This window comes from Streptomyces sp. NPDC057702 (genome assembly GCF_042799315.1).
In the GTDB taxonomy this organism is placed as follows: Bacteria; Actinomycetota; Actinomycetes; order Streptomycetales; family Streptomycetaceae; genus Streptomyces.
Window position 1 is genome coordinate 109,972 of sequence record NZ_JBHVJC010000020.1, and the last position, 52,015, is coordinate 161,986.

The 52,015-nt window shown below is 74.5% G+C and carries 37 protein-coding genes and 1 pseudogene; 16 read left to right on the plus strand and 22 right to left on the minus strand.

The annotated features are described in order from the left end of the window. Positions 1 to 145: 145 nt before the first annotated feature. The 3 genes from murC to ACFVFR_RS17360 form a co-directional block, all read right to left on the minus strand. On the minus strand, positions 146 to 1,648 hold the full coding sequence (gene murC, locus ACFVFR_RS17350; RefSeq protein WP_383702339.1) for a UDP-N-acetylmuramate--L-alanine ligase: 1,503 nt from the start codon (positions 1,646 to 1,648) through the stop codon (positions 146 to 148). A 222-nt stretch (positions 1,649 to 1,870) separates the two neighbouring features. Next, positions 1,871 to 2,338 carry an indole-3-glycerol phosphate synthase gene (locus ACFVFR_RS17355; RefSeq protein ID WP_383702414.1) on the minus strand — a complete coding sequence of 156 codons (468 nt, stop codon included), beginning with the start codon at positions 2,336 to 2,338 and terminating at the stop codon, positions 1,871 to 1,873. A 146-nt stretch (positions 2,339 to 2,484) separates the two neighbouring features. After that, the gene (locus ACFVFR_RS17360) at positions 2,485 to 3,303 is read right to left on the minus strand and encodes a pyrimidine reductase family protein (RefSeq protein ID WP_383702341.1); all 819 of its coding nucleotides are present in this window, start codon (positions 3,301 to 3,303) and stop codon (positions 2,485 to 2,487) included. A 115-nt stretch (positions 3,304 to 3,418) separates the two neighbouring features. On the opposite strand from ACFVFR_RS17360, the gene zapE reads away from it, so the two are divergent. Both zapE and ACFVFR_RS17370 read left to right on the plus strand, forming a co-directional pair. Beyond that, a complete protein-coding gene (zapE, locus tag ACFVFR_RS17365) occupies positions 3,419 to 4,495 on the plus strand; it encodes a cell division protein ZapE (RefSeq protein WP_383702416.1) in 1,077 nt (358 codons plus the stop codon). Positions 4,496 to 4,696: 201 nt separating this feature from the next. Beyond that, entirely contained in the window at positions 4,697 to 6,097 is a 1,401-nt protein-coding gene (locus tag ACFVFR_RS17370; RefSeq protein ID WP_383702343.1) for an alkaline phosphatase PhoX, read from the plus strand. Between the two features lie 12 nt (positions 6,098 to 6,109). Here the strand turns inward: ACFVFR_RS17370 and ACFVFR_RS17375 are convergent, their stop codons facing one another. Both ACFVFR_RS17375 and ACFVFR_RS17380 read right to left on the minus strand, forming a co-directional pair. Continuing rightward, entirely contained in the window at positions 6,110 to 6,778 is a 669-nt protein-coding gene (locus tag ACFVFR_RS17375) for an ABC transporter (RefSeq protein ID WP_383702345.1), read from the minus strand. Further along, complete coding sequence (locus ACFVFR_RS17380) at positions 6,775 to 7,728, minus strand: ATP-binding cassette domain-containing protein (RefSeq protein WP_383702347.1); 954 nt, start codon at positions 7,726 to 7,728, stop codon at positions 6,775 to 6,777. The genes ACFVFR_RS17375 and ACFVFR_RS17380 overlap by 4 nt, the downstream gene beginning before the upstream one ends. A 114-nt stretch (positions 7,729 to 7,842) precedes the next feature. Between ACFVFR_RS17380 and ACFVFR_RS17385 the strand changes: the two genes are divergently transcribed. Then, positions 7,843 to 8,697 (plus strand): aminoacyl-tRNA hydrolase, encoded by an 855-nt coding sequence (locus tag ACFVFR_RS17385; RefSeq protein WP_383702349.1) that lies wholly within the window; start codon positions 7,843 to 7,845, stop codon positions 8,695 to 8,697. Between the two features lie 45 nt (positions 8,698 to 8,742). Next, positions 8,743 to 10,086, plus strand: coding sequence for a hypothetical protein (locus ACFVFR_RS17390; protein ID WP_383702351.1), 1,344 nt, complete (start codon positions 8,743 to 8,745; stop codon positions 10,084 to 10,086). 87 nt (positions 10,087 to 10,173) lie between these two features. Here ACFVFR_RS17390 and ACFVFR_RS17395 read toward each other — a convergent pair whose 3' ends face one another. Further along, positions 10,174 to 12,324 (minus strand): transglycosylase domain-containing protein, encoded by a 2,151-nt coding sequence (locus ACFVFR_RS17395; protein WP_383702418.1) that lies wholly within the window; start codon positions 12,322 to 12,324, stop codon positions 10,174 to 10,176. 639 nt (positions 12,325 to 12,963) lie between these two features. On the opposite strand from ACFVFR_RS17395, the gene ACFVFR_RS17400 reads away from it, so the two are divergent. From ACFVFR_RS17400 to ACFVFR_RS17410, 3 genes and pseudogenes are all read left to right on the plus strand, one after another. Next, entirely contained in the window at positions 12,964 to 14,466 is a 1,503-nt protein-coding gene (locus ACFVFR_RS17400) for a DUF692 family multinuclear iron-containing protein (RefSeq protein ID WP_383702353.1), read from the plus strand. Continuing rightward, positions 14,463 to 15,548, plus strand: coding sequence for a TIGR04222 domain-containing membrane protein (locus ACFVFR_RS17405; protein ID WP_383702355.1), 1,086 nt, complete (start codon positions 14,463 to 14,465; stop codon positions 15,546 to 15,548). The genes ACFVFR_RS17400 and ACFVFR_RS17405 overlap by 4 nt, the downstream gene beginning before the upstream one ends. A 167-nt stretch (positions 15,549 to 15,715) precedes the next feature. Further along, positions 15,716 to 16,366 (plus strand): annotated as a pseudogene (locus ACFVFR_RS17410) (TIGR04222 domain-containing membrane protein); the annotation flags it as partial. A 443-nt stretch (positions 16,367 to 16,809) separates the two neighbouring features. Here the strand turns inward: ACFVFR_RS17410 and hemQ are convergent. Both hemQ and hemG read right to left on the minus strand, forming a co-directional pair. Further along, positions 16,810 to 17,526: a hydrogen peroxide-dependent heme synthase gene (gene hemQ / locus ACFVFR_RS17415; protein ID WP_383702357.1), complete on the minus strand. Its 717-nt coding sequence runs from the start codon at positions 17,524 to 17,526 to the stop codon at positions 16,810 to 16,812. Positions 17,527 to 17,653: 127 nt separating this feature from the next. Further along, positions 17,654 to 19,078 carry a protoporphyrinogen oxidase gene (gene hemG, locus ACFVFR_RS17420; RefSeq protein WP_383702359.1) on the minus strand — a complete coding sequence of 475 codons (1,425 nt, stop codon included), beginning with the start codon at positions 19,076 to 19,078 and terminating at the stop codon, positions 17,654 to 17,656. 359 nt (positions 19,079 to 19,437) lie between these two features. Between hemG and ACFVFR_RS17425 the strand changes: the two genes are divergently transcribed. Continuing rightward, positions 19,438 to 20,628 carry a thiolase family protein gene (locus ACFVFR_RS17425; RefSeq protein WP_383702361.1) on the plus strand — a complete coding sequence of 397 codons (1,191 nt, stop codon included), beginning with the start codon at positions 19,438 to 19,440 and terminating at the stop codon, positions 20,626 to 20,628. Between the two features lie 712 nt (positions 20,629 to 21,340). Continuing rightward, positions 21,341 to 22,747 carry an FAD-dependent oxidoreductase gene (locus ACFVFR_RS17430; protein WP_383702364.1) on the plus strand — a complete coding sequence of 469 codons (1,407 nt, stop codon included), beginning with the start codon at positions 21,341 to 21,343 and terminating at the stop codon, positions 22,745 to 22,747. Positions 22,748 to 22,948: 201 nt separating this feature from the next. Here the strand turns inward: ACFVFR_RS17430 and hemE are convergent, their stop codons facing one another. After that, positions 22,949 to 24,025, minus strand: a complete 1,077-nt coding sequence (hemE, locus tag ACFVFR_RS17435) for a uroporphyrinogen decarboxylase (RefSeq protein ID WP_383702366.1) — start codon at positions 24,023 to 24,025, stop codon at positions 22,949 to 22,951. A 91-nt stretch (positions 24,026 to 24,116) separates the two neighbouring features. Here hemE and ACFVFR_RS17440 point away from each other — a divergent pair, with 91 nt between their 5' ends. The 5 genes from ACFVFR_RS17440 to ACFVFR_RS17460 all read left to right on the plus strand — a co-directional run bounded on the left by ACFVFR_RS17440 (position 24,117) and on the right by ACFVFR_RS17460 (position 31,722). Continuing rightward, complete coding sequence (locus ACFVFR_RS17440; RefSeq protein ID WP_383702368.1) at positions 24,117 to 24,782, plus strand: DUF3000 domain-containing protein; 666 nt, start codon at positions 24,117 to 24,119, stop codon at positions 24,780 to 24,782. 1,052 nt (positions 24,783 to 25,834) lie between these two features. Next, positions 25,835 to 26,497: a response regulator transcription factor gene (locus ACFVFR_RS17445; RefSeq protein WP_176164609.1), complete on the plus strand. Its 663-nt coding sequence runs from the start codon at positions 25,835 to 25,837 to the stop codon at positions 26,495 to 26,497. Between the two features lie 260 nt (positions 26,498 to 26,757). Next, entirely contained in the window at positions 26,758 to 28,029 is a 1,272-nt protein-coding gene (locus tag ACFVFR_RS17450; RefSeq protein WP_383702370.1) for a ribonuclease D, read from the plus strand. Between the two features lie 355 nt (positions 28,030 to 28,384). Beyond that, positions 28,385 to 29,599 (plus strand): thiolase family protein, encoded by a 1,215-nt coding sequence (locus tag ACFVFR_RS17455; protein ID WP_383702372.1) that lies wholly within the window; start codon positions 28,385 to 28,387, stop codon positions 29,597 to 29,599. Beyond that, the gene (locus tag ACFVFR_RS17460; RefSeq protein WP_383702374.1) at positions 29,596 to 31,722 is read left to right on the plus strand and encodes a 3-hydroxyacyl-CoA dehydrogenase NAD-binding domain-containing protein; all 2,127 of its coding nucleotides are present in this window, start codon (positions 29,596 to 29,598) and stop codon (positions 31,720 to 31,722) included. The genes ACFVFR_RS17455 and ACFVFR_RS17460 overlap by 4 nt, the downstream gene beginning before the upstream one ends. Before the next feature lie 232 nt (positions 31,723 to 31,954). On the opposite strand, the gene ACFVFR_RS17465 is transcribed toward ACFVFR_RS17460, so the two are convergent. Then, on the minus strand, positions 31,955 to 32,995 hold the full coding sequence (locus ACFVFR_RS17465) for a hypothetical protein (RefSeq protein WP_383702376.1): 1,041 nt from the start codon (positions 32,993 to 32,995) through the stop codon (positions 31,955 to 31,957). A 120-nt stretch (positions 32,996 to 33,115) separates the two neighbouring features. Between ACFVFR_RS17465 and ACFVFR_RS17470 the strand changes: the two genes are divergently transcribed. Further along, on the plus strand, positions 33,116 to 33,508 hold the full coding sequence (locus ACFVFR_RS17470) for an NTP pyrophosphohydrolase (protein ID WP_383702377.1): 393 nt from the start codon (positions 33,116 to 33,118) through the stop codon (positions 33,506 to 33,508). Between the two features lie 420 nt (positions 33,509 to 33,928). On the opposite strand, the gene ACFVFR_RS17475 is transcribed toward ACFVFR_RS17470, so the two are convergent. The 4 genes from ACFVFR_RS17475 to ACFVFR_RS17490 form a co-directional block, all read right to left on the minus strand. Next, positions 33,929 to 34,990, minus strand: coding sequence for an NlpC/P60 family protein (locus tag ACFVFR_RS17475; RefSeq protein ID WP_383702379.1), 1,062 nt, complete (start codon positions 34,988 to 34,990; stop codon positions 33,929 to 33,931). Between the two features lie 121 nt (positions 34,991 to 35,111). After that, positions 35,112 to 35,594 (minus strand): poly-gamma-glutamate biosynthesis protein PgsC/CapC, encoded by a 483-nt coding sequence (locus ACFVFR_RS17480; protein WP_383702381.1) that lies wholly within the window; start codon positions 35,592 to 35,594, stop codon positions 35,112 to 35,114. Then, on the minus strand, positions 35,591 to 36,880 hold the full coding sequence (gene pgsB, locus ACFVFR_RS17485; protein WP_383702383.1) for a poly-gamma-glutamate synthase PgsB: 1,290 nt from the start codon (positions 36,878 to 36,880) through the stop codon (positions 35,591 to 35,593). The genes ACFVFR_RS17480 and pgsB overlap by 4 nt, the downstream gene beginning before the upstream one ends. Positions 36,881 to 37,048: 168 nt before the next feature. Further along, positions 37,049 to 39,379: a HAMP domain-containing protein gene (locus tag ACFVFR_RS17490; RefSeq protein WP_383702385.1), complete on the minus strand. Its 2,331-nt coding sequence runs from the start codon at positions 39,377 to 39,379 to the stop codon at positions 37,049 to 37,051. Between the two features lie 294 nt (positions 39,380 to 39,673). On the opposite strand from ACFVFR_RS17490, the gene ACFVFR_RS17495 reads away from it, so the two are divergent. Next, complete coding sequence (locus ACFVFR_RS17495) at positions 39,674 to 40,636, plus strand: hypothetical protein (protein WP_383702387.1); 963 nt, start codon at positions 39,674 to 39,676, stop codon at positions 40,634 to 40,636. Here the strand turns inward: ACFVFR_RS17495 and ACFVFR_RS17500 are convergent. From ACFVFR_RS17500 to ACFVFR_RS17535, 8 genes are all read right to left on the minus strand, one after another. After that, positions 40,633 to 42,147 (minus strand): amino acid permease, encoded by a 1,515-nt coding sequence (locus tag ACFVFR_RS17500; RefSeq protein WP_383702389.1) that lies wholly within the window; start codon positions 42,145 to 42,147, stop codon positions 40,633 to 40,635. The two genes, ACFVFR_RS17495 and ACFVFR_RS17500, sit on opposite strands and share 4 nt — an antisense overlap. A 308-nt stretch (positions 42,148 to 42,455) precedes the next feature. Then, on the minus strand, positions 42,456 to 44,399 hold the full coding sequence (gene dxs / locus ACFVFR_RS17505; RefSeq protein WP_383702420.1) for a 1-deoxy-D-xylulose-5-phosphate synthase: 1,944 nt from the start codon (positions 44,397 to 44,399) through the stop codon (positions 42,456 to 42,458). A 318-nt stretch (positions 44,400 to 44,717) separates the two neighbouring features. After that, entirely contained in the window at positions 44,718 to 46,079 is a 1,362-nt protein-coding gene (locus ACFVFR_RS17510; RefSeq protein ID WP_383702391.1) for a sugar ABC transporter permease, read from the minus strand. Next, positions 46,076 to 46,870: an ATP-binding cassette domain-containing protein gene (locus tag ACFVFR_RS17515; protein ID WP_383702393.1), complete on the minus strand. Its 795-nt coding sequence runs from the start codon at positions 46,868 to 46,870 to the stop codon at positions 46,076 to 46,078. Before ACFVFR_RS17515 ends, ACFVFR_RS17510 begins: the two co-directional genes overlap by 4 nt. Before the next feature lie 106 nt (positions 46,871 to 46,976). Then, on the minus strand, positions 46,977 to 48,077 hold the full coding sequence (locus ACFVFR_RS17520; protein ID WP_383702394.1) for a substrate-binding domain-containing protein: 1,101 nt from the start codon (positions 48,075 to 48,077) through the stop codon (positions 46,977 to 46,979). An 825-nt stretch (positions 48,078 to 48,902) separates the two neighbouring features. After that, positions 48,903 to 50,123, minus strand: coding sequence for an ROK family protein (locus ACFVFR_RS17525; protein WP_383702396.1), 1,221 nt, complete (start codon positions 50,121 to 50,123; stop codon positions 48,903 to 48,905). A 371-nt stretch (positions 50,124 to 50,494) separates the two neighbouring features. Beyond that, positions 50,495 to 51,478: a carbohydrate ABC transporter permease gene (locus ACFVFR_RS17530; RefSeq protein WP_383702398.1), complete on the minus strand. Its 984-nt coding sequence runs from the start codon at positions 51,476 to 51,478 to the stop codon at positions 50,495 to 50,497. Positions 51,479 to 51,574: 96 nt separating this feature from the next. Then, the coding region (locus tag ACFVFR_RS17535; protein ID WP_383702400.1) for a carbohydrate ABC transporter permease at positions 51,575 to 52,015 on the minus strand (441 nt) is incomplete at its 5' end.

Here is a 52,015-nt window from a genome sequence, read left to right on the forward strand (position 1 = left end):
GTGGCCGGCGGGGGGGGGGGGGGGGGGGTGGGGGAGCCCCCCGACGCCACGGCCGGGGGGGCCTAACTCCCCCGGGCGGGGGCCGCCCACCCCCCCCCTTCACCGCCCCCGGCCCCCCGCCGGGGGGGGGGGGCCCGGCCGCAGGTCAGCCTTCCAGGTGGGCCACGATCCGCGGACCGAGGTCCGTGACGTCGCCCGCGCCCATGGTGAGAACCAGATCACCGGGTCCGGCCATTCCCGCGATCAGCTCGGGGATCGCCTCCCGGTCACCCGCGGCCCGCACCCGGGCGCCCCGGGCGGTGGCCGCGTCGATGACCAGCGCGCTGGTCACGCCCTCGACCGGGTCCTCCCGGGCCGGGTAGATGTCCAGCACCAGGGCCGCGTCGGCCAGTGCGAGCGCCTGACCCATCTCGGCGCCCAGCTCCTGGGTGCGGCTGAACAGGTGCGGCTGGAAGACCACCAGCACCCGGCCGTCCCCGGCGCCGCCACGGATCGCCTCCAGGTCGGCGGCGATCTCGGTGGGGTGGTGCGCGTAGGAGTCGATGACCTGCACGCCGCCGGCGGTGCCACGGAGCTGGAGGCGGCGGTTGACACCGGTGTAGGAGGCCAGCGCGGTGGCCAGCTCGCGCGGGGGCAGACCCATGGCGGTGCCCGCGGCCAGGGCCGCGACCGCGTTGTGCGCGTAGTGCCGGCCGGGCACCGAGACGGTGAAGGTCAGCCGCTCGCCGTCGGCCAGGACCACGGTGACCTCGCTGGTCAGGCCGTGCGGGGTGACGTCCACGACGCGCAGGTCGGCGTCCTCGGCCTCGCCGTAGGTGACGACAGTCAGGCCCGCGCGACCCCGCACCCGGCTGGTCAGCTCGCGGGCGCCGGGCTGGTCGGCCGCGATGACGAGCGTGCCGCCGGGGCGGATACGGCCCACGAAGGTCTCGAAGGACTCGTAGATCTCGTCCATCGAGGCGTAGTTGGCGTGGTGGTCCAGCTCCACGTTGAGGATGACGGCGACCTCGGGCGCGTACTTGTGGAAGCTGCGGTCGCTCTCGTCCGCCTCGGCGACGAAGATCTCGCCGGCGCCGTGCCGCGCGTTGGAGCCGGGCGCGTCCAGGTCGCCGCCGATGGCGTACGAGGGGTCGACGCCGAGGGTGGTCAGGGAGACCGCGAGCATCGAGGTGGTGGTGGTCTTGCCGTGGGTGCCGGCCACGGCGATGGCGCGGCGGTCGGTCATCAGCGCGGCGAGCGCGTCGGAGCGGTGCACCACCGGGATGCCGCGCTCGGCCGCCGCCCGCAGCTCCGGGTTGTCCGGCCGGATGGCGCTGGAGACCACGACCCCGGTGGCGTCCGTCGCCAGGTGCTCGGCGGCGTGCCCGATGTGCACGGCGGCGCCGAGCGCGCGCAGCGAGCGCGCCGTGTCGGACTCGCGCGCGTCGCTGCCGGCGACCTTCGCGCCGCGCATGGCCAGGATGCGGGCGATGCCGGACATGCCGGCGCCGCCGATCCCGATGAAGTGCGGACGCGTCAGCGCGTCCCCCGCCGCCGACGCACCGGTGGTGTCCGGGGCGCCGGCCCCACTCGGCGCCGCGGCCGGGGCCACGGGGGCCGCCGCTTCGCGCCGCGCTGCGTTCTCGGAGCCGAGGCCCGCCGGTGCCATCGCGGTTCTCCCTGGTGGTAGCCGTGGGCGGCCCGGTGGGGCCGCCGATCTGGTCCGGGGCCGCCGCTGCCGCCGGCCCCCGGCCAAGATTCTCGCACTCCTCACCGACACCCCCGGCCCCGGCCGCGCGCACCCGCCCCGCGCCCGCGCCCCGCGCCCGCGCGCCGCGCGCCCCGCGTCGGGACGGGGCGCGCGCGGGCCCGTGGCGGACGGGCCCCGGCCCTAGCGGGTCTCGGGGGGCTCGTCCGCCGCGTGCGAGAAGAGCTTGAGGACGGGGACGCCGACCTTGTGGCGGGCGCGGGAGGCCCAGTCGCGGTGGAAGAACTCCTCGACGAAGTGCGGCGCGGTCAGCACGATCACCTCGTCGGCCCCGGTCTCCTCCACCACCGAGCGCAACAGGTCCAGCGGGTGGCGTTCCACGATCTGGCCCACGGCCTCGCTGCCGGTGGCCCGCAGCGCGTCCAGCGAGTGGGCCAGGGCGCGCTCGGCGGGCTGGCCGTCGGCCTGCCCCTCGGACGTCTCGGCCTCCCGGACGGCCCGTTCCAGTTCCCCCAGTGCCACGTCGTCGATCGCGCGCAGCAGCCGGTCCTGGTCGCCGCGCGGCTGCATCAGGACGACGAAGGAGACCTCGTCGTCGTGCAGCGAGGCAACGAAGTCCACGTCCGCTGGTGTCAGGGGCTGCTCGATCATCAAAACGCTCGTGAACACGACGGACGCCCTTCTTCTCCCTGGACCCACAAGGCCCCACAGAAACCATCCTGCGCGTGCCCGCCCGGGGCCGCGTGACACCAGTCTGCCCAGCAGAAGTTAACCGGAACGGTAAATTCCGCTGATTGTCAGAACCGACGGTAGCGGGTGAACAGGAAGCCGTCCTCCTCCAGGAGCGAGGCCATGGAGAATCGTTCCGGCACCGCGAGCGGCGGCCCGTTGACGATGCGCTCCGCCGCGCCCGAGGCCACCACCGGCGCCACCGACAGACACAGCTCGTCCAGCGCCCCGGCCCCCACCAGCTGCCCCAGCAGGCTGGGCCCACCCTCGGTGAGCAGCCGGGTCATCCCGCGCTCGGCCAGGGCCTCCTTGACCAGCCCCGCGTCGACCAGGGCGCCCCGGCCCGCGCGCACCACCACGACCCCGGCGGCCTCGGCCGCCGCCACCCGCCCGGCGGGCGCCTCGGCCCCGGTCAGCACGAGGGTGGGGGTGTGGGGCGCGGTGAACAGCGGCAGCGAGAAGTCCAGGTCAAGGCTGGCGCTGACGACGGCGACGGCGGGCGCCGGCGGCTGGCCGAGGGCCGCCCGCCGGGCCGCGAACGCCTCCCGCGCCTTCGCCGGCCGGTACCCCTCCTGCCGTACCGTCCGCGCGCCCACCACGATCACGTCGGCCAGCCCGCGCAGCACCCCGAAGACGCGCATGTCGGCGTCGGAGGACAGCGGCTGCGAGCGGCCCTCGTGGTGGGCCGCCCCGTCCAGCGAGGTGACCATGTTCGCCCGCAGCCAGGCCCTGGACGCGGTGCCGGGGCCCGCCCCCAAGCGGCCCGGAGCGGCGTCGCCGGCGCCGGCCTCACCCGGATAGGCGTACGCGTCGGCCAGCTCGTCCAGCGACCAGGTGCGCGCGTCGAGGTCCGTCAGATCGGATGGCGGGGGGAACAGGCGTCGCATGGCCGCAGTGTGACATGGGTCCCTCGCCCGGCAGGACCCCGGCGGGCAGCGACTAGGCTGGACGGCTGTGTCCTCCACCGCCGACTCGGCCGCCAGCTCTCAGCCCGCCTCCCGAATAGGGAGCGCGGCGACGCACCAGGGCCCGCTCGCGCTGACCTCCCGCGCCCCGCGTGTCCCCGCCGACCAGCTCGTCGCCGAGATGGTGCCGCCGCCGCGCTTCGGTGTCGTGAGCTTCGACAACTACCTGCCCGACCCGAACCAGCCGAGCCAGGCCGAGGCCGTGCGCGTGCTGCGCGACTTCGCCCGGGGCCTGGGCGAGGGGGCCGGCGCGTCGGCCGACGGGCGCCGGCGCTGGTTCCGCCGGTCGACCAAGTCCGCGACGGCCGGCGGCCCGCGCGGGGTGTACCTGGACGGCGGGTACGGCGTCGGCAAGACCCACCTGCTGGCCTCCCTGTGGCACGCGACGCCGGCGCCGGCCGAGCGGAAGGCGTTCGGCACCTTCGTGGAGCTGACCAACCTGGTCGGCGCGCTCGGCTTCCAGGAGACCGTGCGTACGCTGAGCGGACACCGGCTGCTGTGTATCGACGAGTTCGAGCTGGACGACCCGGGCGACACGGTGCTGGTCTCCAGCCTGCTGTCCCGGCTAGTCGAGGCGGGTGTGGCGCTGGCCGCCACCTCGAACACGCTGCCCGGCAAGCTGGGCGAGGGCCGGTTCGCGGCGGCCGACTTCCTCCGCGAGATCCAGGGCCTCTCGGCGCACTTCCGTCCGCTGCGCATCGACGGCGAGGACTACCGCCACCGTGGCCTGCCCACCGCGCCGGCGCCCCACTCCGACGCGACCGTCACCGCCGTCGCCCAGCGCACCCCCGGTGCCACCCTGGACGACTTCGGCGCGCTGCTCGGCCATCTGTCCACGGTCCACCCGAGCCGGTACGGCGCGATGACCGACGGCCTGCACGCCGTGTGCCTGACCGGCGTGACCCCCGTGCCCGACCAGTCGACGGCGCTGCGCCTGGTCGTGCTGGCCGACCGGCTCTACGACCGGGAGGTCCCGGTCCTGGCCTCCGGCGTACCGTTCGACCAGCTCTTCAGCGAGGAGATGCTGCAGGGCGGCTACCGGAAGAAGTACTTCCGGGCGATATCCCGGCTGACGGCCCTGGCCCGGGACGCGAAGGGCCTCATCGAGGCGTGAGCCCGGCGCGGGTGCCCGGCGCCGGGCCGAGCGGACGCGCCTGGATCGGTGGATGGTCGGCGCGCCGGGCGGAGGGTGTGGGCGGGTGACGGATCTGGCGCCAGGTCGCGGCGGCAGTGCGCGCGGCTGGTTCCCGTTCGGTCAGGTGCGTGGTACACACGGGCGAATTACGTCACCTGTCCGCCACCAGGGAGTCACCGTATGTCCACGACACGACGTCAGGTGCTGGCCCGTAGCGGGGCGCTGGGGGCCGGCCTCGCCTTCACCGGGGCCCTCTCCGAGCTCTTCGCCGGCACAGCCGCCGCCGCGCCCACGGCCGACGGGCCCGGCGGCTACGGCCCGCTGGTCCCCGACCCGGACGGGCTGCTCGACCTGCCCGAGGGCTTCCGCTACCGCGTGCTCTCCCGCGAGGGTGACCCGCTGCGCTCGGGCGAGGGCCCGGTGCCCAGCCACCACGACGGCATGGCGGCCTTCCCCGGCTCCCCCGGCCACCCCGGACCCGCCGCCTTCGGCCGCGCGCACACCCGGCTCGTGCGCAACCACGAGAACCGGCCCGACGCGCCCCTGCGCGTCCCCGCCGTCCCGGGCCTGACCTACGACCCGGCGGGCCTGGGCGGCTGTACGACCCTCGCGCTCGACCAGGAGAACCGGGTGCTCTCCGAGCGGGTGGCCATCGCCGGCACGGCCGTCAACTGCGCGGGCGGCCCGACCCCCTGGCACACCTGGCTGACCTGCGAGGAGACCGAGGACCAGGCCGGGACCAACGGCTACACCAAGGACCACGGCTTCGTCTTCGAGGTCGACCCGTACAACCCGTCGCGCACCGGCGCCGTACCGCTCACGGCGCTGGGCCGCTTCCAGCACGAGGCGATCGCCGTGGACCCGCGCCGGGGCGTCGTCTACGAGACCGAGGACGCCTTCGAGCACCCCTTCGGCCTCTTCTACCGCTTCCTGCCGCACCGGCCGCGCGGCGGGCGCGGTGCGCTGCGCGCGGGCGGCGTGCTGGAGGCCATGCGGGTGCCGGACGTACCGGACCTGTCGGCGATCCGGGAGCCGGGCACCGCCTTCGACCGCGTCACCTGGGTGCCGGTGCCCGACCCGCTGGCCCGCCGGACCCCCGTGCGTTTCCAGGACTTCGGCAAGGGCGGCGTCACCCACGCGCAGAAGCTCGAAGGCTGCTACTGGGGCGGCTCGTGCGTGTACTTCGTCTCCAGCTACGCCCGGGGCGCGGAGGGCTCGGCCGCCGACCACTTCGGCCAGGTGTGGCGGTACGACCCGGAGCGCGCGCGGCTGACCCTGGTGGTCGTCTTCGGCCCCGACACGGACGTACGGCTGCCCGGCGAGTCCCCCGACAACATCGCCCTCACCCCCGGTGGCGGCCTGATGGTGTGTGAGGACGGCGACGGCGCCCAGCACGTCTTCGGCCTGACCCGGCGCGGCGAGGTCTACCCGGTGGCGCGCGGCCGGCAGAACCTGGGCACGCCACGGGAGCCGTCCTGGGGCGAGTTCGCGGGGGTCACCTTCGCTCCCGACCGGCGCACGATGTACGTCAACTGCTACACACCGGGCACCACGTTCGCCGTGACCGGGCCCTGGCGCTAGCCTCGCGCGCGCTCAGCTCCGACGGGAGCTGAGCGCGCAGGCCACGGCGCACGCGGCGGCGCAGACCAGCGCGGCGGCGACGCACGGCAGGACCGGCATCGGCACCGCGCCGGTGTGCGAGCCGGCGACCAGGTCGTGGACGGCGGCGTACGCCGGCGAGGGCGCCTGGACCAGGGCCGCCAGCGCGGCCAGCGACGTGGCCAGCAGCGCCCAGCCGGGGCGGCGCAGCAGCGGCCAGGCGCACAGCGCGCCGACCGCCGTCCCCAGCAGGGCGCAGGCGACGGTGGCCAGCAGCCCGCCGGCGGTGGCCTCGGCCACCGGAACCGACACCCGGCGATCGGAGCTGTGCGGCCCGCTGATCCGCGCGACGGCCACGGTGGCCAGCACGCCGAGCGTGGTCGAGCACAGCAGCGCGGTGAGCAGGCAGGCCAGATGGGCGCGGGCCGGGCTGGTCGCCGCCGAGGCGATGTGCCGGGCGGACGGCGGGTCGCCGGTGACACACACCCGCACCAGCCACGCGGCCACCGGCAGCAGGCCGGCCGCCGTGTAGCCGAGCGAGTCGAGGATCGGCTGCCCCGACTGGACGCCGATGACCAGGAAGACGCCGTACAGCAGCAGCGGCGGCAGCAGGCGGTGGGAGCGGATCAGCAGCTCCGTCTGGTAGCGCAGCAGGGCACTCACGGGCGGTCGTCGGCCTCCGAGGCGTACGGCGCGCCCTCGGGCGCGGCCGTGGGCGGGTGCGGCGCGGGCGCGGGGGTCACGGCCCGGATGTGCCAGGGCGGGCGGGCCGCGAGCAGGGCGCGCAGCAGCGCGTCGGAGTACGCGGCGGGCACCGTCAGCGCGGTCGCGCCGTCGGGGGCCTCGGACGCGGCGGGGGCACCGGGCAGCCCCGCCGGGGGTGCGGCGCCCGGCGGGCCCTCGGCCACGACGCGCACGCGCGGACCGCCGGCCGCCCGGTCGGGCGGGGCGGCGGGGTCCGGCGGCGCCTGTCCGGCCGGGACCAGCGTGCTGCCGCGCAGGTGGTAGGCCGCGTCCACCGCGCCGGCGAGGCGTCGCGGGTCGTGGTCGACGAAGACCACCGCGCCGCCGTCGGCGACCCGGTCCGCCACCGCCCGGTCGAGTGCGGCGCGGGCCCGCTGGTCCAGCCCCGTCCACGCCTCGTCCAGCACCAGCAGCTCGGGGTCGGCCAGCAGCGCCTGGGCGACGGCGACCTTCTGGGCGCTGCCCTTGGACAGGTCGCTCAGCGGTGTGCGGGCGTGCTCGGCCGCGTCCAGGTACTCCAACCACCGCGTCGCCTCCCGCGCGGCACGCCGCCGGTCCAGTCCGTGCGCCCGGCCCAGGTGGGTGAGGTATCCGGCGGCCGTGAAGGGCAGCTCGGCGGGGAAGCGCTCGGGCACGTAGGCGGTACGGGGCCGGCCGCGTACCCGGCCGGCGGTGGGCCGGTCGATGCCCGCGAGGAGCCGCAGCAGGGTGGACTTGCCGGTGCCGTTCGTCCCCACGATCCGCAGCAGCGCCCCGGCCGGCACGGCGAGGTCGACGCCGCGCAGCACCCACGGGCCGCGCAGCCCGTAGCGGCGCCCAACACCCTCCAACATCACGGGCGTTCCGGAGGTGGGCGGCGGCACTCTCATGCGGCCCGACCCTAGCCGACCCGTCTGTGTCACGGTCCGGGCCGCCGTGCCCGGCCCGCGAGGACCTCCGGTCGGGCCCGGGGCGTTCTGGGTGGGGCTGGCAGACTGGGGCGGGTGACCAGCTCCGACTCCGGCGCCCGCGAGGGCTCGCCGGCCGCCGCCCCCGACCACGCCCCCACCGCCGACCGCTCCGCGCCCGCCCCGGGCCCCGACACCGACCGCTCCCCCGACGCCGCCCACCGGCCGGCCACGCCCGAGGCCGGCGCCGCCGACCCGGCTCGGGCCGCGCGACCGGTCGCCGTCGAGTTCGTGCTGCCGCTGGTGGTGCGGGTGGAGAAGGCGGACCCGCCGGAGCGCACCGACGCGTTGGAGACCGCCGCGCGCGCCGTGCTCACGCTGCTCGGCGACGAGCGGGCGAACGCCGAGGACGGGCCGTGGACGCGACTGGTCCGCGACTGGGAGGACGCCCGCATCCGCAAGGTGGTGCGGCGGGCGCGGGGCGCCGAGTGGCGACGGGCGGCCGAGCTGCCCGGGATCACGGTGACCGGCGCGCGGGCCGAGGTGCGGGTCTTCCCGCCGGTGCCGCTGGACGGCTGGCCCCGGGACCTGGCCAAGCTCCAGGTCTCGGGCACCGAGCTGGCCGATCCGCGGGAGCCCGCCGCCGCACCGGCGGGCCAGCCCGTGCTGTGGCTCAACCCCGACCTGGAGATGTCGGCCGGCAAGGCGATGGCCCAGGCCGGCCACGGGGCGCAGCTCGCCTGGTGGGAGCTGACCGGCCAGGAGCGGGCGGCCTGGCGCCGGTCGGGGTTCGCGCTCGCGGTGCGGACGGCGCCACGGGAGCGCTGGGCGGACCTGACCGGCAACGGGCTGCCGGTGGTGCGCGATGCGGGATTCACGGAGATCGCTCCCGGTTCGTGCACGATCGTCGCAGACCACCCGGCCCTTCGGAAACGCCCCAGGGAACTGTGATACTTAGGCACGAGAACATTTGTACTGGTGCCCAGGGGGGCGAAGTTGAGCACGTCCCGGAAGAAGTCACGTAGAGCGCGCACGTCGCGGGAGGCGTCGAAGCCGTCGAGGAAGGTCCTTTACACCGCGATCGCGGTCGTCGCGGCGTGTGCCGTGACCGCGACGGCGATCGGCCTTTCCGGGGGTGACTCCGACGACGGGAAGAAGGAGTCCGCCACCGCCACCGGCGCCCGGCCCACGCTTCCGGGGCCGCTCGGTTCGGGCGGCGGGGGAGGAAAGGACAAGGACGGCAAGCCGAAGCCGACGGAGGAGCCCTGGGACGGGAAGGTCAAGGTGCTCGGCGACGGTTCCACCTCCTACACCGGGCCGCAGCCGCACCAGCCCAAGCCGGACAAGCTCAAGCCGGGGCAGCGGCCCCCGCAGTTCGTGGTGTTCTCCTGGGACGGCGCGCTCCAGGGGGACGACCGGCTGTTCTCGCACTTCCGGCAGGTCGCGCGGGACAGCAACGCGAAGATGACGTTCTTCCTGAGCGGGATGTACCTGCTGCCGAAATCCAAGCGCGACCTGTACCGACCGCCGCAGCACAAGCCGGGCAACGCGGCGATATCCTTCGCGACCGACCCGCACATCCGCGACACGCTGGGTCAGCTCAGCGGCGCGTGGCGGGACGGGCACGAGATCGGCAGCCACTTCAACGGGCACTTCTGCGGCGCCAAGGGCGGCGACGACTGGAGCACCGACGAGTGGAAGAGCGAGATCAAGCAGCAGTACTCGTTCGTACAGAACTGGAAGACCAACACGGGATTCACCGACATCGACCCGTTGCCCTTCGACTACACGAAGGAGCTGGTGGGCGGTCGGGCCCCGTGCCTGGAGGGACAGAAGACGCTGATACCGGCGGCCAAGTCGTTCGGTTGGCGCTACGACGCGAGCTCGCCGGGCGACTTCCAGATCTGGCCGACGAAGATCGACGGCGTGTGGAACTTCCCGTTGCAGCTCCTGCCCTACCCCCAGAGCGAGAAGCAGGTCCTCTCGATGGACTTCAACTTCCTCTACAACCAGTCCGGGGACAGCACCGAGGGTGATCCGAAGAAGTACGACGAGTGGCTCGCGCTGACCACGGGCGGCTACATGAACGGCTTCGAGCGCGTCTACAACGGAAGCCGCGCGCCGCTGTTCATCGGCAACCACTTCGAGGACTGGAACGGCGGCATCTACATGCAGGCCATCGAGAACGTGATGCGGGAGGCGTGTGTGCGAAAGGAGGTGCGCTGCGTGTCCTTCAAGCAGCTCGCCGACTGGCTCGACGCCCAGGACCCGAAGGTGCTCGCCAAGCTCCGTGGACTGGACCCGGCGCAGTCGCCGGACTGGAAGTCCTTCCTGAAGTAGCGCGGCCGACGGGCCCCGGGTGAGCGTGCGGGCGGCCCCGCGTCCCGCGACCGCGCGGGGAGCGGGGCCGCCCGTCGCGCGTCCGGGTCAGGGCGCGGCCCGCAGGTAGTCGCGCCAGATGGTGAGCGGATAGCCGGTCCCCTTGGCTCCCGTGGGGTCGCCGCCCACGCCGTCCAGCGGCAGCAGCTCGTGCGTCTTGGGGTCGAGCCGGCTGACCGCGACGGCGGTGGCCAGTACGTCCCGGTAGCCGACGAACCACGCGGAGGTGCGGTCCTGCGCCGTGCCGGCCTTCCCGGCCGCGTTGTTGCCGACCCCGCCCGCCGCGCTCGCCGCGCCGGTGCGCAGCGAGTCCTTGAGCGCCCCGTCCACCGCCTCGGCCACGTCCGCGCGCAGCGCCCGCCTGCCACTGGGCACGTCCAGCGACACGGCGTCCCCGTTGCGGGTCAGGTGCGTCACCGAGTACGGCTCGGTGTGTACGCCCTGGGCGGCGAAGGTGCCGTACGCGCTGGCCATGCGGATGGCGCTGGGCTTGGCCGTGCCGAGCGAGAGCCCGGGCACCTGCTCGCCGAAACTGCTGGGCAGCAGGCCGGTGGCGGTGGCGGTGCGGCGGACGCGGTCCAGGCCCACGTCCATGCCGAGCTGCATGATCGGGGTGTTCACCGAGTTCACCACCGCCTGGTGCAGGCTGATGTCGCCCCAGGACTTGCCGCCGTCGTTGCGGGCGCGCACGATCTTGCCGCCGCGATCCCAGTACGGGCCCTCCGGCGTCTGGAGGGCGACCTTGTCGTCGCCGTCGTACACGGCGGCCGGGGTGATCGGCTTCCTGCTCTTGCCGCGTTCCTTGAGCACGCCTTCCTGGAGTCCCGCCGCGTAGACGAAGGGCGAGAAGGAGGTGCCGGCCGGCACGTTGGAGGCGTTGGCGTCGTTGAAGCCCTGTTTGACGTAGTCGGGGCCGCCGTACAGGGCCACGATGCGCCCGTCGGCCTCCACCGAGGCGGCGCCGATGTGGAGTTGCCGGTCGGCCTCCCGGTCCTTGGGGCGCAGCCCGTCGCGCACCTTCTCCACCGAGGTGGTCAGCGCCCGTACCTTCGGCTTCTCGAACGTGGTGCGTATCTGGTACCCGCCAAGGTCGAAGTCGGCGGGCTCGATGTCGGTGTGAGCGGCGACATAGGCGCGCGCGGTCTCCACCAGATATCCCGTCTGGCCGTCGAGGCCCACCGGCTTGGGGGGCTGGCGCGGCTCCGGGAACTGGGTGATCTTCTCGCGCTCGGCGCGGGAGAGCTTGCCGATCTCCACCATACGGTCGAGCACCCATTCCCAGCGCTCCACCGCCCGGCGGCGGTTGGCCTCGCTCACGTGCGGGTCGTACATTCCGGCGCCCTTGAGCAACGTCGCCAGGAAGGCGCCCTCGCTCACGGTCAGCTCGGACACGTCCTTGCGGTAATACGCGTAGGAGGCCCGCTGAATTCCGTAGGTGCCGCGTCCGAACCAACTGGTGTTGAGATATCCCTCCAGGATTTCGTCCTTGCTCATCTTCTTGTCCAGCTTGATGGCGATGAACATCTCGGTGACTTTGCGCGAGAGGTCCTGGCGCTGGTTCAGATAGGCGTTCTTGACGTACTGCTGGGTGATGGTGGAACCACCCTGCGTATCGCCCCCGGTGACCATGCGGGTCACGGCCCGGAACATGCCGGAGGGGGAGACCCCGCTGTCGGAGTAGAACGAGGCGTTCTCGGCCGCGAGCACGGCCCAGCGCACGGACTCGGGCACCCGTTTGAGGGCCGTGGCCTGCCGACTGACCTGCCCGGTGCGGCCCATCTCGGTGCCGTCCGCCCAGTAGTAGACGTTGTCCTGCTGGGTGGCGAAGTCGTTGAGGTCGTCGGGTATCTCGGTCTGCGAGTACGCGTAGCCGACCACGCAGCTCAGCGTGGCGAAGACGAAGAGGAACAGCCCGAGCGACAGCCGCCAGGAGGGCACCCAGCGGCGCACCCCGCGCCGGCCCGCGCGCGGGTAGTCGACGCGCGGGCGGCGTAGCGGCAGGCCGCGCCGGGGTCGGGCCTTGCGTCGGCGTCCCCGACCGCTCGCGGCGCGTCCGGCCGGCGTGGCCGCGCCGGCGGTGGCGCCCGCCCCGGTGGCGTCGGGCGCCGAGTCCGGCACGGCGGGGGCCGTCGGGGGGCGGGGCGGGAGGCGGGAGCCCTCGGGACGGGCCGCGCCGGGGGTGACGACGCCCAGGGCCATGGTGTGGTCGTCGTCGGCCCCGGTGGACTGGCGGGGCCTGGTGGGCTGGTGGGGCCCGGTGGACGGGTCGGGCACGGCGGGCGTCGGGCCCGGCTGGTGGGCTCCGCCCGCGCCGGCCGGCTCCCCGGACCGTCGCGCCCTGGGCGCGGCGAACAGCTTCCCGATACGCACGTCTCTCCTACGTCCCGAAGGCGACGCGGCGAACACGGCGCGCACTCGCACCGATCCGCACCGCCCACAACCGTCCGACTCTATGGCGCCTTGTGAACAGCTTTCGCAAGAGAACCGCACAAGTTCGTAGCAGTGCCGACATTAGCGGACCCACACGAGCGCAATCTACGCATCCAGGTGCGCGTGCCTATCATCACTCAAACCGCCCCCGGTCGCGGGAAAACCGAATCCACGGCCTGTCCACGGGGTTCGCGCACCCTCGGAGACCGCGCCCGTGTACGCCGGCGCACCACCGTGCCGCCGCCCGGTCAACGGCCCCCGCACCGCGTGAAGATCAGCGGTGGCGCAACCTCAAAAGAAGCTCTGAACCGAACGCGGACGGGGTTCGTCCCCCACACGGGGGGCCAAGACTCTCCCCACGCGGATGGACGCGGATTCCTTCGCACGGATTCCTTCAGGGGGGCGACCATGGAACGGCTGGGGATCGGAATCGGGTGGCGGCCTGAGATCGCCGACGACATCGCACGACTACCGGACATCGACTGGGTGGAAGTGGTGGCGGAGAACATCTGCCCCGGCCACCTGCCCGAGGCCCTGCGCGCGCTGCGCGAGCGCGGCACGACCGTCGTGCCGCACGGGGTCTCGCTCGGACTGGGCGACGCCGCGCGGCCCGACGAGGGGCGGTTGGCCGCCCTGGCCGCGCGCGCCGAGACCCTCGGCGCGCCCCTGGTCAGCGAGCACATCGCGTTCGTACGCGGCGGGGGGCCGCTGACCGCGTCACCGCCGATCGAGGCCGGGCACCTGCTGCCGGTGCCGCGCACCCGGGAGGCGCTGGCGGTGCTGTGCGAGAACGTGCGCATCGCGCAGGAGGCGCTGCCGGTGCCGCTGGCCCTGGAGAACATCGCCGCGCTGATCTCCTGGCCGGGCGAGGAGCTGACCGAGGGCCAGTTCCTGACCGAGCTCGTGGAGCGCACCGGGGTCCACCTGCTCATCGACGTGGCCAACCTCCACACCAACCACGTCAACCGGGGCGAGGACCCGGCCGCGACGCTGGACTCGCTGCCGACCTGGGCCATCGCGTACGTGCACGTGGCCGGTGGCGTCGAGCGCGACGGCGTCTGGCACGACAGCCACGCCCACCCGGTCAGTCAGCCGGTGCTGGACGTCCTGGCCGAGTTGCGCGCGCGCACGGCGCCGGCGGGCGTGCTGCTGGAGCGCGACGACGCGTTCCCCGAGGCCGACGAGCTGGCGGGCGAACTCGACGCGATCCGGGCCGTGCTGGCCGCCGGTTCCGGGCCGGCGTCGACCGGGCCCAAGGTGGCGCCCGGCCGCCCGGCGGCCACCGCCACGGCGGTGGCCCCGCCCCCCTCCCGGGCCCTCGCCCCGGCGCGCGGCGCGAGGGTTCCCCCGCCCCGCTCCCCCGTCACCCTCACCGTGGAACGGCCGGCGGCACACCGGGCGGTGGCCTCGGCACCCGGCGCGGGGGCGGCGACCCGCCCGGACGCCACGGCTGCGGCGGGCGCGGCGCCCCGGGCCGGCGGGCGCGGGAGGGGCGAGCCGGAGCGGCAGCGCCTCGCGCTGGCGCAGACCGCCCTGTTGTCCGCACTGGTGGCGGGCACCCCGGCCCCGGAGGGCTTCGACCGGCGCCGGCTGCGCGTGCAGAGCCGGGCGCTGGTCGCCAAGCGCGCCGAGGTGGTGGCCAAGGTCGCGCCCGAGCTGCCGGAGATCCTCGGCAGCGCGTACCGGCCCGCGTTCCTGGCGTACGCCCGGCACCGTCCGCTCGGCGGCGGCTACCGGCGGGACGCGCTCGCCTTCGCCGAACGTCTGCTGGCCGTGGACGAGTTCGCGGACCCCGTGGTGCGCCGACGCCTGACGGCCTGGTGGCGGGAGCGTTCGGGGCCCGCGCCGCTGTCGTCCCGCCCGGCGGCACGGCTGCTGCGGGCCGTCCGACTGGGCTGGGGGCGCGCGTGATCGCCATCGTGCTCGCCGTGGTGCTGTACGCGGTGGTCGGCACCGCCCTGGTGTCCCTGGCCGTCGGCACCGCGCGGTACCGACGGTCGCTGCCCCGGGCGAGCGCCACGCCACGGGTCGACACCATGTGGGAGGCCGCGTTCCTGGCGGGCGGGCCGGGCCGGGTCGCGGACCTGGCGCTGTACGCCCTGCACCAGGACGGCCGGGTCAGGATCGGCGGCCCGGGGGTGATCACCGTCTTGCGGACCCGCAAGCGGCATCCGGTGGAGGCCGAGGTCCTGGCGGCGCTCGCCCGCTCGCCGCACGGTGGCCTGAGCTGGCTGCGCGGCGAGGTGATGCGCAGCCCCACCGTCCAGGCGATCGGTGACCATCTCGCGCAGCGCGGTCTGATGGCCGTTCCCGGTCCGGGTCGGTACTGGCGGCGCCGGGCCCGCCGGCTGGCGCTCGCCTGCGTCGCGGGCGTCGTCCTGGTGGTGCTGGCCGCCGTCCTCGGCGTCGATGGCTCCGTAGCGTCGCTGTTCGTCGCGGGGTTGCCGCCGTTGGCCGTCGGCGGTGTCGGCGCCCTGGTGTGCCGGAGGAGGCTGATCAAGGGGCGGGTCACCCCGGCCGGGCGCGCGGCGCTCGCCTCGTACGGCCGCACCCGGAACGCGCGGCCCCCGCGCAAGGGACTGACCGCCCTGAGCACCGTCGCGTTCCTGGGGCCACAGGAGATCAAGGGAAACCTGCACACCCTGTTGCGGGAGGCCGCGCGCACCGCGCCCGGACGCGCGCCACTGGTGGTCGGCGCCGCGACCGGTGCCGCCGCGGTCTCCCCGCTGGCCGCGGAGGTCACCTGGTGCGGCACGGTGCCGGGCCAGTCGGCGCGGGCCGGCGCGGCCAGGGGGCTGAGCACGGACGGGGGTCGCGGTGGCGGCGGTGGGTGCGGGACGGCCTCGTGTGGCGCGGGCTCGTCCGACGGCGGAGGCGGCTGCGGCGGAGGCGGCAGCAGTTGTGGCGGCGGTGGCGGAGGCGGGGGTGGCTGCGGCGGAGGCGGGGGTTGTGGTGGCGGCGGAGGCGGGTGTGGCGGAGGGGGCGGCGGCTAGGCACGGGGGCGCCAGCTGGGAGCCTCGCAGGTCCCGGGCCCGGCACCGCGTGCCGCCAGGTCCGGCCGCCCGCTGTGACGGCCACGATCGGTCACCGGTCGGACACCACTGGTCCGCATCGTGAACACAGCATGGCGGAGCCGGAATAGGGCGCGTAAGAATCGGCCATGCTGTGGGTCCTGTTTCTCGTGATCGCCTGGGGCGCGGCGTTCGTCACCTGCGCCCGGCTGTGTCAGGCGGCCTTCGCCGCCGCCCAAGATCCCGACGTCGCCTCGACCGTGGGGCGTGACCGTGCGCTGACGTTGTACGAGGCGGCGTTCCTCTCGGGCGGCCCGTACCGGGTGAGCGATCTCGCCCTGGTCGCCATGCACCGCGAGCGTCGGCTGCTGCTCGCCCACACCGGCTGGGTCACGGTGGTGGACCCGGTGGGTCGGGACGAGATGGAGCGCTCGCTGATCCTGGCCATCGGCGCGGCCGGGCAGGCACCCGTCCCGCCGGTGCGCGCGGCGGTGGCCGCCGCCGACGCGGTGCGGGCGCTCGCCGACCGGCTGGTCGCCGCCGGCCTGGCGATGCCCGACGCGGCCCGTGTCGGGATCGCGTCGGCCGTCTCGCACGTGCGCGGCGCCTGCGCGCTGGTCCTGGTGACGGCGGGAGCCGCGCTGGTGATGGTGCCGCCGGAGACCGGCACCGGGCCGGTCGCGGCGTGGTTCGCGCTCCCCCTGGTGCTGACCCTCGGCTGCCTGGCCATAGCCCGCGTCGAGGTCCACCCGTACACCCGCTGGGCCTCGCCGGCCGGTCAGGAGCGGCTCGGGCAGATCCTCGTGCCGCCGCGCGAGGATCGGCTGCCCGGCGCGCGCCGACCGGCCGAGGGGCCCGCGCCCCGGCCAGCCGGGCGTGACGACGCGGGCCACGACGACCGGGACGGCCACCCCGGGGAGGACCCGCCCACGGCACGCGACGCCGGCGGCGACGGGGCGGCCCCGGCCGGGGCGGACGGCCAGGCCACGCGGGACGCGGTGGCCGGCGGCCCGGGCCGGCTCGACCCGGACGAGCGGGCCGCCCGCGCCGCGCTCACCGTGCTGGCCATCCACGGGGCCGCCGGCCTGTCGGACCCCGCGCTGCGCGCCGCGCTGCGCGGCGGGCGACGCCGCTCCCCCACGTAGGCCCGCGCGGGGGGGGCGGGCGGCGGGCCGCGGCCCCGCAGTCGCCCAGCACCCGACTCCCGGCCCCGGCCCCGGGCGGTTGGCCCGGGGCCGGTCGGTCAGGCCAGGCCGGCGACCAGGTCCGCCAGCGGGCGACGGCGCCCGGTGAAGAACGGCACCTCCTCGCGGACGTGCAACCGCGCCTCGGAAGCGCGCAGATGGCGCATCAGGTCCACGATCCGGTACAGCTCGTCCGCCTCGAAGGCCAGCAGCCACTCGTAGTCGCCCAGCGAGAACGCCGGCACCGTGTTGGCCCGCACGTCGGGGAAGCCGCGCGCCATCTTGCCGTGGTCGGCGAGCATCCGGCGACGGTCCTCGTCCGGCAGCAGGTACCAGTCGTAGGAGCGCACGAACGGGTAGACGCTCACCCACTGCCGGGGCTCCTCGTCGGCGAGGAAGGCGGGGATGTGCGACTTGTTGAACTCGGCGGGGCGGTGCAGCGCCATGTTCGACCAGACCGGCTCCAGCGCGCGGCCGAGCCGCGTGCGACGGAACCGGTTGTACGCGTCCTGGAGGGCCTCGGCCGTCTCCGCGTGCCACCAGATCATCAGGTCCGCGTCCGCGCGCAACCCCGACACGTCGTACGTGCCGCGCACCGTGACGTCGTCGGCGGCGAGTTGGGCGTACAGCTCCTCCACCTCCTCCGCGTAACCGTCACGGTCCTCGGGCAGCACGTCGCGCAGCTTGAACACCGACCACAGCGTGTAGCGGATGACCTCGTTCAGGTCCTTGGCCCGCTTGCCCGCGTTCGGCGTCTTGTCTGGAGCAGCAGTCATCGTTCCTCTTCTCAACTCTTCACTTACGCCCGGCTGGGTCCGGCGGCGGGGCCGGTGCCCACGGCGCGTCGGGGGTCGGGAGTCCTCACACGGCGTCGTTCGTACGTCGTCGCGCGCGCCGGAGCTCTCACCCGGGCGGCCCGGGGAGCGCGGTCGCCAGCAGTTCGTCGGCCGCGGTGTGCGCGCTGGCCACGCACGCCGGGATGCCCACGCCGTCGTAGACCGCGCCGCACACCCGCAGCCCCGGCAGCTTGGCGACCTGCTCGCGCACCCGGGCGACCCGGTCGAGGTGGCCGACGGGGTACTGCGGCAGACCGCCCGCCCAGCGCTCGACACGGGAGGCCACCGGGCGGGCGGTCAGCCCGACCGTGGTGCGCAGGTCGGTCAGCGACCGCTCGACCAGGTCCGCGTCCTCACGCTCCAGGTCCGCCTCGGCGCCGTGCCGGCCCACCGAGGTGCGCAGGACGAACAGGTCGGGGTCCCCGGCGTCGACCCAGCCCCACTTGTTGCTGGAGAACGTGGACGCCTTGATGGTCAGCCCGTCCACGGAGGGCACCAGGAACCCCCGGCCGGGCGGCAGCGCGGCCACCTCGGCGCGCCGGAAGGCCATGGTCACCAGGGCCATCGAGGCGTACTCGACCCCGGCCAGATCGGTGGCGGCGGCCGGCGCCTCGGCGGCCAGCAGCCGGGCCGCGGCGGGCGCGGGCAGGGCCAGGACCACGGCGTCGGCGCTCAGCGCCGCCCCGCCCTCGGTGACCACGCGCCAACCCGCCCCGGCGCGCGTGAGGGCGCGCACGGGGGCGTGGGTGCGTACGTCACCGCCACGGGCGCGCACCACCTCGGCGACGGCCAGCGGAAGCCGCCCCACACCACCCTCGATGCCCAGGAAGACGGGGCCGCCCGCGGCCGGGCCGGCCGCCGCCCGCCGCAGCAGGCCGCGCACGCTCTCGGTCAGCGGCCCCGGGGTGCGGGCCGCCTCGTGGAGCTGCGGCACGGCGGCGCGCAGCGAGATCCGGTAGGCGTCGCCCGCGTACACGCCGCCGAGCAGCGGTTCCACCAGCCGGTCGACGACCTCGCGGCCGAGCCGGGCCGCGACGTACTCGCCGATGCCGACGTCCTCGCCCGCTTCGAGCGGCGGCGGCGTGGCGCCCTCGCGCACCCGGGCCAGCCCCGCGTCGGTCAGGACGCCGGAGGCGGCGAGCGGGGCCAGGTCGCCCGGCACGCCCATCAGGTGGCCGGCGGGCATGGGGCGCAGCGCGCCGCGCGTGTACAGGCCGGCGGCCGCGGCCGCGGGCGGGCACAGCTGGTCGGCGAGCCCCACGGCGCGGGCCAGGTCCACCGCCTCGGGGCGGCGGGCCAGCATCGACTCGGCGCCCAGGTCCACGGGCACGCCCGCGATCCGCCCCGCGTACAGCTTGCCGCCCAGGCGCCCGCTGGCCTCCAGGACGGTCACCCGCGCGCCGCCGTCGACGAGCCGGTGCGCGGCGGCCAGGCCGGAGATCCCGCCGCCGATGACGACCACCCGAGGTGCGGGAACGTGGGTTTCGCTCATGCCCCCACTCTCTCACCGCGCCCCGGCCCCGCCGCCGCGCCCCCACCCTGGGCCGGGCGGGTGGTCGACGGGTGGGCGGGCCCCATTGACACTGCGTGCCAGGGTGCGGAGACTCAGCCCCGGGGCGAGCGGCACGGACAGGTGTCCTCACCGACCGAACGGACGATCGGTCGGTCGGTGGAGCGGGGTGCTGCGCCACGGAGCCGGCCGGGCGATGCCGCCAGCCGGCCGTGGCAGCCGGCCGAAACGCCCCACCGCTCGACCCGGACCGCCGCCCCTTCGGGCCGCCCGGAATCCCGCACAGTCTTCGGCACGACCGTCATCTATCGGCACACCTTCAGACGAGGGATCACCACCGCATGAATGACCGCCTCCGCGACGTGTACATCGTCGACGCAGTTCGCACGCCGATCGGCAAGTACGGCGGCGCGTTGTCCGGCGTACGGCCGGACGACCTCGCCGCCCACGTTCTGGGGGCGCTCGTGGAGCGCTCCCCCGCCCTCGACCCGGCCCGGATCGACGACGTGTACCTCGGCAACGCCAACGGGGCGGGCGAGGAGAACCGCGACGTGGCCCGGATGGCGGTGCTGTTGGCCGGGCTGCCGGTGACGGTGCCGGGCGCGACCGTCAACCGGCTGTGCGGCTCGGGCCTTGAGGCGGTCATCCAGGCGGTGCGCGCCGTGGCCGTGGGCGACGCGGAGGTGGTGATCGCCGGCGGCGTCGAGTCGATGAGCCGCGCGCCCTACGTGCTGCCCAAGCCGGAGCGGCCCTTCCCGCCCGGCAACCAGGAGTTGCTCAACACCACGCTGGGCTGGCGGATGGTCAACCCGAAGATGCCCCCGCAGTGGACGGTCTCGCTGGGCGAGGGCGCCGAGTTGATCGCCGACCGGTACGGGATCAGCCGGCAGGAGCAGGACGCGTTCGCGCTGGCCAGCCACGACAAGGCGGCCCGCGCGTGGAAGGACGGGGCGTACAAGGCGGAGGTGGTGACCTATCCGGCGGCCTCCCTGGACCGCGACGAGACCATCCGCCAGAACACCTCGCTGGACGCGCTGGCCCGACTGCGGCCGGCCTTCCGCACGGACGGCACGGTCACGGCCGGCAACTCCTCGCCGCTCAACGACGGGGCGGCGGCGCTCCTGCTGTGCGACGAGGAGGGGCTGCGGGCCAGCGGGCGCGAGCCGCTGGCGCGCGTGCGGGCGACGGCGGTGACCGGCATCGAGCCGCAGTACTACGGCCTGGGGCCGGTACGGGCGGTGGGCCAGGCGCTGGAGCGCAGCGGCCACTCCTTCGCCGACCTGGCCACCTTCGAGCTGAACGAGGCGTTCGCGGCCCAGGCTCTGGGCTGCCTGGTCGAGTGGCCCGACCTGGACCCGGCGATCGTCAACCCGCGCGGCGGCTCGATCGCCATCGGCCACCCGCTGGGCTGCTCCGGCGCCCGACTGGCGGGCTCGGTGGCCCACCAACTCGCCGCCGCGGGCTCGGGCGTGGGGCTAGCCGCCCTGTGCATCGGCGTCGGCCAGGGCCAGGCCCTGGTCCTGGAGCGCTGAGGCCGCGCCCGACGCGGCCCCCGGGCGACGGGGCGGGCCCGGGGCACGCCCCCCGGGCCGGCCCCGGCCGTGCGCGTACCGGCCGGCGCGGCGCGCCCGAGCCCGACCGAGACCGCGCGGCAGGCGTCGCGATGGCTCCGGGAGGCACCTCGCCGCGCGGGCGACGATCCGACACCCCGAACGCGGGCTCGTGCCGGCCGAGACGGCCACGGTCTCCCGCCCCTTCGGCGTCAGCGCGACGATGTACGAGCCCGACCAACGCCCCGCAGGACGGCGACGCGCTCCACGAACGGGAGCCCGCACCCGAGCGAGGGGCGACGCGCGGGACTCCGCGCGGCGGGGGCAGGCCCTGGGTGCGGGTGACCGGTGCCGGGCCCTGGACCGCGCGGGACCGCATGACCACCGGGCGCGCGTCGCGATGACGCGCACCGGCCTCGACCACGAGCGCGAGGGGGCGCCGAGGCCACGGAAGGCGGGCGCACCACCCGCTGCCGGGGCACGCCCGGGGTGGGCGACCCGCGCGATCCACCTGGCCCACGACGAGGGCCCCAGCATCGACCCGCCGCCCGCTGACCAGGTCACGAGCGCTCCCGACCACGCCGCCGACCGGGAACGTCCAGCCCGCCCCGGCCACGGGACCTGCGGTCGGGGTGGCGCCGGCCGCGACGTAGCGTGGGCGGCACATCCAGCAACGGCAGAGGGAGCACGCGGCATGGCAGCTAGGCGGCTGGTGGTCATCGGAGGGGACGCGACGGGCATGTCCGCCGCGTCCCAGGCGCGCAGGCTCAGGAAGCCCGACGAACTGGAGATCGTGGCCTTCGAGCGGGGCCACTTCACCTCGTACTCCGCGTGCGGCATCCCGTACTGGGTGGGAGGCAGCGTGGACGGTCCCGACGCGCTGGTCGCCCGCACGCCGCAGGAGCACCGCGAGCGCTCCATCGACCTGCGGATGCGGACCGAGGTCACCGAGATCGACCTTGACCGGCAGCGGGTGCGCACCCGCGACGTCGCGGCACCCGGTGCCACCGAGGAGTGGACGGGCTACGACGACCTGGTGATCGCGACCGGCGCGCGACCGGTCCGGCCCCCGCTGCCGGGCATCGACGCGCCGGGCGTGTACGGCGTGCAGAACCTGGACGACGGTCAGGCGCTGCTCGACGCGCTGCGCGCGGTCGAGGGCGGGCAGCCGCCCCGGGCCGTGGTGGTGGGCGCGGGGTACATCGGCGTGGAGATGGCCGAGGCGCTCGTCCAGCGCGGCTACCGGGTCACGGTCGTGGACCGGGGCGAGCAGCCCATGTCCACGCTCGACCCGGACATGGGGCGTCTGGTGCACGAGGCGATGTGCGGCATGGGCATCGAGACGGTGCGCGGTGCGACGGTCACCGAGATCCGCACCGGCCCCGACGGCCGGGCCGACGCCGTGGTCACCGAGGACGCCACGTACCCGGCCGACATCGTCGTCCTGGGCCTCGGCGTACGCCCCGAGACGACGCTGGCGCGAGAGGCGGGGCTGCCGCTCGGCGAGTCCGGCGGCCTGCTGACCGACCTGTCGATGCGGGTGCGCGGCCAGGGCAACGTGTGGGCGGGCGGCGACTGCGTGGAGGTGCTGGACCTGGTCTCGGGTCGCACCCGGCACATCGCGCTGGGCACCCACGCCAACAAGCACGGCCAGGTCATCGGCTCGGGCGTCGGCGGCGGTTACGCCACCTTCCCCGGCGTGGTCGGTACGGCGGTGAGCAAGGTCTGCGACCTGGAGATCGCCCGCACCGGGCTGCTGGAGCGGCAGGCGCGGGCGGTGGGGCTCCAGTTCGTCACGACCACCATCGAGTCCGCGAGCCGGGCCGGCTACTACCCCGGCGCCCGCCCGATGCACGTGAAGATGCTCGCCGAGCGGCGCACGGGGCGACTGCTGGGCGTGCAGATCGTCGGCCGCGAGGGAGCGGCCAAGCGGGTGGACATCGCCGCGGTCGCGCTGACCGCGAGGATGACGGTGGAGCAGATGACCGCCCTGGACCTCGGGTACGCGCCGCCGTTCTCCCCGGTCTGGGACCCGGTCCTGGTGGCGGCCCGCAAGGCGGTGGCGGCGGTGGCCCGGGACGCGGCCGGCGGCGGACGCTGAAAGCCCGCCGGGCCCGCCGCCCGCCGGGACCGACGGGCGGGGCCGCGCGGCGGCCGGGGGACGCGCGGTGCCGGGGCCGCGCGCCGCGTGTCCCTGGTGGCCTCGGCGCCGCCCCGCCGGCGGGGCGTACGACAGCCGGGCCCGCGCGGCGGCCGGCGGACCGAGCGACCGGCGGCTCCGCGCGGCTGGCGGCTGGTGCGGCTAGCGGCTGGTGCGCTCGTGGACGTGGGCGACCAGGCGGGTCAGGGCGTCCGGGTCGGTGGTCGGCAGGACGCCGTGGCCCAGGTTGAACACGTGGCCCTCCAGGTCGCTCGCGGCCGCCAGCACCTCGTCCGCCGCGGCCTCGACGGCGGCTCGCGGGGCGAACAGGACGGCGGGGTCCAGGTTGCCCTGGAGCGCCTTGCCCGGGCCGACCCGGCGGCGGGCCTCGTCCAGCGGGACCCGCCAGTCCACGCCCACCACGTCGGCGCCCGCCTCGCCCAGCAGCGGCAGCAGTTCGCCGGTGCCCACGCCGAAGTGGATACGGGGCACGTCGTACCCGGCGACCGCGTCGAAGACCTTGGCCGAGGCGGGCAGCACCGAGCGGCGGTAGTCGGCCGGGGCCAGGGCGCCCACCCAGGAGTCGAAGAGCTGCACGGCGCTGGCGCCGGCCTCGATCTGCACGGTCAGGAACGCGGCCGTGATGTCGGCGAGCCGGTCCAGCAGGTCGGCCCACAGCTCGGGGTCGCCGTACATGAGCGCCTTGGTGTGCTCGTGGTGACGGGAGGGGCCGCCCTCCACGAGGTAGCTGGCGAGCGTGAACGGGGCGCCCGCGAAGCCGATGAGCGGGGTGGCGCCGAGCTCGCCGACGAGCAGGCCCATCGCCTCCGTGACGTACTTCACATCGTCGGGCGTGAGTGGCCGAAGTTGATCGAGATCGGCCCGGGAGCGGATGGGCTTCTCGACGACGGGGCCGACACCCGGCTTGATGTCGAGGTCGATCCCGATGGCCTTCAGCGGCACCACGATGTCGCTGAAGTAGATCGCGGCGTCCACACCGTGCCGCCGCACCGGCTGCAACGTGATCTCCGTGACCAGGTCGGGCCGCATGCAGGACTCCAGCATGGCCGTGCCCTCACGCACCTTGCGGTACTCCGGCAGCGAGCGCCCCGCCTGCCGCATGAACCACACCGGGGTGTGCGGCACCGGCTCCCGGCGACACGCCCGCAGGAACGCGGAGTCGTGGGCCGCGGTGCGGCCGGTCTGCTGCTGGCTCGTCGGCTGGGAGTTGGCGCTCATGTCCCAAATCTTCGCACGGGCCGAACGAGTGACCCGCCCATGCGGGTGTTCCTACCCGAACCAGCCCCGTTCTCCGCCTAGTCTTCCCCGCATGGCTGCGGCTCACGGACACCTCGCTGACGGTGCGGACGGCGCGGACGGGGAGGGCACCCCGCTCGTGTTCCGGCATGCGGTCGCCGGACTGCGCGACGCGCGGCTGCGGCCCGAGCTGGAGATCGACTCGACGCCACCACCCCGGCGCCTGGCGCCGTTCTCCTACGCGCTGGAGGCGGCGGTCGTCGTCGACGACGAGGAACTCGCCGAGGGCCGACTGATCCTGCTGCACGACCCGGCGGGGCACGACGCCTGGCACGGCTCGTTCCGCATGGTCACGCTCGTCCACGCGGACCTCGAACCCGAGATGGCGGCCGACCCGCTGCTGCCCGAGGTGTGCTGGTCGTGGCTGACCGGAGCGCTGTCGGCGCGCGGCGTCGGCTACGCCGAGCCGAGTGGCACCGTCACCCGGGCCGGATCGCACTACTTCGGCGGGCTCGCCGACCGCGCCCCCACGACCAAGATCGAGATCCGCGCGTCCTGGACCCCGACCGAGGGCGGCGACCCGGACCGGCGCGGCGGCCTGGGCCCGGTGCCCGACACCGCCGCGCACCTGTCCGCGTGGGGCGACCTGCTCTGCCAGGTGGCCGGCCTGCCCCCGGTGGGCACCGGCGACCCGAGCGTGGTCACCCTCCCCCAGCGCCGGGGCCCGCTCTCCCGCTGAGCCCCGCCCCCGCTGGTGCCCAGGCCGCGCTGCCGCCTGTGCCGCGCCGGCGCGCGGTACGGCGGCGGGAGGGCACGCCCGCGCGGCGGCGCCCGCGCCTCCCTCAACTCCCGCCCCATGTACGTGCCCTGACGGTGGCCCACCTCCGCCCCGGCCCCGAGCACCCCCCGGGGAACCTCACCCCCGGGCGCCCCAGCCCCGAGCGGCCGCCGGCGCTCGTGCCGGGCGCCCCGGCGCCGCACGCGGACGACCCCGCTCCCGGGCGCGTACGGCCACCTCGCCCCGCGCCGACCACCCGACGGCGCGGGGCGGCGCACGCTACGGCGACGCGGGGCACGGCGCGACGGCACGCCCCCTCACGCGGCGGCCCGGCCCCGTGGCGGGCGCACGGCTCCGCACGCGTACGGCCCCGCCGCGGCGACGCGGGCGCCCGCGCCCCGCTCCGGCACCCGGGGGCGCCCTCCCTCGCCCGCCGCCCAGACCGTCGTGGGCGGGCCAGGCCGCACGCGGCCACGACGGACGCCAGCCGCCCCCGCGCGACCCCGCCCCGCCCGACGGGTCCCGGCGGGCCGGTGCGCCGCCCCACAGCGCCCGCCAGCCGCCGCCAGCGGCCTCGCGAGGGCCTCGGGGCCGCCCCGGGCCCGCGCGGCGCGCCCAGCGCGGCCACGACGGGAAGGGGCGCGCCGCGTACGGCCACGATGGGAGGGGAAGCCGGCTCGCGGGACGGGGCGAGGGGGGCGGCCGGGCCCCGCGTCGCGCGCGGCCCGGCGCCGCGCCCCGCCGTCGGGTCGCCGTCGGCCGGCGTTCGCTCGGGTGGGGGTGTCGGCACGCCGTCGCGCGGCGGCCCGCCAGCGCCCCACGAGAGGTGGCGAGCCCTCCCCACATCGGACCGTAATGTCCGAGTAGCAACCGAATTGCCGATCAGTATTTCGTGATCAATCCCTAAAGCCGGGCACGGGACCTGCCGAAGGATCACATGACCCTTCCCGCACGGAACGCCCCGCATCCCCCCAGCCCGGCGTCCGTTCTCGCCACTCCCCCCAGGAGGCCTGGTGTCTGTTCTTCTTGAGCAACCTTCGAGCCTGGTCGCCTACCGCCCGAACAAGCCGACCGCCATGGTCGTCGTGGCCGACCCCCGAGTCCGTTCCACCGTGACCCGCCACCTGTGGGCGCTCGGGGTACGGGATGTCATCGAGGCGTCGTCCATCGCGGAGGCCCGCCCCCGAGTCGGAAACCCGCGCGACATCTGCGTCGCCGACGTGCACCTCCCCGACGGTTCGGGGCTCACCCTGCTCTCCGAGACCCGCGCCGCCGGCTGGCCCAACGGCCTGGCCCTCTCCGCCGCCGACGACATCGGGGCCGTGCGCAACGCCCTCGCGGGGGGCGTCAAGGGGTACGTGGTCACCGGCACCCGGACCAACCTCGGACTGCCCGGCCGCCCCGGCGCCACCCCCGTGGGCGCCGCCGCCGCCCGACTGCACCGCCGCCCACCGGGCGCGCCCGGCCACCCCGGGGGCTACCGGGAACTGTCGGGGCGCGAGGTGGAGGTGCTGCGGCTGGTGGCGGAGGGCCAGTCCAACAAGGCCATCGGCGTCTCGATGGGCCTGTCCGCGCTCACCGTCAAGAGCCACCTCGCGCGCATCGCCCGCAAGCTGGGCACCGGCGACCGGGCCGGCATGGTCGCCGTCGCCCTGCGCACCGGGATCATCCACTGACCCACCCGCCCCGCGACCCCGCGCCCGTCTGCGGAGACGTTCCGCCGGCGGGCGCGTGTCACGCCCGGCGGGCACCCCCTCGCGGCCCGCTCGGCTCACGCGCCGGGGCCGCCACCACACGGTCACCGAACCGACGCGGGCTGTCAGATGTGGGCCCTATGGGCGGGGATGGGAACTACTGAGCGTGGTCGACGCAGGTCAGCGCCCAAGGCGTGGAATCAGGGCAGGTCATCGCCCCACGCGGCCTATACCCTTGACGAGTGACCGACGCCCAAGAAGCCGCAGCTAAGACGACACTGCGAACCACCGGGGGCGGCCCCCCGGACAGTCCATCGGCACCGGTCCCGTTGCTGGAACCACGCGAAGGCATCCCGCCGGTCGTCGCCGACGCCGACGCGCTCGCCGAGGTCATCGCGGCCTTCGCGGCCGGTTCGGGCCCCGTCGCCGTGGACGCCGAGCGCGCCTCGGGCTACCGGTACGGACAGCGCGCGTACCTGGTCCAGTTGCGCCGCGAGGGCGCGGGAACGGCCCTGATCGACCCGGTCGGCTGCCCCGACCTGTCGGAGTTGGGCGCGGCGATCGTGGACGCCGAATGGGTGTTGCACGCCGCGACCCAGGACCTGCCCTGTCTGCGCGACATAGGCATGGTCCCCGAGCGGCTCTTCGACACCGAGCTCGCGGGCCGGCTGGCCGGATTCGCCCGGGTGGGGCTCGGCGCGATGGTGGAGAACGTCCTCGGCTACGCCCTGGAGAAGGGGCACTCCGCGGTCGACTGGTCCACCCGTCCGCTGCCCGAGCCCTGGCTGCGCTACGCCGCGCTGGACGTGGAGCTCCTGGTGGACCTGCGGGACGCGCTGGAGGCCGAGCTGGCCGAGCAGGGCAAGCTGGAGTGGGCCCGCCAGGAGTTCGCGGCCATCGCCGCCGCGCCGCCGGCCGCCCCCCGCAAGGACCCGTGGCGGCGCACCTCGGGCATGCACAAGGTGCGCAAGCGTCGGCAGATGGCCGTGGTGCGGGAGCTGTGGGAGGCCCGTGACCGGATCGCGCAGCGGCGCGACGTCTCGCCGGGCAAGGTGCTGGGCGACGGCGCGATCGTGGAGGCGGCCCTGGCCATGCCGACCAGTGCCCGCGCCCTGGCCGCGCTGCCCGGCTACGGCCAGCGGATGAGCCGCCGTCAGCTGGAGCAGTGGCACGCGGCGGTGGAGCGGGCCCGCGCCCTGCCCGAGACGGAGCTGCCGCAACCGGGACAGCCGCTCAACGGCCCGCCGCCACCGCGCGCCTGGGCCGACAAGGACCCGGCCGCGGCCGCCCGGCTGGCCGCCGCGCGGTCCGCGGTGAGCACCCTGGCCGAGCGGTTGAACCTGCCGCAGGAGAACCTGATCACCCCCGACACGGTGCGGCGGCTGTGCTGGGAGCCGCCGGCCCAGGTCACGCCCGAGAGCGTGGCGCGGGTGCTGACCGGGTACGGGGCCAGGCCCTGGCAGGTCGAGCTGGTCACGCCCGCGCTCACGGCGGCCGTGCTGCCCGTGGCGTGAGGTGACGCGCGTCCGGTGACGGGCGGCGAAGCCCCTCGGTGTGATCTGCGCCGCTTAGCCCGTAGGGGGTGGGCAGCTTGGTTACCCGTAAGTAGCATGGCGGTGTGAGCCCCGCCGCTACGCCTGCGGTGAGCTCTGCCGGGTGACCTGCCCCGGGCCGTCCGGCGGCCCCGTCAGGCGCGCGAGCCAGCGGACGCCGGTGTCGTGTCGTACCAGGCGGCCGGCCCACGGGTCGGCCCCGGCCCGCGCGAGGGCCCGACGGCCGGTGGCCACGGGGCCCGGCGGGCCGGTCCACGGGCCGCGCCGGCCGCGCCGCACCCGGTGGCGAGCGAACACAACGAGAGGGAGGGCCAACGTGCCTCGTACCGCTAGGGAAGTCGTCTTCGTCGACGGCGTCCGCACCCCGTTCGGCAAGGCGGGCCCCAAGGGCATCTACCACGAGACCCGCGCGGACGACCTGGTCGTCAAGTGCATCCGGGAGCTGCTGCGCCGCAACCCCGGGCTGCCGCCGGAGCGGATCGACGAGGTGGCGTTGGCCGCCACCACCCAGATCGGTGACCAGGGTCTGACCCTGGGCCGGACCGCCGGCATCCTGGCGGGCCTGCCGCAGAGCGTGCCCGGCTACTCCATCGACCGGATGTGCGCGGGCGCCATGACGGCCGTGACCTCGACGGCGGGCTCCATCAGCTTCGGCGCCTACGACGTGGTGATCGCCGGTGGCGTGGAGCACATGGGGCGGCACCCGATGGGCGAGGGCGTGGACCCCAACCCGCGCTTCGTGTCCGAGAAGCTGGTCGACGAGTCGGCGCTGTTCATGGGCATGACGGCGGAGAACCTGCACGACCGGCTGCCGCACCTGTCCAAGCGGCGCGCGGACGAGTACGCCGTCCGCAGTCAGGAGAAGGCCGCCAAGGCGTACGCCAACGGCAAGATCCAGCCGGACCTGGTGCCGATCTCCATCCGGCGCACCAGCCCCGAGGGCGGCGAGACGGGCTGGGGCCTGGCGACCGCGGACGAGCCGATGCGGCCGGGCACCACGCTGGAGAACCTGGCGGGCCTCAAGACCCCCTTCCGCCCGCACGGCCGGGTCACCGCGGGCAACTCGGCCGGCATCAACGACGGCGCCACCGCCTCGCTGATCGCCGCCGAGGACGTGGCGCGCGAGCTGGACCTGCCGGTGCGGATGCGGCTGGTCTCCTACTCCTTCGCGGGCGTGGAGCCCGAGGTCATGGGCATCGGGCCGGTCCCCGCGACGCGCAGGGCGCTCGCGCAGGCGGGTCTGACGATCGACGACATCGGCCTGTTCGAGATCAACGAGGCGTTCGCCGTCCAGGTGCTCTCGTTCCTGGACCACTACGGCATCGCCGACGACGACCCGCGAGTGAACCAGTACGGCGGCGCCATCGCCTACGGTCACCCGCTGGCCTCCTCCGGCGTGCGGCTGATGACGCAGCTCGCCCGGCAGTTCGAGGAGCAGCCGCAGGTGCGGTACGGCATCACCACCATGTGCGTCGGCTTCGGCATGGGCGGCACGGTCATCTGGGAGAACCCCCACTGGGAGGGCAAGTGAGCACCACCACCGAACTGCTGCGGGGCGCGGCCGAGCTGTTCCCCGACGAGGTCGTCACCCAGGCCCACGTACGCCATCTGGAGCTGCCCGGCGCCGGGCGGTTCGCGCTGGTCACGCTGGACAACGGGCTCGACCACACCAAGCCGACCACGTTCGGGCCGCAGTCGCTGGCCCACCTGGACGCGGCCATCGACCAGGTGGAGCGGGAGGCCGCCGACGGCGAGATCGTGGGCGTCGGCCTGACCGGCAAGCCGTTCATCTTCGCCGTCGGCGCCGACCTCAAGGGCGTCGAGCTGCTCAAGCGCCACCAGGACGCGCTGGCCATCGGCAGGGGCGGACACGACGTCTTCAAGCGGCTGTCCCAGCTCGCGGTGCCGACCTTCGCGTACTACAACGGCGCGGCGATGGGCGGTGGCGTCGAGGTCGGCCTGCACTGCACCTACCGCACCGTCTCGGCGGCGCTGCCCGCCTTCTCGCTGCCCGAGGTCTTCCTCGGCCTGGTGCCCGGCTGGGGCGGCTGCACGCTGCTGCCGAACCTGATCGGCGCCGACCGCGCGGTCAGCGTCATCATCGAGAACTCGCTCAACCAGAACCGGCAGCTCAAGGGCCAGCAGGTCTTCGACCTGGAGATCGCCGACGCGCTCTTCGAGGGCGCCGACTTCCTGGAGCGGTCGCTGCTGTGGACCGCCTCGGTCCTCCAGGGCGAGACCGAGGTCGTACGGGCCGAGGTGGACCGGGGCGAGGCGTGGGACCAGGCCGTCGCACGCGGCCGGGCCCTCGCGGACGCCAAGGTCCACGGCGCGGCCCCGGCCGCCTACCGGGCGCTGGACATCATCGCCGCCGCCAGGAACGGCGACCTGCGCCAGGGCTTCGACGCCGAGGACCAGGCGCTCGCCGACCTGATCATGGGTGGCGAACTGCGCGCCGGTCTGTACGCGTTCAACCTGGTGCAAAAGCGCGCCAAGCGGCCCGTGGGCGCCCCCGACAAGTCGCTGGCCCGCCCGGTCACCAAGGTCGGCGTGGTCGGCGCGGGGCTGATGGCCTCCCAGCTCGCCCTGCTGTTCGTACGCCGCCTCCAGGTGCCGGTGGTGCTCACCGACATCGACCAGGAGCGCGTGGACAAGGGCGTGGCCTACGTCCACGGCGAGGTCGACAAGCTGCTGCTCAAGGGCCGGGTCAACCAGGACCAGGCCAACCGGCTCAAGGCCCTGGTGACCGGCTCCCTGGACAAGGCCGCCGCCTTCGGCGACGCGGACTTCGTCATCGAGGCCGTCTTCGAGGAGATGGGCGTCAAGCAGAAGGTGTTCGCCGAGGTCGAGGCGGTCGTGCCGGCGCACGCCATCCTGGCCACCAACACCTCCTCGCTGTCGGTCAGCGAGATGGCCTCCCAGCTCAGCCACCCCGAGCGGGTCGTGGGCTTCCACTTCTTCAACCCGGTGGCGATCCTGCCGCTCCTTGAGATCGTGCGCGGCGAGCGGACCGATGACGCGTCGCTGGCCACCGCCTTCGCGGTCGCCAAGTCCCTCAAGAAGAGCGCGGTGTTGGTCAAGGACGCCCCGGCGTTCGTCGTCAACCGCATCCTGACCCGCTTCCTGGGCGAGGTCCAGAACGTCATCGACGAGGGCACCCCGGTGGCCACCGCCGAGCGCGCCGTCGAGCCGCTCGGGCTGCCGATGTCCCCGCTGGTCCTGCTGGAGCTGGTGGGCCCGGCGATCGGCCTGCACGTCTCACAGACCCTCAACCGGGCCTTCCCGGACCGGTTCACGGTCTCGCCGAACCTCAAGGCCGTCGTGGAGGCGGGCAAGCGCGGCTTCTACGTCCACGACTCGGGCCGTCCCGAGCTGGACCCGGAGGTCCTGGCGCTGCTCCAGCAGGGCGAGCGCGTGCTGAGCGAGGAGCAGGTGCGCGAGCGGGTACTGGACGCCGTCGCGCAGGAGATCGACCTGATGCTGGGCGAGGGCGTGGTCGCCGAGGCGCAGGACATCGATCTGTGCCTGATCACCGGCGCGGGCTGGCCCTTCCACCTGGGCGGCATCACGCCCTACCTGGACCGCGCGGGCGTCTCCGAGCGGGTCACCGGCAAGCCGTTCCTGGCCCCGGGGCTGGCGAGCGTCCCGGCCTGAGACGCACCGCCTCGCGGAACCGACGGGGAGCATCGCGCGGCCACGCGCGGTGCTCCCCGTCCGCGTGTGCGGGGCGGGCGGCCCTGGGCCGGGGCACGCCCGGCCCCGTCGGTGGCCCGGGGCACCGGCCCGGGCCGGTGGGCGGCGGTGGCCGACGACGTGGCGGGCACGGCCGGTGGCCGGCCCGCGCGCCGGGGGCGCGTGGCGCCCGCCGATCCCGGGCGGGAGCCGTCTAGACGGCCGTCCAGGCGTCCAACGCGAGCCCCGGCTCCGTCGTCTTCTGGCGGGTGACCCGCAGCGTGCGGTCGGGGCCGAGCGCGGCCAGCACGACCCGCCCGTACCCGTCCAGCGCCAGCGCGGGATCGGTCAGCCCCGGATCGCCGGTGGGCGTCCACCACACGCCGGCCGCCTCGTTCTCCGTGGGGTGGGCCGCCACGGACAGCCGCCCGCTGCCCGGTTCGCGGTGGACCAGCACCGTGCAGTCGTAGCCGTACACCGGCGCCTGGATGACCACCGGCGGCCCCTCCCCCGCGTCGCCGCCCAGGGAGATCGGCTCGGCGTCCTGGCCGGGTCTGAGCGCCATCACCTCGCGGCTGCGCGCGTCCCGCCAGTAGTGCGTGAGGGTGTCGCGGCCGGTCTGCGCGCCGGCGGCGGAGCCGGGCAGCGGATCGACGTCGAGGTTGTCCCCGCGCTTGAGGCCGCCGCCGGGCTCGGTCATGTACCAGCGCTGGGCACCGCCCGTGGTCGGGGCGAAGAACTCGACCCGGCCCTCCTTCGTGGCGATCGCCGACACCCCTTCGGTGACGTTGCTGCCCTTGAAGTCGACCCAGCCGCTCCACTTGCCCTTGGCGTCCTGGCGGCGCGCGCTGATGCCGCCGCCCGCGTTGCGGACCACGACGTGCACGGCGCCGTCCTTGCCGACGACGGTGGCCACCACCGTGACGCGGCGCGCCTTCTCCCAGTCCTTGGGGTGCGGAGTGCCCAGCGAGTGCCACACCGTGGTCGGTCGGCCGGTCTGGTACTGGGTGGCGTGCACCACGTCCACATCGATCCGATCATCGGGGGCGCGCTTCTCCCGCAGGCCGACCAGATGGACGTAGCCGTCCGACCCTTGGCCAATGGAACAGGCAGTGAGACCCGGCACATCCAGCCACACCGGCCCCGTCCATTTCGGACCTCCGGGGCGGGTCTCCGTCCAGCGGGCGATGCCGCCTGCCGCCGGGGCGTAGGCCGAGAGCCTGCCGTCCTTTCCGCGCAGCAACCGCAACACCATGGTTCGCAGACAACCTTCCCTCGTGGAACACCGACCATAGTATTTTGCCTGGCCGCGCACACCGGGTGCCCGCCCATGGGCAATACGGCCCCGAGAGACCGATCGTGCCAGGCTGGGCGCATGAAGGCACTGGTGGTCGTGGACGCGGCGAACGTGGTCGGCTCCGTACCCGACGGTTGGTGGCGTGATCGCCGCGGCGCGGCCGAGCGGCTACGCGAGGCACTGACGGCATTCTCCGCCACGGGGCTGCCCGAACGCGCCGACGTGCCCGCGTGGGCGTGCGGGGCGGCCGTGGAGATCGTGCTCGTCGTCGAGGGCAGAGCGCGTGGCGTGGAATCGACGCCGGACGTGCGGGTCGAGGCGGCGCCCGGCAGCGGGGATGACCACATCGTGGACCTCGTCGCCGGCCGCGCACCGGACCGGCCCTGCCTGGTGATCACCGCCGATCGCGAACTGCGGCGCCGGGTGACGGCGTTGGGCGCCGGCGTGGCCGGGCCCCGTACCGTGCGCTGACGAACCGCCGGGGCACGCCGGGCCGATGCGCGGGCGCCAGGGCAGCGAAAGGCACGCGGCGTCGGTGGCGGGTCGGGTGGGTGTGCGGCGGGCCGGTGCGCGGGCACCGGGGCGCCGGAAGGTACGCGGTGTCCGGGGCGGGGCGGGGCGGTCGCGCGGCGGGGGTGCGGTGGGTGTGCGGTGGGCCGGTGGAAGCTGAGCGGCCCTCGGCGGTGCGGGCGCCCGCGTACGCGCTGCCGCCGCGCCGGTTCGCGCCCCGTCGGGGCCCTGACGGTCGGCCGTACGCCACGCGCCGCCGATGGCGGTGACGCTGCCGCCCGCCGACCCGCCCCGCTACCCCGGCCCCGGGCTCCGCGCCCCGTGTCCCGGGCCCCGGGGGTCGGCTCCGGCGGGGTGTCCGGTGATCCAACCGTCGGATCGCTACAGGCGTTTGGCCGCGCGCAGCCCGCGCGCGTAGAACCCGCCGCCGTCGATGCGCGCGGAGCCGCCGACGTCGCCGAGTGTGGGCCCGTTGTTCTCCTCTCGGCTGGAGAGGAACCGTGGATGGCCCTCGGTGTCGAGGCCGAGATAGAGGCCCATGTGGTCCAGGCGGCTGCCGCTGCGCCGGTCGATGTCGAAGAAGACCAGGTCACCCGGTTGCAGGGTGCCGAGTTCGGACCGGGGGTCACCGCCGTCGGAGAGCAGCGCGCGGCCGGGGCCGACCCGGGCCATGGCGTCGGCGGTGCGGGGCAGTCCGACGCCGCGCCGGTCGGTGCCGAGCAGCGGGTAACCGGCCCGGTAGCCGTAGACGAGCCGGATGTAGCCCGAGCAGTCCACCGCGCCGTAGCGCGCCCGCTCCGGCGCGGTGCGCGGGGCGTCCGGGAAGGTCCAGGACCGGCCCAGGTACTGGTAGAAGTCGGACTGTTCCAGGCGCAGGTCACGGCCGGGCGCGCCGCGCGGGTTGAGCGGTCCGAAGCGTGCCTGGCCCGCGTAGCGCCGGCCCGACGCGTCCCGCAGGTCCGGCGCGCCGCGCAGGTACTGGGTGGCCATGGCCAGGATGTCCGGGTCGCGGTCGGCGCGGCGGGCGGCCAGCCACCCGGGGAACCACGGCGCGTCGCGCTGGTCCGCCGCCCACGGTCGGGGCAGCAGGCGCACCCAGGCGTCGGTGACCACCCGGGCGTCGGTGGTGGCCGGTTCGGCGAAGGTGCGGCTCGGCCCGGTCAGCACGGCGGTGCGCGCCCCGTCGGTCAGGGTGGCCACCACGGCGCCGGCCGCGTCGCGGACCACGGTGCGCGCCGGGCCGCTCAGCCGGTCGTAGGTGTAGCCGTCGGCGTCCTGGTGGGAGGGCTCGGGCAGCCGGGCGTGCGCGGCGGCCTCCTCCGCGCGGGAGGCCGTGCCCCGCTCGCTCTCGCGGAGTTGGTAGGTGAGCCCGGCGCTGGCGATGGCCAGCGTCACGACCAGGGCGATCGACAGTCGTTCGGCGCGCTTGGAGCGTGCGGCCATGGCGGTGCGGTCTCCTTCGTGGTGGCGTCGGTTCCGCGCGGGCCCGCCCCCGGGGCCGCGCGAGCGCGCGCCGGATGACGGGGCGCCGGGCGGGGCGCTGTCGGACGGGGGGCGGGCGCGGTCACACGGTGGGCAGGGCGCCCAGGAGCATGCCGGAGGCGAGGACGACGTAGGCGCCGAGGGTGACCGACGCGGTGGACAGCAGCGTGGCGCGCGGCGGCTGACGTACGAGCTGGTAGGCGATCAGCCCGGGGACGATGTAGCCGAGGGTCTGGTGTCCGAAGAGCATCGGGTACTGGTGCTGGAGGACGAGGTAGAGCGTGGCTTGGAGCAGCACGCCGCACAGCACCACGGCGGCGAACAGCCGCTTCCCGTAGAGGATCACCAGGTTCTGGAGCACCCGCGTGGACAGGTAGGTCAGCACGGTCACGCCCACGACCATGGTGGCCAGGCGCCAGTCCTCGACCAGGGTGAGCGCGAGCCACCCCGGGGTGATCATGCCGCCGGGTGAGAGGTTCGTGGTCAGGTAGCAGACCAGCGAGAACAGCAGGCCGAGCGCGATGCCGATGGCGGCCATCTCGGGGGTGAGTTCCACGGGGCTCATCGGGCTCCTCCCGCGGGGGCGGCGGACGGCTGCTGGGCGGCGGACGGCTGGGCGGGGGCGGACGGCTGGGCGGGGGCGAGGGGGCCGGCCGCGTCGGAGGGCTCGGTCGCCTCCGGGAGGCGGGCCAGGCACTCCAGGAGGTGCTCGCCCTGGCCGTGGATGTTGCCGACGGCGACCAGCGAGGCGTCCGTCCGGACGTGGTCGAGGATCTCGGCGAGCAGCGCGTCCGGATCGCGTCCGTCGCCACCGAGGTCCACCACGCGATCGCGCCAGGCGGCGGGCATGGCCTCGCTCGCGCTGCGGGTGGGGTGGCCGATGAGGAAGACCGTGTCCGGTTCCAGGTCGGGTACCAGGGCGCCCATCTGGCCGTTGCGCTCGACGCGGTCCGGGCGGCAGTTGACGACCAGGTGCAGCGGCCGTTCGACGGCGCCGAGGGCGAGGAGCTGGCGGACGTTCATCAGGGTGGAGGCGGGGTCGTTGGCGGCGAAGACGTTGGCGAAGCCGAGCCGGTGGCCCCGGGGCGTGCGGTACTTCCGTACCGAGAGCACCCCGGGGTCCGGCGGCGCGTCCCACATGCCGCGCAGCGCGGTCCGCCGGTCCACGCCGAGCAGTTCGGCGACGGCCAGCGCGATGGCGACGTTCTCCTTGAAGGTGAACCAGCTGAAGCCGCGCATCTCCTCGTCGGTGACCGACTCGGGGGCGACCGGGATCAGGTGGCAGTCGCGGGCGGCGGCCTCCTCCCGCAGGATGGGCAGCCGGTCGCGTTCGGCGGTCACGCACACCCCGCCGATCGGCATGGAGCGGCACAGCGAGCGCGCCACGTCGTCCAGCGTGGGCCCCATCTCGGCCAGGTGGTCCTCGCGTACGTTGCACAGCACGCCGATGGTGGAGCGGATCAGTTTGGTCTGGTTGACCTCCTGGAGGGCCGGCATGACCGCCATGCACTCGATGACCAGGGCGTCGGGGCGGTAGGAGGCCGCGCGCCGCACGATGCCGATCTGCTCGACGACGTTGGCGATGCCGAACTTGCGGTAGACGGGCTCCTCGGTGGCGTCCGGGTGGATGAACCGGGCGGCGGTCCCGGTGGTCTTGGCCACGGTGACCAGGTCACCGCCGCGCAGCGCGCCCGCGCACAGCCGGGTGATCGAGCTCTTGCCCCGGATGCCGTTGACCAGCACCCGGCTGGGTATGTGGGCGAGATTGGCGAAGTGTCTGCGCTGTTCGACGATGCCCGCCGTGAGCAGGACGGCGGAGCAGATGAGGAAGACGGTGTAAAGGAAGAGCATGGCTCCATCGCCAACGGGTCGTGGGGGGAGGGTCGGTCGGGCACGGGTCCGGCCCGGCGGGCCGGACGGCTCTCGGGCGGCGGGCCCGTGGTGCGCGTCTCACGTCGGGGGTCTGACGGTGGGGGGCCTGGCAGTGGGGGTCTCACGGCGGCGGTCTCACGGTGCGGGCTAGCGTCGGGCGGCGACCGGCTGGGGGGCGGACTCCACGCGGCCGGCGGGCTCCGGGCTCGCCGTGCGCTCCGGGCTCGCCGTGCGCGCGACCCGGTGGGCGGCCGCCAGGCGCTGGCGGACCAGCTCCAGGCTGCGGGTGACCGAGCCCACCTCGTCGTGGTGGCGCGGGTAGAGCACGGTGGTCAGGTCGCCGGCGGCCAGCGCGGCGGCCGACCGGTCCAGGGCGCGCAGCGGGCGCAGCACCGTCAGGTGCAGCCAGCCCAGGCACAGCACCGTCGAGGCGAGGGCCAGCAGGCCGGCCAGTTCGGCCCGGCGCTCGGTCTCGTACGAGGCCAGGGGCAGCCAGGACAGCGGGCGTTCGGTGACCACCCGCCAGCCCAGGCCCTCCGCGCTCGCGCCGGCCACGGCGACGTCGGCGGCCACCGCCGGATGGGCGCGGCCGGGCAGCGCGCTGAAGGCGGTGAAGCCCCGGTTGGCCGCGATGACCTGGCTCCGGTCGTCGGCGAGCCAGGCCCGGCCGATGCCGGTACGGGTCAGCGCGCCGTTCAGGGCCTCCGGGCGGAACTCGCCCACCAGGACCAGGTTCCCGGCCTCGCCCCGGCCCGGCACCGGGACCAGTGCGGCCGAGACGGGAACCCGCCCCGCGTGGTTGAGCTGGCGTACGGCGGGGCGGCCCCGGGCGGCCTCCGCGAGATCGCGCGCGTCCGGGGTGCTCAGCGGCGCGGACCCCACCCGGCGCTCCACGCGGCCCCGGTGGTCGGTCAGATACAGCGAGCGCCAGGAGCCGCCGTCCAGCACCGCGCCCAGCGCCGCGCCCAACCGGTCCCGGTCGCCGCCGGTGAGCCGGGTGAGCGACGAGAGGTCGGCCACGCCCTCGCCCAGCAGTCGGCGTACCCGGTCGGCCGTCGCCTCGGTCCGGTAGCGCTGGTCGGTGGCGACCTGCCGGGGCGCCCGCGCCTCGGCCCGGTGCGCCAGCGGCACCGCGCAGGCCCAGCCGGCGACGAGCAGCGCGCAGCCGAGCGCGGCCACCCGTGGCCCGCCGCGCGAGGCGAGGCGGCGCGGGTGACCGGCCGGCCCCGCGACACGCGGGTCGGTGGGGGGCGCGGGGGGCTGGGGCGCGGTGGCGGCGGTGCGGGGCGCGGTGGTGCCCGGCGCGGCGGTGCGGGGCACGGTGGGCTCGGCCGCGTGGGCCGAGGTCGCGACGGCACCGGTCGGGCGGGGCCGCGCCGGGTCGGCGGGAGACGTCTTGGACGGGGCCGGGTCGGCGGGGGGCGCCTCGGACGGGGCCGGGTCGCCCGCGAGGCGGGCGCGCAACGTCTCCAGGACCCGGGCCAGTCGGGCGGGTTCGCCGCCGCCGGGCGGGCGGCGGGCGGCGGCGGCCTCGCCGTCGGGAGTGGCGGGCGGGGCGTGGGTGAGCCCACGGGCCGCCAGGTGCAGCCCCAGCAGCGGACGTTGGACGCCCCGGACCAGGACGAGGCCGACCAGGAGCGTGACGAGCAGCAGCGCGCTGGCGGCGAGCAGCCCGCCGCGCCGGTCGCTGGCGACCGCCGTCCCCTCGGGCACCTGGACGCCGGTGACCACCGTCAGGTCGAGGTCGCTGACCCGCGCGTCGCCGCGTACCGCCGCGTGGCCGACGGCCAGCCGGTGCTCGGGCCCGTCGGCGGCCGTGGCGTGGCCGGTGTCCGTGTCGGAGCGGCCCGCGCGGCGGGCGAGCGTGCGCATCGCGGGGTCCTCGGCGCGCGGGCCGGAGGCGGCCAGGACGCGCCCGGTGGCGTCGGTGACCAGCGTGGTGCGGCCGGCGCGTTCGGCGGGCAGTCGCAGCGCGCCCGAGGCGACCAGCAGGTGCTGTCCACCGCCCGGCGCGGCCACCAGGACGAACGACAGCAGCCTGGTCTCCCCCGAACCGAGCGTGACCAGCCGGGGCGCCAACCCGCGCCGCTGGCCGCCCTCCTCGGCCCGCAACGCCTGCTCCAGCGGCACGCTCTCCCCGCGCGCGGCGAGCAGTCGCCCGCTGGTGGGGTGCACGATCGCCAGGCCGCGCCACTTCTGGTAGGCGTGGCCGAGGTCGCGCAGGACCCGCTCCGGGGGCTGGGGCCGGCCCTCGTCCAACAGCCGCGCGGCCCGCCGCAGATCGCCCGAGCTCTGCTCCAGCGAGGAGCCGAGCGACCCCGCGGCGTCGCCGGCCACGTCCCGCTGCGCCTCGACGATCGCCCGGGAGACCTCGTGGTCGTCGGAGCCGCCGACGGTCAGCGCGGTGAAGGCGGCCACCCCGGTCAGCAGGGCGAGCAGGGCCGCGATGGGCGGCCTGACGCCTCCGAGCAGGGGCATGTCGGCGCGCCGTCTAGGCGTCCGGTGCGGACGTGGCGCGGCCCGGACTACGGGCATGGGGTGACTCCTGGTCAGGAAGTACAACACGCGGGGAATTCCGAATGGGCAAACACCGTAACCCACGTCGGACGTCGCATTAATCAGGTGTCATCGAGCGGACATTCACTCTTTTCACCATCTCTACGGTCGTTGTTACGACGTTCACGCGGACCGTCGCATGAAATTGAGATGTGAGTCACGTGGGGCGGGGGGAACGGCGATAACGGCCGTTCCGTGGGCCTACGCTGGCCCCTCGTGCGCCCCATTCCCCGCGCGTCGCTAAAGCGGCGCGAAATCGTCACCGTCGTCTTCGTCGTGCTCTGCTGCGTCGCCGCGGCGCTCACGCTGTCGCACTGGCTCCGGGACGAGGAAAAGGCGGCTCCGCCACGTCTGGACCTGGCGCGGCACCTGCGGTCCCACGTCGCCGACTTCCCCCGGGAGGGCGGATACCGGCCACCGACGCGGGCCGAGCGCGCGCACCTGCGAGCGGGGGTGGCCCTGGTGCTCGACGGGCGGCCCGAGGCGGCGCGAAAGCCACTGGCGGCCGTCGGCTACACCGCGCGCACGGTGCGCCTGGCGGGTACGGAGCGGCTGGTGGCACAGGTCACGGAGGAGCGGGCGACGCGACGCGGCTGGGGCGAGGCGTATGTGGACCTGGGGGCTCCGGTGTGGTGGAGCGCGCAGGTCCCGCACCCGGTGTCGGACCTGCGCAGCGAACGGGTGGGCGCCGAGCTGTTTCGGCGCGCGCCCGGCGGGGTGCTGGTCGTCGCCGGTGCCCGACGAGACGCGGGAAAGGGTGATATCGCGGACATGGCACATCGGAATGACTCCGCTTTTGACGCGATCTGCACGCTGTTGACGATGCGCCGCATTCCGGGCATTCAACTCCACGGTTTTGCCGACGAGAGCGCACCGGAAAGCGATGTCGTGATTTCCCCGGGGGCTGGCGACGCGGGGGCCGTGATAAAGGAAGCGGCGCGCACCGTCGCCGGCGCGGGGTTCGAGGTGTGCCGCGCCTGGCGCCGCGATTGTGGCGCCCTGGAAGGGACCACCAATACGCAGGGCGAGGTGGCCGCGCGGCACGCCGTTCCCTTCCTGCACGTGGAGATCAGCCACTCCGTGCGGGATTCCGCGGCCGACCGTTCCCGACTCGCCGCCGCGCTGGCCGAGGTGGCCGGCCGACTGCCCCGGCACCCGGGGCGAGCCGCGTCGGGCTAGTCCGTCCGGTCGGGGCCGGCGCGCAGCCGGCTGTGGGCGCGCCCGTACGCGAGGTAGATGACGCAGCCCAGCGCCATCCAGGCCGCGAACCGCAACCAGGTCTCGGTGGGCAGGTTGAGCATCAGCCACAGCGAGGCCAGCACGGAGGCCACCGGCAGCGCGGGCACCAGCGGGGCCCGGAAGGCGCGCGGCAGATCGGGGCGGGTCCGACGCAGGATGACCACCCCGACGGCGACCACGGCGAAGGCGAACAGCGTGCCGATGTTCACCAGTTCCGCCAGCTCGTGCAGGCTGGTGAACCCCGCGATGACGGCGACCACGGTGCCCAGCAGCACGGTGGAGCGGTACGGCGTGCCAAAGCGCGGATGGACCTGGGAGAAGGCTCTGGGCAGCAGCCCGTCGCGGCTCATGGCGAAGAACACCCGGGTCTGGCCGAGCAGCAGGATCAGGCACACGGTGGTCAGCCCGACCGCCGCGCCGAAACTGATCAGCCCCGAGTAGAACGGGTGTCCCCGGGCCTTGAACGCGTCGGCCAGGGGGGCGTCCACGGTCAGTTCGGTGTACTTGCGCATGCCGGTGACCACCAGCGAGACGGCGACGTAGAGCAGCGTGCAGATGACCAGCGAGCCGAGCAGGCCGCGCGGCACGTCCCGCTGGGGGTCACGGGTCTCCTCGGCGGCGGTGGCCACGATGTCGAAGCCGATGTACGCGAAGAAGACGACGGCCGCCGCCGTGAAGACGCCCTGCACACCGAAGGTCGTCGCCTCGTATCCGAACACGACCTGGATGAGCGGGGCGGTCATCCCCGAACCCCGGTCGGCGCTGCCCTGCTCCGGGGGGATGAACGGCCGGTAGTTGTCGGCCCTGACCAGGAACGCCCCGGCCACGATCACCAGCAGCACCACGCCCAGCTTGATCGCCACGACCAGCGTGGTGACCCGCGCGGACAGCTTCATCCCCGCGACCAGCACCGCCGTCACGAGCACCACCAGCACGAAGGCCAGCAGGTCGAACCCGAACCCGTCCGCCTGCCCCGCCCCGCAGAGCCAGTCCGGCAGCCGCCAGCCGACGTTGTCCATGAGCGAGCGCACGTAGCCCGACCAGCCGACGGCCACCACGGCGCAGCCCAGGGCCAGTTCCAGCATCAGGTCCCACCCGATGATCCAGGCCGGCAGCTCGCCGAGGGAGGCGTACGAGAAGGTGTACGCGGAGCCGGCGACCGGGACGGTGGAGGCGAACTCCGCGTAGCACAGGGCCGCCAGCGCGCAGACGGCGCCGGAGATGAGGAACGCGAGCGCGACCGAGGGGCCCGCGGTGTCCCTGGCGATCTGTCCGGTCAGGACGAAGATGCCGGTGCCGATGACGACCCCGACGCCGAAGACGGTCAGGTCGAGGGCGGAGAGCGACTTGTTCAGCGCGTGCTCGGGCTCCTCGGTGTCGCGGAGGGACTGCTCGACGCTCTTGGTGCGGAAGTAGCCCCCCGCGCCGCCCCCGGGTGTCCGCGTGCTCATCGCCGCTCCTGTGCCCTGGCCGCTGGGTCGCGCGTTCGCGACAAGCTCTCGCATCGCGGCGCCCGGCCGGCCGCGCACACCGCCGGCGCCCGCGCGGTTCACCCGATGGGAGGTGGACGAGGCCGCCCCGCTCACCCACCCGGCCCACGCCCGCACCGCGCGCGGCGCCCCGCCCCCGCAGTCTGGTCGCACCACGACGCCGGGCCGGCCCCCCGTGGCGTGGTGCGCCGTGGGAGGCCGGCCCGGCGGGGGCGGCGGTGGAGCCGGGGCGTCGCCGCGAGGTGACGGCCCGGCCGTGGAGGCTGGTGCTAGTCGCGCGCGGGCTGCGCCGCGCCGGTGCGGGCGCCGGCCGCGTCCGCCTCGTACCGGCCGTCGATGCGCGCCACCAGGCCGGTGACCTGGCGGGCGATGTCCGGCGCGGTGAGGCCGATCTCGGCCAGCAGTTCCTTGCGGGAGGCGTGGTCGAGGAAGCGCGGCGGGATGCCGAAGTCGCGCAGCGGCACGTCCACGCCCGCGTCGCGCAGCGCCTGGGCGACGGCGGAGCCGACGCCGCCCACGCGGCTGTTGTCCTCGACCGTCACGACCACCCGGTGCCGCTCGGCCAGCGCCGGCATCGCCTCGTCGACCGGCTTGACCCAGCGCGGGTCCACCACGGTCGTCGAGATGCCCTGCTTGTCGAGGAGGTCGGCGACCTCCAGGCACATCGGGGCGAGCGCGCCGACCGAGACGATCAGGACGTCGGCGCGGCCGGCGGCCCGGCCCTCGGGGGCCGGCTCGCGCAGGATGTCCATCCCGCCGATCCGGTCCACCGCCGTGACCGCCGGGCCCACCGCGCCCTTGGAGTAGCGCACCACGGTCGGCGCGTCGGTGACCTCGACCGCCTCCCGGAGCTGGGCCCTGACCTGGTCGGCGTCGCGCGGCGCGGCGATCCGCAGCCCCGGGACGACCTGGAGGATGGACATGTCCCACATGCCGTTGTGGGAGGCGCCGTCGGTGCCGGTGATCCCCGCCCGGTCCAGCACGAAGGTCACTCCGCACCGGTGCAGCGCCACGTCCATCAGGACCTGGTCGAAGGCGCGGTTGAGGAAGGTGGCGTAGACCGCGAAGACCGGGTGCAGCCCGCCGGTGGCCAGGCCCGCCGCCGACACGGCGCCGTGCTGCTCGGCGATGCCGACATCGAAGACGCGGTCCGGGAACGCCTTGGCGAACTTCTCCAGGCCCACCGGCTGGAGCATGGCGGCCGTGATGGCCACGATGTCCTCGCGCTCCTGGCCGAGCTTGACCATCTCCTCGCCGAAGACCGAGGTCCAGTCCGCGCCGGAGGAGGAGATGGGCAGGCCGGTGTCGGGGTGGATCTTGCCGACGGCGTGGAAGCGGTCGGCCTCGTCCTGCAGGGCGGGCGTGTAGCCACGGCCCTTCTCGGTCAGGCAGTGCACGATGACCGGGCCGCCGAACCGCTTGGCCCGCTCCAGCGCCGACTCCAGGGCCTCGATGTCGTGGCCGTCGATCGGGCCCACGTACTTCAGGCCCAGGTCCTCGAACATGCCCTGCGGCGCGATGAAGTCCTTCAGGCCCTTCTTCGCGCCATGCAACGTGTCGTACAGCGGGCGGCCCACGACCGGGGTGCGCTCCAGCAGGTCCTTGCCACGGGCCAGGAAGCGCTCGTAGCCGTCGGTGGTGCGCAGCGTGGCCAGGTGGTTGGCGAGGCCGCCGATGGTCGGCGCGTAGGAGCGCTCGTTGTCGTTGACGACGATCACCAGCGGGCGGTCCTTGGCCGCCGCGATGTTGTTCAGCGCCTCCCAGGCCATGCCGCCGGTCAGCGCGCCGTCCCCGATGACGGCGACGACGTGGTCCTTCTTCCGGCGCAGCTCGTTGGCCTTGGCGATGCCCTCGGCCCAGCCCAGGACGGTGGAGGCGTGGCTGTTCTCGATGACGTCGTGCTCGGACTCGGCGCGCGAGGGGTAGCCGGAGAGGCCGCCCTTGCTCTTGAGCTTGGAGAAGTCCTGACGCCCCGTGAGCAGCTTGTGCACGTACGACTGGTGCCCGGTGTCCCAGAGCACCCGGTCCTTGGGGGAGTCGAAGACGCGGTGCAGGGCGATGGTGAGCTCGACCACACCGAGGTTGGGTCCGAGGTGACCGCCGGTCTTGGCGACGGCGTCCACCAGGAAGGAGCGGATCTCTGCCGCTAGCTCGTTCAGTTGCTCGTGGCTCAACCGGTCAAGGTCGCGCGGCCGGTTCACACGGCTCAGCAGTCGCCACCCGTCCGCCGCCTCCGCACGCGCTGCACGCGGCTCCTTCGGCACTTGCGCCTCCTTGGTGTAGAGCTGTCGAGCCTTGCCAGATCCAACGAGTCTAATGTTCCGCACTTGACGGTGATGCTGGGCCGATGCGATGTAACTCACGCGAGTGGTCCAGTTCTCGGCCACCGGGTCGCCCGCCGGCACAGACGTGGCGTACGCCGGGCGGGCCGGGTTCCCGATCCGCCCGGCGTACGGTAGTGCCCGCCCGGAACGGGCCCCCTAGCGCCCCCGACCGGGCCGGGCGGGGCCCCGGCCGGGGTAGGTGGGGTCCTAGCCGCGACCGGCCGAGCGCTGCGTGCGCCGCGAGACCGAGTCAATTACCACAGCCGCGAGCAACACGCCACCGGTGATCATGTACTGCACGGACGCCGCGATGCCCAGCAACGTCATGCCGGAGGCGATGGAGCCGATGACGAGCATGCCGAGCAGCGCCGACCACACGCTGCCCCGGCCGCCGAAGAGGCTAGTGCCGCCGATGACCGCCGCGGCGATGGCCTCCATCAGCAGGTTGCCGGTGCCGGCGCCCTGGTTGGCGGCGGCGATCCGGGAGGCGATGAACAGGCCGCCGACCGAGGCCATGAGACCGGAGACCGTGAAGACGGCGATCCGTACGGCGGTGACGTTGATCCCCGCCCGCCGCGCGGCCTCCACGCCGCCGCCCACGGCGAAGACCCGGCGGCCGAAGCGGGTGCGGCGCAGCAGCACGTCGTAGCCGACGAGCACCACCAGGAAGATCAGCAGCGCCAGCGGCAGGCCCTTGTACTCGTTCAGCCGCCAGGCCGCCGCGAAGGCCAGGACGGCCAGGACGGCGGTGCGCACCAGGATCTCGCCGAGCGGCCGGGAGGGCACACCGGCGGCCTGACGGCGCCTGGCGTCCAGGAGCTGGGCGGCGAGGAAGAGCGCGACGGCGAGTCCGGCGACGCCGTAGGCCACGGCGATGTAGACGAAGTAGTGGCTGGTCAGGTGGACGATGAAGCTGTCGCGGTCGAGGTTGATGGTGCCGGTGGTGCCCAGCACCTGGAGCATCAGCCCGTTCCACGCCAGCAGCCCGGCCAGGGTGACGACGAACGCCGGGACGCCGACGCGGGCGAAGAAGAAGCCGTGGACGGCGCCGGCCAGCGCGCCGGAGGCCAGCGCGATCAGGATGGCCTGCCACTCGGCCAGGCCCTCGTTGACGTAGAGCACGGCCAGGACGGCGGCGGCCAGGCCACTGACCGAGCCGACCGACAGGTCGATCTCGCCCAGCAGCAGCACCAGGACGATGCCCACCGAGATCATCCCGGTGCCGACGATGTAGATGGAGAGGTCGGACAGGTTCTTCGGGGACAGGAACGCCGAGTCCCGCCACTGGAAGACCGCCCAGATGACGGCGAGGCCGACCACCACGGGCAGCGGGCCCAGCTCGCCGCCGCGCAGCCTGCGGCCGAACTCGCGCAGATAGCCGCGAAGGCCCTCCTCCCGGACGAGCAGCCGGGGATCGACGGCGGTGACCGCGCCCGCGGCGGCGGGCCCGCCCGCCAGGGCCGGGGCGGGGTCGGCCGGCGCGCTCGCCACCGGGGAGTCGGCGGCGGCGTCCGGGCCACCGGTGGTCTCGCCCGGCTCGTCGGACGACTTGTTCAGATCGGTGCTCACGCGTGCTCCTCCGCGTCCGAGGTACGGGCCTTACGGCGGGTGACAGCGTTGTCGGTGGCGCCGGTGATCGCGGAGACGATGTCCTCCTGCGAGGTCGTCCGGACGTCGAAAGTGCCGTTGTTGCGGCCCAGCCGCAGCACCGCGACCCGGTCCGCGACGGCCTTCACGTCGGCCATGTTGTGACTGATGAGGATCACCGCGAGGCCGCGCTCGCGCAGCCGCTCCACCAGGTCGAGCACCTGCGCCGTCTGCTCGACGCCCAGCGCCGCGGTCGGCTCGTCCAGGATCACCAGGCCGGGTTCGCCCAGCATCGAGCGGGCGATGGCCACCGTCTGCCGCTGGCCGCCGGAGAGCGAGGCGATGGGGATGCGCACGCTGGGGATGCGGATCGAGAGCGTCTCCAGGAGCTCGCGCGCCCGGCGCTCCATCTCGACCTCGTCGAGGATGCCGAGGCGGGTCAGCTCGCGCCCCAGGAAGAGGTTGCCGACGACGTCGATGTTGTCGCACAGCGCCAGGTCCTGGTACACGGTCGCGATGCCCAGCGCCTGGGCGTCGTGCGGGCGCTCCACCCGCACCCGCCGGCCGCGCCACTCGATGACGCCGCCGTCGGCGGGGCCGACCCCGGCGATCGTCTTGACCAGGGTGGATTTGCCGGCACCGTTGTCGCCCACCAGGGCGACCACCTCGCCGGCCCGGACCTCCAGTTCGACATCGGTGAGCGCCTGGACGGCACCGAATCGCTTGGAGATCCCGCGCAACGCCAGTACGGGCGTAGCGGTCACGTCAACCATCTCCTTCACCGCCCACGGGGGCGGGGGATGCGCCGCGCCCACGGGGGCGGGGCACGTAGGACATCGGGGGCGGCCGTGGGCTCGCGACCACGGCCGGGAGCGGCGGCTACCGCAGGCCGGCCCGCTCGCAGGCGCTCCGGTACGTGCCCGCGCAGATCTTGCCCAGCGGGTACAGGCCGTCCTTGAGCACCGTCTGCCGGATGTTGTCCACGGTCAGCGCGACCGGCGGGATCAGGGTGGCCGGCACGTCCTGGTCGGTCGGGCTGTCCACGGTGGTCCTGGCCGGGACGTCCTCGCCCCAGCCGAGGGCCACCGCCATCTCGGCCGCGGTCCTGGCCTCGATCTTGTACGACTTGTAGACGCTCATGAACTGTTCACCGGCGATGATCCGCTGCACGGCGGCCAGCTCCGCGTCCTGCCCGGTGACCGGCGGCAGCTTGTCGAAGCCGCCGTGCTGGAGCGCGGTGATGGCACCGCCGGCCATGCCGTCGTTGGCCGCGTAGACACCGACGATCCTGTCCTTGCCCAGCGAGGAGATCGCGCCGTTCATGGCGTCGTTGGCGAGGTTGGGCAGCCACTTCTCCACGTCGTACGACTTGCCGATGGTGACCTTGCCCCGGAGCACGGAGAGCGCGCCCTGCTTGTACATGGCGGCGTTGGGGTCGGCCTCCCAGCCGTTGAGCATGACGATCTGCCCCCGGCCGGCCTTGCTGCCGATCCTCTCCAGCAGCGACCTGGCCTGCACCTTCCCGACCTCCGCGTTGTCGAAGGAGGTGTAGGCGGAGATGGGGCCCTCGGCCAGCCGGTCGTAGGCGACGACGGGGATGTCCGCCTCGTGGGCCTTGTCGACGGAACTGGCGATGGACTTGGAGTCCACCGAGTCGAGGATGATCACGTCCACGTTCTTGGTGATCATCGAGTCGACCTGTTGCTGCTGGACGGAGGCGTCCGACTTCGCGTTCACGTATGTGACGTGGCAGGCCGCGCACAGCTCCTTGACCCGCTTGGTGATCAGGGGCTTGTCGAAGTTCTCGTAGCGCGCGGTCTGGTCTTCCGGCAACAGGAGCCCGATGGTAAGAGGGTCGCCCTTCGCGCGGTCCCGGGACCGGTCGCTGTCGGCTTCCTTGGCCTTGCCACACGCGGCAAGACCGACGGTCAGGCTGACCGCGGCGGTGGCGATGACGACACGACGGAGCGTCGCGTTCATGTGGGGTACCTCCCTGACGCGGCCGTCACTGCGGCCGAGGTGGCTGGAAGTCAACTCGGCGGTTACTGGTGCGTCAAGAAGTAAATTCTTAACGAGATGGCAACGATGCCATTCCTTACGTAGGTGAACGGGTGACGCCGCGCCCCGGGCCGGCGACAGGTCGGAACAGGCGACGGTCGCACACCCCACGGGCAGCCGCCACGCCGAGCGGGCGGGACCCGGGCCCCGCCGCACACCAGGCGGGCGGGGACGGCGCGCCCGGGGCCCGCCCGAGCCCGGGTGGACGCGGCGGAGGCGGAGGGCGCGCGGGCACGAAGCGGAAGCGGTGTCGGGGCGATGCGGGCACGGGGTACGTGGGGCACGAGGTGCGTGGGGCACGAGGTGCGTGGGGCACGAGGTGCGTGGGGCACGAGGTGCGTGCACGGGGTGGCGCGGGTACGTCGCGGAGGTGGTTCGGGTGCGCCGTGGGGCGGGCCGCACGGCGTACGGGACGAGGCGCGCGGCGTACGGAGCGGGAGCCGCACGGGCGTACGGAGCGGGAGCCGCGCGGTGTACGGGGCGGGGGCGTGTGACGTACGGGGCGGGGCCGTGTGCGGCGACGGGGTGGGCCCGGCTGGGGGCACGGGCCTGACGAGGTGGGCCCGACGGGTGGCACGGGCCTGACGAGGTGGGTCCGGCGTGCTCCGGGCCGCGTACGGGCGGGGCCTGGCTCCCGGGGTGGGTCGGGGTCGGGCGGCCGGTGGGGGCGGGATCGGTCCGGGGTGGGCGCCGGTCGAGGTGGGTCCGGGAGCGGGTCCGGGCAGCGTCGGGGTAGGGCGGGGTGGGTCAGGTCAGGGCCGGGGACTCAGCGGGCAGGGCCGAGGAATCGGCGGGCGGTGGGGCGTCCAGGAGCGTGGAGTCGCCCATCTCGCTGAGCACCAGGGCCAGGGCGCCCAGCACCTCGGCCCGGCTGCCCAGGGCTCCCGGCAGCACCGAGAGCTGCCGCGCGGCGCTGGGGATGGCGTAGCGCGCGACCGAGTCCCGGATCGGGTCGAGCACCAGGTCACCGGCCTCGGCGAGGTCGCCGCCGAGCACGACCCGGCTCGGGTTCAGCAGGTTGCACAGGTTGGCCACGCCGCTGCCGACATGGCGTCCGACGTCGGCGACCACCCGACGGCACCCGGGATCACCCTCGCGCGCGAGCGTCACCATGCGCTCCATGGTCAGGTCGGGGCCGTGGCTGGAGTGCAGCAGCGGCAGCACGTACCGGGCGGCGGTGAAGGTCTCCAGGCAGCCCCGGTTGCCGCAGCGGCAGACCGGGCCCGACTCGTCCAGCGTGATGTGACCGATCTCGCCCGCCGTGCCCCCGGGGCCACGGTAGATCTGACCGCTGATCACCAGGCCCGCGCCGACGCCACTGGCCACCTTGATGTACGCCAGGTCGGCGACGCCGCGTCCGCTGCCCCACACCAGTTCGCCGAGCGCGCCCAGGTTGGCGTCGTTGTCCACGTACACCGGGACGCCCAGCCGCGCGGCGAGGTCGTCGCGCGGGTTGCTGCCGGCCCAGCCCGGCAGGATCGCCGTGGAGCCGAGGGTTCCGGTGGCGACGTCGATGGGGCCGGGGACGCCGAGGCCCACGCCGATGACCTTGCCGGGGTCGATCCCGGTCGCCTCGATCAGGCGTTTGACCAGGGTTTCGGCGCGGTCCATGCCCTGCGCGGCGGAGGCGTCCACGTCCAGCGGCTCGGTCTCCTCGGCGAGCACCCGGTGTGCCAGGTTGCCGACGGCGACCCGCAGGTGCGCGTGTCCGAAGTCGACGCCGACGACGATTCCGGCGTCGCCGCTCAGCGCGACGCTGCGGGCCCGGCGGCCACCGGCGGAGGTGGGGGTCACCTCGACGGTGCCGCCGTCCTTGAGCTCGCGGACGATGTTGGAGACCGTGGCCGCCGAGAGTCCCGTGGTCCGGGCGATCTCCGCCTGCGTGAGCGAACCGGCCATACGCACCGCGCGTACGACCCGCTCAAGGTTGGCCCGGTGCAGCGACGACTGCGATCCCGGAGTCTCCACGCCCATCCACTCCCGCCTCGGCGTACGGCTCGACGGCCGGCTGCCGGCCGGACCGCAGGGGGTGGGTCCGGCGCTGTCTCCAACATGTGAACTCTAAGCTCAGCCGCACCGATCGCCGCCCGTCAAGTCCTCGACGGACCACGACCGCCCGACGGACAGCGGTCCGTGGAGGCCGGCGCCGTCGGGGCCGGGCGGCGACATCGCGCAGCGGCACACCGTAACGCGAGTCGGGCCCGCCGCGCCCCTCGGCCCCCCACCGCCACGGCGGCGGGACGGTCGCCCCTCCCCCCGCCCGCCCGCCGCCCCGGGCACGGCAGCGGCCCCGGTCCCACCACGGGGCGGGGCCGGGGCCGTGCTGGGCCGGGGCGCGGTTACTTGAGCGAACCGGCCGTGAGTCCGGCTTGGACCTGGCGTTGGAAGATGATGTAGACGGCCAGGACGGGGATCATGGCGATGAGGAGGCCGGAGAAGAGGACGGCCCAGTTGCCTTTGTATCCCTGGGAGACGGCGAGTTCGACCAGTCCCTGGGGCAGGAGTTTGTCCTTGTCCTCGCCTTGGTTGAGGACGTAGGGGAGCATGTACTGGTTCCACTGGCCCAGGAAGTTGAAGATCCCGATGCTGATGAGTCCGGGTTTGGCCATGGGGAGCATGACCTGGAAGAACGTGCGGGTGTGTGAGGCGCCGTCGATCATGGCGGCCTCGGCGACCGAGGTCGGCAGGGTCCTGAAGAAGGAGGTCAGGAAGAAGACGGTGAAGGGCAGGGAGTAGGCGATGTAGACCAGGATCAGTCCGTGTTTCGTGTTGAGCAGTTCCATGTTCTGCAGCACGAAGTACAACGGGACCAGCGCGAGGACGATCGGGAAGCTCATCCCGCCCACGAACAGGTAGTAGATGAACCGGTTGCCACGGAACTCGAATCGGGCCAGGACGTAGGCGGCCATCGCGCCCAGCAGCATCGTGCCGAAGAGTGAACCGGCCACCACCACGGCCGAGTTCAGGAAGTACCGGCCCATGTTCGCGGTGTTCCACGCGTCCGACCAGTTCTCGAAACGCAGCGAGGTGGGAAGCGACCACGGCGAGGTGAAGATCTCCCGGTCGCTTTTGAGTGAACTCATCGCCGCCCACAACAACGGCAGCGTCACCAACAGCCCCCACACGGCCAGAATCCCGTGCGAGAACACGTTGAGCACCCCACCCGCCCGATCCCCCACCCCCCGCGCACCCGACACCGACGGCGGCACCTTGGTGAGGGTGGTCCCGCTTTCTCCGTCCCCTTTTCCTCCTGCTGCGTCTTCCTGGCCCTTTATGGTCGCGTCCGACGGGCCCGTGGGCTGAGACGGCGGCGGTGTGGTCACGGTGCTTCACTCCCCCTGTCAGGGCGTCGGTCGGCGACGGGGCGCCGGCGGTGCGCGCCGCTCAGGTCGCGTTCCGGGTGCGAGAGGCGCGTCATGTCAGAACTCCAGCCTTTCCCGGCGGCCCAGGCGCATGACCACGGCCGCGAAGACCATCGTGACGATCAGCAACGCCACACCCAACGCGGTCGCGTAACCCGCCTGACCATCCCGAATGCCCTTCGTGTACACAAACCACGTCAGGACCTCGGTCGAGTAGTCAGGACCTCCCGGGCCCACCGTCATGATCTGCACCACCGCGAACGCGTCCAACGCCAGGATCCCCATATACACCCACCCGGTCTGCACCGTGTCCCACAACAACGGCAACGTGATCCGGAAGAACGTCGTGAACCGGTTCGCCCCATCCAACAACGCCGCCTCGTAGAAATCACGCGGAATCGTACTCATCGCCGCCGAGAACAACACCACATAAAACCCCACGTTACTCCACACCATCACCGCCATCACACACCACAACGCCAAACTCGGATCACCCAA

What these genes read in the sequence shown, in the direction of transcription:
- murC (WP_383702339.1), bottom strand. Translation starts at nt 1,648, where the DNA reads ATGGCACCGGCGGGCCTCGGCTCCGAGAACGCAGCGCGGCGCGAAGCG.
- ACFVFR_RS17355 (WP_383702414.1), bottom strand. Translation starts at nt 2,338, where the DNA reads ATGATCGAGCAGCCCCTGACACCAGCGGACGTGGACTTCGTTGCCTCG.
- ACFVFR_RS17360 (WP_383702341.1), bottom strand. Translation starts at nt 3,303, where the DNA reads ATGCGACGCCTGTTCCCCCCGCCATCCGATCTGACGGACCTCGACGCG.
- ACFVFR_RS17370 (WP_383702343.1), top strand. Translation starts at nt 4,697, where the DNA reads ATGTCCACGACACGACGTCAGGTGCTGGCCCGTAGCGGGGCGCTGGGG.
- ACFVFR_RS17380 (WP_383702347.1), bottom strand. Translation starts at nt 7,728, where the DNA reads ATGAGAGTGCCGCCGCCCACCTCCGGAACGCCCGTGATGTTGGAGGGT.
- ACFVFR_RS17395 (WP_383702418.1), bottom strand. Translation starts at nt 12,324, where the DNA reads ATGGCCCTGGGCGTCGTCACCCCCGGCGCGGCCCGTCCCGAGGGCTCC.
- ACFVFR_RS17400 (WP_383702353.1), top strand. Translation starts at nt 12,964, where the DNA reads ATGGAACGGCTGGGGATCGGAATCGGGTGGCGGCCTGAGATCGCCGAC.
- hemQ (WP_383702357.1), bottom strand. Translation starts at nt 17,526, where the DNA reads ATGACTGCTGCTCCAGACAAGACGCCGAACGCGGGCAAGCGGGCCAAG.
- hemG (WP_383702359.1), bottom strand. Translation starts at nt 19,078, where the DNA reads ATGAGCGAAACCCACGTTCCCGCACCTCGGGTGGTCGTCATCGGCGGC.
- ACFVFR_RS17425 (WP_383702361.1), top strand. Translation starts at nt 19,438, where the DNA reads ATGAATGACCGCCTCCGCGACGTGTACATCGTCGACGCAGTTCGCACG.
- ACFVFR_RS17430 (WP_383702364.1), top strand. Translation starts at nt 21,341, where the DNA reads ATGGCAGCTAGGCGGCTGGTGGTCATCGGAGGGGACGCGACGGGCATG.
- hemE (WP_383702366.1), bottom strand. Translation starts at nt 24,025, where the DNA reads ATGAGCGCCAACTCCCAGCCGACGAGCCAGCAGCAGACCGGCCGCACC.
- ACFVFR_RS17440 (WP_383702368.1), top strand. Translation starts at nt 24,117, where the DNA reads ATGGCTGCGGCTCACGGACACCTCGCTGACGGTGCGGACGGCGCGGAC.
- ACFVFR_RS17465 (WP_383702376.1), bottom strand. Translation starts at nt 32,995, where the DNA reads ATGGTGTTGCGGTTGCTGCGCGGAAAGGACGGCAGGCTCTCGGCCTAC.
- ACFVFR_RS17470 (WP_383702377.1), top strand. Translation starts at nt 33,116, where the DNA reads ATGAAGGCACTGGTGGTCGTGGACGCGGCGAACGTGGTCGGCTCCGTA.
- ACFVFR_RS17475 (WP_383702379.1), bottom strand. Translation starts at nt 34,990, where the DNA reads ATGGCCGCACGCTCCAAGCGCGCCGAACGACTGTCGATCGCCCTGGTC.
- ACFVFR_RS17480 (WP_383702381.1), bottom strand. Translation starts at nt 35,594, where the DNA reads ATGAGCCCCGTGGAACTCACCCCCGAGATGGCCGCCATCGGCATCGCG.
- pgsB (WP_383702383.1), bottom strand. Translation starts at nt 36,880, where the DNA reads ATGCTCTTCCTTTACACCGTCTTCCTCATCTGCTCCGCCGTCCTGCTC.
- ACFVFR_RS17490 (WP_383702385.1), bottom strand. Translation starts at nt 39,379, where the DNA reads ATGCCCCTGCTCGGAGGCGTCAGGCCGCCCATCGCGGCCCTGCTCGCC.
- ACFVFR_RS17500 (WP_383702389.1), bottom strand. Translation starts at nt 42,147, where the DNA reads ATGAGCACGCGGACACCCGGGGGCGGCGCGGGGGGCTACTTCCGCACC.
- ACFVFR_RS17515 (WP_383702393.1), bottom strand. Translation starts at nt 46,870, where the DNA reads ATGGTTGACGTGACCGCTACGCCCGTACTGGCGTTGCGCGGGATCTCC.
- ACFVFR_RS17520 (WP_383702394.1), bottom strand. Translation starts at nt 48,077, where the DNA reads ATGAACGCGACGCTCCGTCGTGTCGTCATCGCCACCGCCGCGGTCAGC.